The sequence below is a fragment of the Streptomyces sp. NPDC005962 genome (assembly GCF_040629205.1).
Classification (GTDB): Bacteria; Actinomycetota; Actinomycetes; order Streptomycetales; family Streptomycetaceae; genus Streptomyces.
Genome location: NZ_JBEXVE010000039.1, coordinates 1 through 56,565 on the forward strand (window position 1 = coordinate 1; position 56,565 = coordinate 56,565).

A 56,565-nucleotide genomic window follows, 5' to 3' on the forward strand; every position below is an offset into this window, starting at 1 on the left:
TCACACCTCGTTTCGGCGCCGGTCGATTCGACCGGCGCCTCAAGCCTCTGTGGAGCGGACGACGAGGTTCGAACTCGCGACCTCAACCTTGGCAAGGTTGCGCTCTACCAACTGAGCTACGTCCGCATGCCTCCGACCGGCTTTCACCGATCGGCGCGCGCATCACTCTAGCGGAGCTCCCGAAGGCGAACGAAGAGTGATGAGAGCGGGTGACAGGGATCGCACACTGCGCCTCCCCCTTGGAAAGGGGGCGCTCTACTACTGAGCTACACCCGCATGGTGTGTTCCTCGGGGTTTTGGCCTTCTCGCCTCGCCCCTCGGCGTGCTCCAGACTCTAGCGGACCACCCGGGGTGTTGTGCAACTCGGCTGAACGCCGACTGAACGCGCGGTTCAGCGGGACTCGTTGAAGGCTTCGTAGACCTTCTTGGGGATGCGCCCGCGCGGCGGCACCTCCATGCCGTTCGACCGGGCCCAGGCGCGCACCGCGGCCGGGTCCGGGGCCACGGAGGTGCGGCGGTAGGTCTTGCCGGAGCGGGACCGCTTGCGGCCCGCCTCCACGAACGGGGCGAGGGTGTCGCGAAGTTTCGACGCATTGGCGGAGGTGAGGTCGATCTCGTACGACTTGCCGTCCAGACCGAACGTGACCGTCTCCTCGGCAGCCCCTCCGTCGATGTCGTCGGAGAGCGTGACTACTACGCGCTGTGCCACGGATATCGGTCCTTTCGGGCTGCATCGTTGCGTTGACGTGCAAAGATGTCAGCTGTCCAGTTGTTAGCGAACAATGCTTTTTCATTTGTACAGCGACCGGCATTGTATTGTGAAGCCCCGGTAATTCCGTCAGCGTGTCACACCACAATCCGGACGACGCGTTTTTGCTGGATCTTTCCCTGGTGGTTGTCGTAGATGATGCGTGAGCGTGACCTCGGAAAGTTATCTACCCGCGTAGATTTTGCCTCGGGGTAGGCTTGGGCCACCGCCTTACGCACCAGCACCACACCATCGGGAGTGCCAGTGGCACGCGTCGTAGTCGACGTCATGCTCAAGCCGGAGATCCTCGACCCCCAGGGCCAGGCGGTGCAGCGCGCACTGCCCCGCCTCGGTTTCGAGGGCATCGCCGACGTCCGTCAGGGCAAGCGCTTCGAACTCGAAGTGGAGGGCCCGGTCGACGACGCCGCCCTCGCCCGTATCCGCGAGATCGCCGAGACCTTCCTCGCCAACACCGTGATCGAGGACTTCGATGTGAAGGTCGAGGCCGCCGAGGCCGACGCCACCGCGAAGGCGGAGTCGTGACCGCACGCGTCGGAGTCGTCACTTTCCCCGGGACCCTCGACGACCGCGACACCCAGCGCGCGGTCCGCACCGCCGGTCTCGAACCCGTACCGCTGTGGCACCGCGACAAGGACCTGAGGCAGGTCGACGCGGTGATCCTGCCGGGCGGCTTCTCCTACGGCGACTATCTGCGCGCCGGAGCGATCTCCCGCTTCTCCCCGGTAATGGAGACCGTCATCGCCCAGGCGAAGGCGGGTATGCCGGTGCTTGGCATCTGCAATGGGTTCCAGGTTCTCACCGAGACCCATCTGCTGCCCGGTGCGATGCTGCGCAACAACCATCTGCACTTCATCTGCCGCGATCAGAAGTTGCGGGTGGAAAACGCGGAGACCGCCTGGACCCGCTCGTATGAGCAGGGTCAGGAGATCAACATCCCGCTGAAGAACATCGACGGACGCTATGTCGCCGACGAGCGCGTCCTCGATGAACTGGAGGCCGAGGGCCGCGTCGTCTTCCGCTATCAGGAGCTGAACCCCAACGGCTCCCTGCGCGACATCGCCGGGATCTCCAATGCGGAGGGCAATGTCGTCGGCCTCATGCCGCACCCCGAGCACGCCGTCGAGCCCCTGATCGGCACCGGTCGCACCGATGGGCTCGGCTTCTTCACCTCGATCCTCAAGAGGCTGGTCAGCGCATGACCCTGGACACCACCAAGCACGCCGCCCAGACCCCGGACACCGATCAGCCCTGGGCCGAGCTGGGGCTGAAGCAGGACGAGTACGAGCGCGTCCGCGCCATCCTGGAGCGCCGGCCCACCGGCGCCGAGCTGGCCATGTACTCCGTCATGTGGTCCGAGCACTGCTCGTACAAGTCGAGCAAGGTCCATCTGCGGCAGTTCGGCGAGAAGGCCCCCGAGAGCGACGCCCTGCTCGTCGGCATCGGCGAGAACGCGGGCGTCGTCGACGTCGGCCAGGGCTACGCGGTCACCTTCAAGGTCGAGTCGCACAACCACCCCTCGTACGTCGAGCCCTACCAGGGCGCGGCCACCGGTGTCGGCGGCATCGTCCGCGACATCCTCGCCATGGGCGCCCGCCCGGTCGCCGTCATGGACCCGCTGCGCTTCGGCGCCGCCGACCACCCCGACACCAAGCGGGTGCTGCCCGGTGTCGTCGCGGGCATCGGCGGCTACGGCAACTGCCTGGGCCTGCCCAACATCGGCGGCGAGGTCGTCTTCGACCCCTGCTACCAGGGGAACCCGCTGGTCAACGCCCTGTGCGTGGGCGTCATGAAGCATGAGGACATCCACCTGGCCAAGGCGTCCGGCACGGGCAACAAGGTCATCCTCTACGGCGCCCGCACCGGCGGCGACGGCATCGGCGGCGTCTCCGTGCTCGCCTCCGAGACGTTCGACGACAGCAAGCCCACCAAGCGCCCCGCCGTCCAGGTCGGCGACCCGTTCCAGGAGAAGCTGCTCATCGAGTGCACCCTGGAGATCTTCAGGGAAGAGCTGGTCGAGGGCATCCAGGACCTCGGTGGCGCCGGTCTGTCCTGCGCCACCAGCGAGCTGGCCAGCGCCGGTTCCGGCGGTATGCGCGTCGAGCTGGACACCGTGCCGCTGCGCGACTCCTCGCTCTCCCCCGAGGAGATCCTGATGAGCGAGTCGCAGGAGCGCATGTGCGCGATCGTGACGCCGGAGAAGGCCGACCGCTTCCTGGAGATCTGCGAGAAGTGGGACGTCATCGCCACCGTGATCGGTGAGGTCACCGACGGCGAGCGGCTGGAGATCTTCTGGCACGGCGAGCAGATCGTGGACGTGCCGCCGCGCACCGTCGCCCACGAGGGCCCGGTGTACGAGCGCCCGTACGCCCGCCCCGACTGGCAGGACACCCTCCAGGCCGACGACGCGGGCAAGCTGCCCCGCCCGGCCACCGGGGACGAGCTGCGCGCGCAGGTGCTGCGCCTGATCTCCTCCCCGAACCAGGCGTCCAAGTCCTGGGTCACCGACCAGTACGACCGCTTCGTGCAGGGCAACACGGTCCTCGCCCAGCCCGAGGACTCCGGCATGGTCCGGGTCGACGAGGAGACCGGGCTCGGCGTCGCCGTCGCCACCGACGGCAACGGCCGCTACGCCAAGCTCGACCCGTACGCGGGCGCGCAGCTCGCCCTCGCCGAGTCGTACCGCAACGTCGCCGCGTCCGGCGCCAAGCCGCTCGCGATCTCCAACTGCCTCAACTTCGGCTCGCCGGAGGACCCCGCGGTCATGTGGCAGTTCGCGGAGGCCACCCGCGGTCTGGCGGACGGCTGCCTGACCCTGGGCACCCCGGTCACCGGCGGCAACGTCTCCCTCTACAACCAGACCGGGGAGACCGCCATCCACCCGACGCCGGTCGTCGCCGTCCTCGGCGTGATCGACGACGTCGCGCGGCGCACGCCGATCGCGTTCGCCGAAGAGGGCCAGCTGCTCTACCTGCTCGGCGACACCGCCGAGGAGCTGGGCGGCTCGGCCTGGTCGCAGGTGATCCACGACCACCTCGGCGGGCTGCCGCCCAAGGTCGACCTGGAGCGCGAGCGGCTGCTCGCCGAGATCCTGATCTCCGGCTCCCGCGACGGCATGGTGGACGCGGCCCACGACCTGTCCGACGGCGGCCTGATCCAGGCCCTCGCCGAGTCGTGCCTGCGCGGCGGCAAGGGCGCCCGGATCGTCGTCCCCGACGGCGTGGACCCCTTCCTGCTGCTGTTCTCCGAGTCCGCCGGCCGGGCCGTGGTGTCCGTCCCGCGCAGCGAGGAGATCCGCTTCAACGACATGTGCGGGGCGCGCGGCCTCCCCGCGGCCCGGATCGGTGTCGTGGACGGCGAGACGATCGACGTCCAGGGCCAGTTCTCGATCCCCCTGGCGGAGCTGCGGGAGCCCTACGAGGCGACCATCCCGGCCCTGCTGGCCTGAGCACCCGCCCGCGTGGCCCCGTCCCGACGTGGGCGGGGCCACGCTCGGGGCTTCGTCAGCTCTTCGCCCAGAAGGCGTTGGCGGCGTCGATGTCCTCGACGCAGTAGTCGATGTCGCTGATCTTCCCGCCGACGATGGTGAAGAACAGCCCGGTCTTCATGTCCAGCGTGCGGTTGCCGCGTTCGGCGCGGCAGTGCTGGCCCGAGATCACATGCCCGCGCCCGTCGGGCAGCACCGTCTCGATGTCGACCCGCAGGGTGCCGCCGGTCTCCTCGTATTCGGTGCGGTACAGCTGCATGCACGCGTCCCGGCCCTTGTGGTGCCCGGAGAGCATGTGGTCACCGGGCACATGCTGGACGACGTCCGTCGTCAGCAGCGTGGCGAGGGTGTCCAGGTCGCCTTGCTGGAACGCGGTGGCGGCGCGGCGCACCACGGCGGCATCGGGGTGCTCGCCCATGATTCCTCACACCTTTCGTACCCATAGATACCTCTTTATTCCCTTTCTCCATCCTCCGTCGAGCCCGCCCGGCTGTCGATAGGCTCGCTGCCATGCCGCCCCGTGCCCGCGCCCGTCGTTACGACCCCGCCAAGACCCGCGCCGCCGCGACCGCGCAGCTGCGGCACGTCCAGGAGGCGGTGCGCGGGCTGGACGAGGAGCGGCTCGACGCGCCCGCCCGGACCGGCGGCCGGTCGGTCCGTGAGCTGATCGCGCGGTTGCCGACGGCGGTGAACGAAGGCGACGCCGCCGACGTCCTGGCCGCCCGCTGTGCCGAGCTGGTCGTCCACACCGACGATCTGGCGGCGGCCACGGGCCTGGCCGTGCCGTACGACCGTCAGGCGCTGGCCACCGCCGTCCGGCTGCTGGCCGACGGCCTCGCGGCGAAGGCGCCCGGCGGGTCGGTCGAGCTGCGCATCCCGCCGTTCGCCGTCGTGCAGTGCGTGGCGGGGCCCCGGCACACTCGCGGCACCCCGCCGAACGTCGTCGAGACGGACCCGCTGACCTGGGTCCGGCTGGCCACCGGCCGGATCGGCTGGGCGGCGGCGCTGGAGTCCGGGGAGGTGAGGGCGAGCGGCGAGCGCGCCGATCTCGCCGCTCATCTCCCCGTCCGCGCTTAGGCGGAGACATCGCAGGTCAGGGCGGGTCGGGCGGGGTGCCGGGCGGGCCGGGCGCGGCCCTCGGTAAATGTGACATACGCCCCCCATCGGGTCCCTCGTTCGGACGCACAGCGGAACTGGCCTAGACTCGATGCCGTGCCACGTGGTGACGGACGACTCAGCCACGACCTGCTCCCCGGCGAGAAGGGCCCCCAGGACGCTTGCGGCGTCTTCGGAGTCTGGGCGCCGGGCGAAGAGGTCGCCAAACTCACCTATTTCGGGCTGTACGCGCTGCAGCACCGCGGTCAGGAGTCCGCGGGAATCGCAGTGAGCAACGGCTCCCAGATCCTTGTCTTCAAGGACATGGGTCTGGTCTCACAAGTCTTCGACGAGACCTCCCTCGGCTCCCTGCGGGGCCACATCGCGGTCGGTCATGCCCGCTACTCCACCACCGGAGCCTCGGTGTGGGAGAACGCGCAGCCGACGTTCCGGGCGACCGCCCACGGCTCGATCGCGCTGGGCCACAACGGGAATCTGGTCAACACCGCCGAGCTGGCGGAGCTGGTCGAGGCCCTGCCCAGAGACAAGGGCCGGGCCACCCAGGTCGCGGCCACCAACGACACCGACCTGGTCACCGCCCTGCTCGCGGGGCAGGTCGACGAGGACGGCAAGGCGCTGACGGTCGAGCAGGCCGCTCCGATCGTGCTGCCGAAGGTCAAGGGCGCTTTCAGCCTCGTCTTCATGGACGAGCAGACGCTGTACGCCGCCCGGGACCCCCAGGGCATCCGCCCGCTGGTGCTCGGCCGCCTGGAGCGCGGCTGGGTGGTGGCGTCCGAGTCGGCGGCGCTCGACATCGTGGGCGCGTCCTTCATCCGGGAGATCGAGCCCGGCGAGATGGTCGCGATCGACGAGAACGGTCTGCGTTCCACGACCTTCGCCGACGCCCGGCCCAAGGGCTGCGTCTTCGAGTACGTGTACCTGGCGCGCCCCGACACCGACATCGCGGGCCGCAACGTCTACCTCTCGCGCGTCGAGATGGGCCGCAAGCTGGCCAAGGAGGCCCCGGCCGACGCCGACCTCGTCATAGCGACGCCGGAGTCCGGCACCCCGGCCGCCGTCGGGTACGCCGAGGCGAGCGGGATTCCGTACGGCTCCGGGCTGGTCAAGAACTCCTACGTCGGCCGGACCTTCATCCAGCCGTCGCAGACCATCCGGCAGCTCGGCATCCGGCTCAAGCTGAACCCCCTCAAGGAGGTCATCCGGGGCAAGCGGCTGGTGGTCGTGGACGACTCGATCGTCCGTGGCAACACCCAGCGCGCCCTGGTGCGGATGCTCCGTGAGGCCGGTGCGCTCGAAGTGCACATCCGGATCAGCAGCCCGCCCATCAAGTGGCCCTGCTTCTTCGGCATCGACTTCGCGACCCGCGCCGAGCTGATCGCCAACGGGCTGTCGACCGAGGAGATCGGCAAGTCGCTGGGCGCCGACTCCCTCTCGTACATCTCCACCGACGGCATGATCGAGGCGACCACGATCGCCAAGCCGAATCTGTGCCGCGCCTGCTTCGACGGCGAGTACCCGATGGACCTGCCGGACCCGGGGCTGCTGGGCAAGCATCTGCTGGAGTCCGAGACGCAGGGCCAGAGCAGTGCCGACGCCGACGGTGTGCGGACGCTGACCGCAGGTGTCGGCGGCGCCGACGCGCTCCGCCGCCCCTGAGGCCCCGGCCCTCGTACGCGCTTCCCGAAACGAAAGAACCCAAGGTCATGTCTGAGACCACTGGTGCCAGCTACGCCGCCGCGGGCGTCGACATCGAGGCGGGCGACCACGCCGTCGAGCTGATGAAGGAGTGGGTCAAGAAGGCCAGCCGGCCCGAGGTCGTGGGCGGCCTCGGCGGCTTCGCGGGCCTCTTCGACGCCTCCGCGCTCGCCCGCTACCGGCGCCCCCTGCTGGCGTCCGCGACCGACGGGGTGGGCACCAAGGTGGACATCGCGCGCCGCATGGGCGTGTACGACACGGTCGGTCACGACCTGGTCGGCATGGTCGTGGACGACCTCGTGGTGTGCGGCGCCGAGCCGCTGTTCATGACCGACTACATCTGCGTCGGCAAGGTCCACCCGGAGCGGGTCGCCGCCCTGGTCAAGGGCATCGCCGAGGGCTGCGCCCTGGCGGGCTGCGCGCTCGTCGGCGGCGAGACCGCCGAGCACCCGGGGCTGCTGGGCGCCGACGACTTCGACGTCGCCGGGGCCGGTACGGGCGTCGTCGAGGCGGACGCGGTGCTGGGTGCGGATCGCATCCGTACGGGGGACGCGGTGATCGCCATGGCCTCGTCCGGACTTCACTCGAACGGGTACTCGCTCGTCCGCCATGTGCTCTTCGACCGGGCCGGCTGGGCGCTGGACCGCGAGGTTCCGGAGCTGGGCCGGGCGCTGGGGGAGGAGCTGCTGGAGCCGACCCGGATCTACTCGCTGGACTGCCTGGCCCTCACCCGGACGACCGAGGTCCACGCCTTCTCGCACATCACCGGCGGCGGGCTCGCCAACAACCTGGCCCGGGTCATCCCGGAGGGCCTGCGCGCGGAGGTGGACCGCTCGACCTGGACCCCCGGCGCGATCTTCGACCTGGTGGGGCGGCTCGGCTCGGTGGAGCGGCTGGAGCTGGAGAAGACCCTCAACATGGGCGTCGGCATGATGGCCGTCGTGCCGGGCGAGTCGGTGGACGCCGCGCTCACGACCCTGGCGGACCGCGGGGTGGACGCCTGGGTCAGCGGCGAGATCACCGACCGCACGGCCGGTGACACGGAAGCGGTGACGCTGACCGGTGACTACGCGAGCTGAGCTTGCCGCGTTGGTTACGCGGACAGCACAGAAGCCGGTCCGAGGCGGGTGCCCCGGACCGGCAGAGGTGCGGCGATTGCCGAGCGCCTTGAATGGGCGTAAATCAACCCCGCGGATGCGGGGATGCACATTCAGGCGCGGCGACGTTGCGCGGACGGATCAGACCGGTCGTCGTCCTCGTCGTCATCGTCGTTGTACAGATTCGCGTACTGTGCGTACGGATCATCGTCCAGCTCATCGTCATCCTCGAACGGCTCGCCATTCGGCGGCTCATTCGATGTCGGCGATGCGCCCAGCTCCTCGGCCAGGCGTGAGAGGTCAGTCCCGCCGCTGTTGTACTTCAGCTGGCGGGCGACCTTCGTCTGCTTGGCCTTGGCCCGGCCGCGCCCCATGGCTCGACCCCCTCAACGACGGGGCTCGACGGCCCCAGAGTCTTGACACGCGTTCACGTTCATGAATCGGAGCGGACTCTCCAAAGAGAGACCGATCCGTAGGGCTTCAACGGTACCTGCTTCTGTGGCCATACGGTACGTCGCCCACACGACGTGCCACGAGGCAGAACCCGCGGGGCGCCCCGTCCCCGCTGGTCAGCTGCGATTTTAACCTGTCTCCGGGGCCGACCCGCCGACGGGTGGTGAGGGATCTCTCGCCGAGGGGCCTCCGAGGGGTCTCTCACCGGCCGCCGCGGGCCGTTCCGGAGGGCGTTCTCGGCCCCCCCCGTACGGCCTGTCGCGGCGGTCCGCCGGGTGTCGGTCGAGCAATGCCCGAGCGACGCCCAGGTGTCCCCCGGGCGTCGCTCAGGCAGTGCTCAGGCGGTACTCGGCCCCTGCTCGGACGGTCCTCAGGCGGCGCCGTGACCCTCCGCCATGCGGTGTTCGGCGAGCCGGTCGGCGGCGGCCGCGGGCGGAATGCCATCGGTCCGGGCCCGATCAAAAATGGCCAAAGTCGTGTCAAAGATCTTTGACGCCTTGGCCTTGGCCCGCTCGAAGTCGAACCCGTGCAGCTCATCCGCGACCTGGATCACACCGCCCGCGTTGACCACGTAGTCCGGCGCGTAGAGGACTCCGCGGTCGGCGAGGTCCTTCTCGACGCCCGGATGGGCGAGCTGGTTGTTGGCCGCGCCGCACACCACCTTCGCGGTCAGCGCGGGCACCGTGTCGTCGTCCAGCGCGCCGCCGAGGGCGCAGGGCGCGTACACGTCGAGATCGGCGCGGATCAGGGCGGCGGTGTCCCGGACCGACTCGATCCGGGGGTGGCGGGCCAGTACCCGGTCGACCGACGCGGCGCGCACATCGGTGACGACGACCTCGGCGCCGTCCTCCAGCAGATGCTCCACCAGGTGGTGGCCGACCTTCCCGACGCCCGCGATGCCGACCCGGCGGCCGCGCAGGGTCGGCTCGCCCCAGGCGGCCTGGGCGCTGGCCCGCATGCCCTGGAAGACGCCGTAGGCGGTCAGTACAGAGGAGTCGCCGGCGCCGCCGTTCTCGGGGGAGCGGCCGGTGGTCCAGGGGCACTCGCGGGCGACGACGTCCATGTCGGCGACGTAGGTGCCCACATCGCAGGCGGTGACGTAACGGCCGCCGAGGGAGGCCACGAAACGGCCGTAGGCGAGCAGCAGCGCTTCGGTCTTGATCTCCTCGGGATCGCCGAGGATCACGGCCTTGCCGCCTCCGTGGTCGAGCCCGGCCAGCGCGTTCTTGTAGGACATGCCGCGGGCGAGGTTGAGCGCGTCGAGGACCGCCGCTTCCTCGGGGTGCTCCTCGGCGCTGTAGGCGTGGAAGCGGGTGCCGCCGAGGGCGGGGCCCAGGGCGGTCGAGTGGAGGGCGATGACGGCCTTCAGCCCGCTCTCCCGGTCCTGGCACAGCAGGACCTGCTCATGGCCGCCGAGATCGCTGCGGAACAGCATCGACAGGGGTGAGAGAGGGCTCGGCACGCGACTCTCCGTCGGACCGTCGACGCTGACGGTGTGACGTACGTCGGTCACGGTGGTGACTCCCATAGGTCGGGTAAGGCGCCCTCCGTGCTGGTGGGGAGGGCCGGTGGGCACGAGCGTAAGCCCTGGGAAGGCGCGGGAGCGGCCATGTCCCCGACGAGTCCGCATGGTGGTCGTGGGACGATGCCGTGAGCAGGGGGTAGGCAACTCCTGGCGGTGGTATCGGCCTTGAGGGAGCGCGTGTGACCTTGGCGTCTTCGGTGATTGTCCCGTATGCGGCGTATCTCCGTGTCTATGAGCCATTGGCCGCTTTTCCTGAACGGGAGCGCACGCACTGGGCACGCTATGCCAAGCGCGACGACCTCCCCGGTGCGCAGGACGAGCTGCGGCGCTCGCTCGCCGACCTGCTGCCTGTGCCGCCGGTGGCGGTTCCGGTGCACGAGAGCGCGGACGCCTTTGTGGCGGTCGTGGACGGCGTGACATGCGTCTGTCCGTGGCGGACGCGGCTGCGTGGCTGGTTGGCCCTGGAAGAGCTGCCCGAGCGCCTTCCCGGCCCCCTCCTGGACGCCGCGCTGCCCCCCGTGGTGCGCCGGCAGGCCTCCGCGGACTACGAGCAGTGGCTGGAGCGCAACCCGGACGCCCGGCCGTGGATTCGCTCGGCGACCTGGCATGTCCCGGTCCGCTGGTTCGTGCTCTTCGCCGACGGGGAGCGCGAGTACACCAAGGGTGAGGAGGGTCTCATCCTGCGTTACCGCACCCCGATGGTCCAGGCCAGGCGGCGGGTCGCGCGCGGGCTTAAGGTGCTCAAGGAGGCTCTCGGCGAGGGGCCGCTCATCGACGGCCTGGTCGACGTGGGCCGGTGGCTGGAGGAATTTCATCCCCGGTCGCTGGTCGAGCTGGACTACGGCGGTCTGGTGCACGTGGTGCCCGCCGGACAGCTGGAGGACGACCGCTCGGCGGCGGATGTGGCGGAAGGGCTCGCGGCACTGAAGGACGGGGACGGGGAGCGCGCGGGCAGCGCGTACGAGCGGCTCACGGACCGGTGGAGCGAGATCCGGAACCGGCAGAACGCCAGCTGAGACGGATCGGGTCCGGGAAAACGGAGCCATCGGGCGGCGGGGTGCGTCAGAGAACCGGAGCGGGGGGACGTAGGTCCCGATCCGGGCCATTGCGTCAATGGTGATCTAAAGCACTGACTTCGGGTCTTGCGGCAATCCCCCATCCTCGTGTCAAAATAGGACAAGGAGTCCGGGAAGTTCTCCTTCCGCCCAAGTATGGGCGGATTCATCGGTATTGCCCTCCTTGGTGGATCTGATACCCCTGATCCTGTTGTGACTGATCGTCACGGTCGCGTGACTGTCCGCTATGACATGGTCCATCGGCTTCCGTCGAGGTTGGGCACCTGAGAGGGCAATTCCATCGGTTTGGCCGACGGGGCTGGACAGATGGTGTAGTTGTAGTGCCGAGGACAAGCCGTTCGTCCTATAACCGACTCGGCCCGCGTCCGCCATTTCGGGCAACGCGGGTCAAGGTGCAGAATTTAGAGGAAAGAACCGTGATGGTTCGGTTCTCCCGAGGAGGCCGCTCATGACCGCTCGCACCCCTGATGCCGAGCCGCTGCTGACCCCGGCTGAGGTTGCCACCATGTTCCGTGTGGACCCGAAGACGGTCACGCGCTGGGCCAAGGCAGGCAAGCTCACGTCCATCCGCACGCTTGGAGGGCACCGGCGCTACCGCGAAGCGGAGGTCCGTGCACTTCTCGCGGGCATCCCGCAGCAGCGCAGCGAGGCCTGAACAACCGCATAACCGGGCATATCCGGGCCCCCCAGCCCGGTTTTCGCCTGTATGGCTCCACCACGACGGGTGCCTGCCCCAACAGGCCATCACCGCTCGACATGGGTGCGTCGTCGATCGCGCTGGACTCCGCCGGGTCCAGCGCGATCTTTTTTATGCCCGCGTGGCGGGCGCTCCGCACCCGTCTGACGGGCCGTCCGCCGGGGTTCGGGACAGGGCCGGGGAGGGTCTTGACGGCCCGCGAGGGGTGCCCGGCCGGGGGTGTGGGTATGGCCTGGGAATGGCCCGGACAGAGGGTGCAATTGCACATATTAAATTGACCTGTTGTGAGGCGGGTGTAAGTTCCCCCACTCTCCCGGCGCTTCCGGTGACTCCCGTCACACAGTTCAACGCTTGTCGATTTCCGCTGAACTGCGGTAAAGGCTTACCGAGTTGATGGATCATCGGCGGGCACCGGCCCGGAAGCCTCCCCGGGCCCGGGGTCCCCGGGTGCCGCCTCGGCGGGCGCCGCGGCCTCCGCGGGCTCCATCGCCAGCCGCAGCAGCCGATGGCAGACCGGGCAGCGCCGGGTGAAGTGGCGGTAGACCGAGGCGGCCGCCAGATGGGCCCGCAGCAGAGCCCTGGTCTCATGTTTCGCGGTCGTCGTCATGTGCCGCACCTCCCGGCCAGCCCCACGCCACCTTCAGTTCTGGGTACCGCCGCGCGCGGGTCGCCGTCAAGACGACCGAAGGCCCGGATTCTGTGTGCGAATCCGGGCCTTCGAGTGTTGTGCGGTCCTGACGGGATTTGAACCCGCGGCCTCCACCTTGACAGGGTGGCGAGCACTCCAAACTGCTCCACAGGACCATCAGTGACGCTCCACAGCTTGTTCGCTGTGTGCCTCGCTGCTCTGCGTCACAGACTCTACAGCAGGTCAGGGGGTGCGGTCGAACTCGCGCCCGCCCGGCCCGTCCGGCGGCTCCGGACGGGCCGGACGGCTACGGCGCCACCGCGTCGATGGCCTTCACGATGCGCTTGTCGGAGACCGGATAGGCCGTGCCCAGGGCGTGCGCGAAGTAGCTGACCCGCAGCTCCTCGATCATCCAGCGAACCTCCAGCGCCTCTGGGGGCACCGGGCGGCCCGCCGGGAACTGCTCCAGCAGCCAGGCGTACTCGTCCCGCATCTCCCTGACCTTCGCCATCCGGGTGCGGTCCCGCTCGGCGTTGGTGGGGAGCTGCTGGAGGCGGCGGTCCACGGCCACCAGATAGCGCATGAGGTCCGGGAGGCGGCGTACCCCGTGCGCGGTCACGAAGCCCGGCGTGATCAGCTCCGAGAGCTGTTCCCGGACGTCCGCGAGGGACGCCAGCAGCACCGGGCTCTTGATGCCCTTCAGCCGGCGCTCGCACGCCTGCCAGGCCGCCAGCACCTCCTGGACCTTCCGGACGGTGTCCAGCGTGGCGTCCGCGATGTCGGCCCGTACCGCGTCGAAGAGCTTGCGGAACGATTCCTCGTCCCACACCGGGCCACCGCGCGCCGCGATGAGCCGGTCGGCGGCGGCGGAGACACAGTCCTCGAAGAGCGCCGCGATATTGCCGTGCGGGCTGCTGGAGAGGGCCAGCTTGGCCGTGTTGGTCAGCTTCCCCTGCGCGAACTTCGCCGGGCTGGACGGCAGCTGGAGCAGGATCAGCCGACGGGTGCCCCGCCACATCGCCCGCCGCTGCTCGGGCTCGGTGTCGAAGAGCCGCAGCGCCACCGAGGCACCCTCGTCCACCAGCGCCGGATACGCCTTGACCGGCTGGCCGCCGCGGCGGGTCTCGAAGGTGCGCGGCAGCGTGCCGACCGTCCACGAGGTCAGCCCGCCGCGCTGCTCGATGCCGACGGCCTCCTTCGAGGACTCGAACACCTTGGAGATCGCCGCCCGGGTCTTCGGCTTCAGCCGCTGCTTGAGCGCCTCCAGGTCCTCGTCCTCGGCGAGTTTGCGGCGCCGCTCGTCGACCACCCGGAAGGTGATCTTCAGATGGTCGGGGACCTTGGCCGGGTCCCAGTCCTCCGGCTCGATCCGCACCCCCACCATCCGGTGCAGCTCCCGGCCCAGCGCGGCCGTCAGCGGCTCCTGGAGCGGCACGGCGCCGTCCAGGAAGCGCTTGGCGTAGTTCGGCGCCGGGACGTAGTGGCGGCGCACCGGCTTGGGCAGCGACCGGATCAGCTCGGTGACCAGATCCTCGCGCAGCCCCGGGATCTGCCAGTCGAAGCCGTCCGGGGTGACCTGGTTGAGCACCTGGAGGGGGATGTGGACGGTCACACCGTCCGCGTCCGCCCCCGGCTCGAACTGGTACGTCACCTTGAACTTGAGGCTCCCCTGACGCCAGGAGTCCGGATACGCGTCCTTGGAGACGCCCTGCGCCCGCTCGTTGATGAGCATCGACTTCTCGAAGTTGAGAAGCTCCGGCTCTTCATGGCGCTTGTGCTTCCACCACGAGTCGAAGTGCGCCCCGGACACCACATGCTCCGGAATGCGCTGGTCGTAGAAGTCGAAGAGCGTCTCGTCGTCCACCAGGATGTCGCGGCGCCGGGCGCGGTGCTCCAGCTCCTCCACCTCGCCCAGCAGCTTCCGGTTGTCCTGGAAGAACTGGTGGTGGGTGCGCCAGTCGCCCTCGACCAGGGCGTTGCGGATGAACAGGTCACGGCTGGTCTCGGGGTCGATCCGGCCGTAGTTGACCTTCCGCTGGGCGACGATCGGCACGCCGTACAGCGTGACCCGCTCGTACGCCATCACCGCCGCCTGCTTCTGCTCCCAGTGCGGCTCGCTGTAGGTGTGCTTGACCAGGTGCTCGGCGAGCGGCTCGATCCACTCCGGCTCGACCTTGGCGTTGACCCGCGCCCACAGCCGGGACGTCTCGACCAGCTCGGCCGACATCACCCAGCGCGGCGGCTTCTTGAACAGCGCCGACCCGGGGAAGACGGCGAACTTGGCACTGCGCGCGCCCAGGTATTCGTTCTTCGCGCTGTCCTTCCCGCCCTCCCCCCCGGCGTTCTTGAGGCCGACGTGGGAGAGCAGCCCGGACAGCAGCGACTGATGGATGCGGTCCGGCGCCGCGTCCTGCTCGGACAGCTGGATGTCCATGGTCTTGGCGACCGTACGGAGCTGGCTGTAGATGTCCTGCCACTCGCGTATGCGCAAGTAGTTCAGGTACTCGTTGCGGCACATACGGCGGAACGCGGACGAGGACAGCTCCTTCTGCCGCTCCCGGATGTATTTCCACAGGTTGAGGAAGGCCAGGAAGTCGCTCGACTCGTCCTTGAACCGGGCATGCTGCTGGTCCGCCTGCTGCTGCTTGTCGGAGGGGCGCTCGCGCGGGTCCTGGATGGACAGCGCCGCCGCGATCACCATGACCTCGCGGACGCAGCCGTTGCGGTCCGCCTCCAGCACCATCCGGGCCAGCCGCGGGTCCACCGGTAGCTGGGCCAGCTTCCGGCCGACCGGGGTGAGCCGTTTGCGCGGGTCCTTCTGCTTGCCGTCCAGCGCGTGCAGCTCCTCCAGGAGCTGGACGCCGTCCTTGATGTTGCGCCGGTCCGGCGGGTCGAGGAACGGGAACTTCTCGATGTCGCCGAGCCCCGCCGCGGTCATCTGGAGGATGACGGAGGCCAGGTTGGTACGGAGGATCTCGGCGTCGGTGAACTCCGGGCGGGTGAGGAAGTCGTCCTCGGAGTACAGCCGGACGCAGATGCCGTCGCTGGTCCGGCCGCAGCGGCCCTTGCGCTGGTTGGCGCTGGCCTGCGAGACCGGCTCGATGGGCAGCCGCTGGACCTTGGTGCGATGGCTGTAGCGGGAGATCCTGGCCGTGCCCGGGTCGATCACGTACCGGATGCCGGGGACGGTCAGCGAGGTCTCCGCGACGTTCGTCGCGAGGACGATCCGGCGGCCGCTGTGTCTCTGGAAGACCCGGTGCTGCTCGGCGTGCGACAGCCGGGCGTACAGCGGCAGTACTTCGGTGGATCTGAGCTGCTTCTTGGTCAGCGCGTCGGCCGTGTCCCGGATCTCCCGCTCGCCGGAGAGGAAGACCAGGATGTCGCCAGGACCCTCGGACTGGAGCTCGTCCACGGCGTCGCAGATCGCGGTGATCTGATCCCGGTCGCTGTCCTCGCCGCCCTCCTCCAGCAGCGGCCGGTAACGCACCTCCACCGGATACGTACGCCCGCTGACCTCGACGATCGGCGCGTCACCGAAATGGCGGGAGAAGCGCTCCGGGTCGATGGTCGCGGAGGTGATCACGACCTTGAGGTCGGGGCGGCGGGGGAGGAGCTGGGCCAGATAGCCGAGCAGGAAGTCGATGTTGAGGCTGCGCTCATGGGCCTCGTCGATGATGATCGTGTCGTACTGGCGCAGCTCGCGGTCGGTCTGGATCTCGGCGAGCAGGATGCCGTCCGTCATCAGCTTGATGTGGGTGTCCGGGCTCACCTGATCGGTGAAGCGGACCTTCCAGCCGACCGACTCCCCGAGCGGCGTCCCGATCTCGTCCGCGATGCGCTCGGCGACCGTGCGGGCCGCGATCCGGCGGGGCTGGGTATGGCCGATCAGCCCCTTGACGCCGCGGCCCAGCTCCATACAGATCTTGGGGATCTGGGTGGTCTTCCCGGAGCCGGTCTCGCCCGCGACGATCACCACCTGGTGATCGCGCACGGCCGCGAGGATGTCGTCCCTCTTCTGGCTGACCGGCAGTTCTTCCGGATAGGTGACGTCCGGTACGGCGGTGCGGCGGTTCGCGACCCGGACTTCCGCCCGGTCGATGTCCTCGGCGATCTCGCCGAGCACGGCCGCACGGGCCTCGGGTTTGCGTATCCGGCGCGCGCCGTCGAGCCGGCGCCCCAGCCGCTGCTGGTCGCGCAGCATCAGCTCGGGGAGCCGCTCCAGGAGGGCGGGCAGGGCGGGGGCAGGAGTCGTGGACATACGGACCCCAGGATCTCACCTCGGCAAAACGACTGGCGAACCATTTCCGCCGGGTGTTGTCCGGGCCACGTCGTGCGATATGCCGGGATGGTCCGTTCTACGTTGAGCACATGGCGGACGACGACTCCCCGTGGGCCCGGTTCAAGCGCAGCCCGTGCTTCCCGGCCGCGGTCATCGTGCTGATCATCTCGGCGGGCGCGGGGCTCTTCGCGGGCTCGTACACCTACGCCTTCGCCAACCCCACCCCGCGCCAGATCCCCGTCGCCGTCGTGAGCGCCCACCGGGGCGAGGTCCCGCCGCGGCGCTTCGTCGCCGGGATGGAGAAGGCCCTGAACGCCTCGCTGCGGCTGCACCGCGAGCCCGGTTACGGCCGCGCCCGCTGGGCCGCCGAGGAGCAGCGGATCTTCGGGATTCTGCGGACCCGCGGCCGCGGCGTCGAGCTGGATCTGTCCTCAGCCGCGGGCGCCAGCGTCGCCCAGGTGCTCGCCTCGGCCGGTACGAAGGTGGGCCGGGCGGTGGGCGTGCCCGTCGCCGTACGGGACCTGAACCCGCTCCAGCCGGGCGATCCGCGGGGCCTGGCGGTCTTCTACATCTCGCTGGCCGCGGTGATCATGGGCTTCCTGGGCGCCGTCCAGCTGAGCGTCAACGCGGCCGGTCTGACCCCGGCCGGGCGGATCGCCTTCACCCTCGCCTACGCCCTGCTCGGCGGCTTCGTCATCGCCGCGATCGTCGACTGGGGGCTCGGCGCGCTGGACCTCCCCTTCGCCGGGTCCTGGGCGATCCTCGCGCTGACCATGTTCACCTCGGGGATGGTCTTCTCCATGTTCAACGTCCTGTTCGGGCGCTGGGCGCTCATTCCCACCTGGGGCCTGATGGTCCTCCTCGGCAACCCCTCGTCGGGCGGCGCGGTCTCCTGGCCCCTGCTCCCGTCCCTGCTCGGCACCGTGGGCCGCTGGCTCCCGCCGGGCGCCTCCGTCAACGCCCAGCACACCGCCGTCTACTTCGGTGAGCACCAGCACGCCTTCCCGTTCCTGGTGCTGGCCGGGTGGTCCCTGGTCTCGACCGTCGTCTTCTGGATCTGGCGCCACCGCCACCCGGGCGGCCGCCCGGGCACGGCGACACCATCCGCGTGAGCGCGTGAACGAAAAAGATCCCCCTCCTGGTGTCAGGAGGGGGATCTTCTATGGAGCGCCGAGCAGGCCTTGCACCTACATCCCTCGTTTGGAGACGAGTATCTTGCCTTAGACGACCGACGCATCAACTCCCGCCCCTCGGGGCGGTGTTGCAAGATCTACTTTACCCCACCCGGGGGCCCGCCGCGCAATCGCCGTCACGGCGCGGTGCCGGGGCGCCGCGCCGCAGTTCGTCGTTGAGGCGCCGGGCCTCTTCGAGCTGGTCCTCCAGTCCGACGATGCGGCAGGCGGCGTCTATCGGGGTGCCCTGGTCGACGAGGTGCCGGGCACGCGCGGCGATGCGCAGCTGGTGGCGCGAGTAGCGGCGGTGGCCGCCCTCCGAGCGCAGCGGTGTGATCAGACCGGCTTCGCCGAGGGCCCGCAGAAAGGCCGGAGCGGTGCCGAGGAGATCGGAGGCACGGCCCATGGTGTAAGCGGGGTAATCGTCGTCATCGAGCCGGTTGTGCTGCTGGTCCTCGGCCACTGACACCTCATCCGTCATCTCGTCGGTCGCGTCGTCGGTCGCGCGTCGAGGGGCCCTGGCGCCTTTCCGGCACCAGGGCCCCGAGGGGTTCAACACCATTTTCCGCGAACTCGTCTGCGCAGACGAGTGTGCGGGGATCGCGGATCTCTGACCGGGGACCACCTTCCCTTCAGGGGCATGCGGTACCCGAGCGGACTCAGCTCTTCGCCCGGGCGATCCTGATGGTGTCCGCCTCCTTGTCGTCGGTGACTGCCGCGCCCTTCCGGGCGCCGTGACTACGACTGGGAATCTAACTCCGGCGAGCGGTCCATGTCTACAGTCGCCGCGACAGATTTTCATCGGTTCGGAAGGGCAGAGATCTGGCACACGCGGGCCAGCCAAGCGTGCGGGGCGGCAGAGCGGGCAGACGAGCCTCTGCAAAGCGGCATATCCGATGCGACCAGGGGTGTACGTCTATGAACGGCACGAAGACCGCCAATACCCGGCCCACGGCCTCCACCGTGGTGCGGGGTGACAGCCCCGGCGGCATCCACCGTGCCCGCGCCGTCACCCGGGCCTTCACCAAGGGGCTCAGTCCCGCCCCGACGTCCGACGCGACCGACGCGATACTCCTGGTGGTGTCCGAACTGGTCACCAACGCGCTGCGCCACGGGGGCGGCCGGTACACCCTCGAACTCTTCGCGGGCCCGGACACGGTGACCGTCGCCGTCAGCGACCCGAACCCGGCGGCTCCCCGGGCCCGTCCGCCCGACCTGAACGCCGGCACCGGCGGCTTCGGCTGGCACATGGTCCGCCGTCTGGCCCGGGAGGTGACCATCACCCGGGGCCGCGGCAAGACGATCTACGCGAGCCTCCCCCGCTGACCGCGGACGGCCCCGGCGCGCACCTCAGGCCGCGCGCACGCAAAAAAATCCCTCCCCTGGCATCAGGAGAGGGATCTTCTATGGAGCGCCGAGCAGGCCTTGCACCTACATCCCTCGTTTGGAGACGAGTATCTTGCCTTAGACGACCGACGCATCAACTCCCGCCCCTCGGGGCGGCGTTGCAAGATCTACTCTACCCCACCGCGGCACGCCGCCGTTCCCGTCGGCCGCGAGATGGTCCTCCACCGCCGCCCGAAGGGCCGTGAGCAGCGCCTCCACCGCCGGGGCGCGGGTGGTCTCCGCCCTCAGCAGGGCGTGCAGGCGGCGCGGCGGCCAGTCGCGGAGGGGGCGGGCCACCACCCGCGGGTCGGGCCGCGGCGGCAGGGCCAGGCCCTCCGCGACCGCCGCGCCCACGCCGTGCGCGACCAGGTCATGGGCGGTGGCGGGGTCGTTGGTGATGGCGACGGCCCGTGGCTCGAAGCCCGCCCGGGAGCAGGCGGCGGCGAACTCCTCGCGGTCCTCGTCCAGCACCCAGGACTCGTCGGCCAGCGCGCTGAGGGGGATCGTCCGCAGGTCGGCCAGGGGGTGGTCGACGGGGAGCAGCACACAGCGCGGATCGCTGATGAGCGGAAGGTCCACCACATCGGCCTCGGCCACGACGGGCCGCGCCCCGGCGCCGGGGACTGCTTCGGGATCGGAGCCGGGGCCGGGGACCGCTTCGGGGCCGGTGCCGGGCACTGCGTCGGGGCCGGTTCCGGTGCCAGGGCCGGTTCCGGTTCCGGTGCCGGTTCCGGTGCCGGTTCCGGTGCCGGGGTCGGGGCCCGGGGCGTCCGGGCGGGTGTCGGCGCGGACGCTCACCAGGGCCACGTCGGTCGTGCCGTCCCGCAGTGAGCGATACGCGTCCGGGGAGGTCGCCCGCTCCAGGACGACCTGCACATCGGGCCGGGCGGACCGCAGCCGGGCCACCGCGCCGGGCAGCAGCGAGGCGCACGCGCTGTGGATCGCGGCCACCCGCACCACGCCGCGCGCGTGGGCGGCGTACGTGCGGAACTCGTCCTCGACGGCTCCCAGCGCCGACAGCACCACCTCGGCGTGCTGGGCCAGCCGGCGGCCCGCCGCGGTGAGCCGCACCCCGCGCCCCGACCGCACCGCGAGCTGGACGCCGATGGTGCGTTCCAGCGCGCGCATGCGGTAACTGACAGCGGGCTGGGTGTAACCCAGTAATTCGGCGGCGGCGGTGTAGGAACCCGCGCGCGCCACGCCTGCTATGACCGCCAACTGATGGATGTCGAGCACATGAACCACTGTAAAAGGAGTTTATGGATGCCGGGAAGATCCTTATTGGACGTATGGTCTCGGCGCCCTCCACACTCAAGGAGGCGGCCGGTCGACGGCCGTTGGTCAACACGCCGTTCGCGTGAGCTGAGCCCGCTGAGCCTAATTTCGTATTCGCCGCCGCCTCCCTCACCGACCACCCCCCTCATTCGGTGTGCTGCCGATCCAAACCTTGCGGGATTTCCCTAGAATTTCCGCGGATTGGAATGGAACATGTCTGACAAAGACGGCTGGAACAGAATGCAGCCGGTGCTCGCACAGGGCGCCGTACAGCATCAGATGTCGCTGAACGAGACCTTCCATCCACCCCTGCCGGCCGTCCTGCGGGCCGTCCGGGAAACCGCCGCCGACGCGCACCGCACCCTGGACGCACTGGGATTCGGCCTGTCCCGGACCATCGGCGAGCACCTGGGGGTGGAGCCCGGCGACATCGCCGTCGGCCCCGGCTCCGGCGCACTGCTCCAGCTGCTGTTCTCCGTCCACACCGGGCCGGACACCCACACCGTGCACGCCTGGCCGTCCTGGGAGGCCTACCCGATGATGGCGGCCAACGCCGCCTCCGCCACCGTGCGGGTACCGCTGCGGGACGAGACGCACGACTTGGACGCGATGGCGGCCGCCGTCAGCGACCGGACGCGGCTGGTCATCGTCTGCAACCCCAACAACCCCACCGGCACCGCCGTCGGCCAGGCGGCGCTGCGGCGCTTCCTCGGCCTGCTGCCCTCCCACGTCACCGTGCTGATCGACGAGGCGTACCTCGACTTCGCCGACCCGGACGCCGCCGCCGTCGCCCACGGCGTCGACCTGTACCGGGAGGACGAGCGGGTGTGCGTGGTGCGCACCTTCTCCAAGTCGTACGGCCTGCTCAGCCTGCGCGTCGGCTACCTCGTCGGGCATGAGCGCGCCCTCGCGCCGCTGCGCGGCGCCCTGACCTTCTACCGGGTCGGCGCGGCCGCCCAGGCCGCGGCGGTCGCCGCGCTCGCCGAGTCCGCCGCGATCCGCTCCCAGTGCGAGGAGACCGCCCGCGAGCGGGAGCGGCTGTACGGCGTGCTGACCGAACAGGGCTGGCGGGTGACGCCCAGCCAGGCCAACTTCCTGTGGCTGCCGATGGAGTCCGGCGTCGAGCGCTTCACCCAGTTCTGCGCGGACCACGGCGTGCTGGTGTGCGGAAAGCCGGGCGAGGGCGTACGGGTCACCATCGCCGAGCCCGCGGCGAACGACGCGTTCGCGCAGCTGGCCGCGAAGGCGCGGGAAACGGACGGCCATACCGGAGGGGCGGCCCCGGCCTGCGGGGAGGCGGCGCACGCCGACGAGGAGGCCCCGTGACGGCCGCCCCGCACACCGCGGTGGGCGCCCCCGCCGACCCGCTCTCCGCCGCCCACCCCACCCTCGCCCGGCTGCTGCGCGACCTCGAATCCCGCTGGCCGTCCGGCGGCGAGCGCGTCCACCGGATATCCCGCTACGCCCTGCTGCCCGCGGGCAAGATGCTGCGCCCGCTGCTGCTCGTGGAGTCGGCCAGGGCCGTGGGCGGCGGTTACGAGGAGAGCCTGCCCGCCGCGCTCGGCGTGGAGTATCTGCACGCCGGGTCGCTGGTCCACGACGACGTCATCGACGGCGACGCGCTGCGCCGCGGCCGCCCCACGGTCGTGGCCCGGTACGGCGTCGCGGACGCCGTCGTCACCGGCGACGCCCTCATCATGGGCATGTTCGCCGCCGTCGCCGAGTGCGCCGACCAGGGCCTGCCCGCCGAACGGCTGCTGGAGGCCGTACGGGTCCTGGCCCGCGCGGGGGTCGACCTGTGCCGCGGCCAGGCGATGGAGGCCGACCTGTGCGGGGACGCGGCGTGCGGACTCGACCGCTACCTCACGATGATCTCCCTCAAGACCAGCGCGCTCTTCCGCGGTGCCTGCCAGGCCGGGGCCCTCCTCGGCGGCGGCGACGCCACCTGGCAGCGGGCCCTCACCTCGTACGCCGAACACCTCGGGCTCGCCTTCCAGATGCACGACGACCTGCTGCCGTACACCAGCGAAACGGCGGCCACCGGCAAGTCCGCGCTGAGCGACACCGCCAACGGACGCCCCACCTTCCCCGTGCTGGTGGCGTACGAGCGGGCGTCCGCCGCCGAACGCGAAACCCTGCGGACCGCGCTGCGGGGGACGCTGCCCGCGCCGGACGCCTACGACGCCGTACGCCGCGTCCTGGACTCCACCGGCGCGCTGCGGGCCGCGCGCGAGCGCGCCCGTGCGGAGGTGGCCCACGCCAAGGACCGCCTCGCGGAACTTCCGCCGACCGAGGGCTCCGCCGTGCTCGCCGCCATCGCGGACTTCTCCGCCGACCGGGAGCGCTGACGTGCCCGGGGCGTTCGCCACCGGCGCTTGGGCGCAGTCTTGGGCGCGCTTTTCGACGCGCTTTTGGGCGCATGTGCAGACCTGGCGGCTGTACACCCTGTCCTACCCCGGCCTCGTCGGCCTGGCCGGTGCCGCCCAGACCGACGGCCCGCCCTCGGCGCCACATCTGTGGGCCGCCTGGGCCGTCCCCACCCTGAGCTGGATCGCCGGGCACTACCTCGGCGACTACTTCGACCGCGACTTGGACGCCATCGGCAAACCGCAGCGCCCGATCCCCTCGGGACGGCTGACCCCCCGCGCGGCCGTGGCCTCCGGCGTCCTGTGCGCCCTCGCGGCCGCCGCCGTCACCGCGCTGGCCGCGTGGACCGCGCTGCTGCTGGTCGCGGGCGGCATGGCGGGCATCGTCGCGTACAGCAAGGTGTTCAAGGGCCGCGGGCTGTCCGGCAACGCGGTGCGGGGCGCGCTGACGGCACTCACCGTCGTCTTCGGGGCGCTGACGGCCGGAACGGAGCCGCGCTGGCCCGCGGTCCTGCTCGCCGCCCTCGCCTTCTGGGCCCATGACACGGCGTCCAACCTGGTCGGCACCCTCCGCGACGTCGACGGCGACCGCAGCGGCGGCTACCAGACGCTCCCCGTCCGCCGCGGCGTCCGCTACGCGGCGCGCACCGCCGCCCTGCTGTACGCGTCTGCGGTCGTCGCCGCCGCGGCCTGCGTACCGTTCGCCCCGCCCGAGGGGCGTACGGCCTTCGGCGCCCTGCTGCTCGTCGCGGCGGTCTGCGGCACCGTCGCCTTCGCCCCGCTGCTGCGCGGCGCGGCCCCGCTGACCCCGGCACGGGCGCTGCGGGCCCACGCGGTGCTGGTCGCCGAACGGCTGATCCTGGCGGGCGCGGTGCTCGCGGGCGGCCGAGGCCCGGCCCCGGCCCTGGCGGTACTCGCCCCGCTGCTCGCCCTCAGCGTGGCCACCCAGGCCAGGATGCGCACCCGCCACGAGTTCCCGCCGGACGACTGGGACGCGGAGGGACGCCCCGAACAACCCCCCACCCCGGCGCCCCACCCGGCCACACCCTCGGCCCGCCGCCCGGACCCCGCCCCGCAGCCGGACCCCGGCCCGCAGCCGAACCTCGGCCCGCCGCCGGACCCTGCCTCGCCCCCCGACCCCGGCCCGCAGCCGGACCCCGGCCCGGAGCGTGCCGGGCGTCGGTTCGGGGGTGGCGGGGTGGGCGAGCGCTCCTCCGGTGCCGATGGCTCGCCCCGGTCCGTTCGCGCCGCACTACGGAAGGATCGTCCGAGCCCATGGTGAGCCCACCCATGATCCACCGGATCGACGCGGCCGTCACGGCCGGTGCCGAGGCGCTGTTCGCCCGGCGGCGGCCGGACGGGGTGTTCGCCCCCGACGCGGCGGAGGACCGGTTCTCCCCGGCGAACACCGCCCTCGCGCTCATCGCCCTGCACCTCGCCGAGCAGCCCGAGCAGCCCGAGCAGCCCGGGAAGACGGACCCGCTCCTCGCCCGCGGCGCCGACCGGCTCGTCAAGGCGCAGCGTGACACCGGCGGCTGGGCCATGCGCGGTGTGGCCGACGAGGTGCTGACCACCGCCGTCGTCACCGACGCGCTCGACCTGGTCGCCCCCCGCCACGCGGCCCCCGCCGTACGCGCCGGGCGGCAGCGGCTGACGCAACTGGGCGGCCCCGAGGCGCTGCCGGAGCCGGTGATGGCGGGGCTGACCCGGCAGTTCGGCGTCCTCGCGGGACGGCTGGACGAGGCGGCGCTGCCCCGTCTCCCGCTGGAGGCGCTGCTGCTGCGCGGGCCCGCGCGGCGGCTGCTCAGCCTGCGGCTGCCGATCCTCGCGAGCATGGCGCTCGGCCAGGCCACGGTGCGCCGCCGCACCCAGGGGCTGGTACGGCGGCGGCTCAACGCCCTGGCCCGGCCCGCCGCGCTGGCCGTCGTCCGCGAAGCGTACGAACGGGAGGGCGCGAGCGGGTCGTTCAGCACCGACCCGTGGCTGACCGGCCTCATCTGCGTCGGCACCACCCGCTCCGGCCTCGCCCCGGACATCGTGCGGGCCGCCGCCGGATGGCTGCGGTCGGAGGCGGACGCGGACGGCGGGTGGGAGCTGATGCCGCTGGACGTCACGTGGTCGAGCTTCGCCGCCGCCGCCCTCCTGGAGGCGGGGTACCCGGACGACCCGCGGCTGACGGCGACCCGCGCGATGTTCCAGGACCGCCAGCAGAACACCCCGTTCGCCGCTCTCGCCTGCCCGCCCGGCTACTGGGGTTTCTCCAGCGCGCACAGCTGGCCCATGGCGCTGGAGACCGCGGAGATCAGCTCGGTGCTGCTCCGCCTCCCCGGCGGCGGTGACGATCCGCACGTACGGCGCGGCATCGACTGGCTGACCCGTACGCAGGACTCCGCGGGCTCCTGGAGCCTGGCCGTACGGAACAGCAAGCCGGGCGGGTTCGGCCCCTGCCCGCAGATGACGGCCAAGGCCGTCCGTGCGCTGCTGGACCACGGCGCGGGCCCCGGCGACCGGCGCGTGGTGAAGGCCGTGCGCTGGCTCATCTCGCGGCAGCGGACGGACGGTTCGGCGGACGGTTCGTACGAGGCCCTCTGGTACCGGGGCCGCACGGCGGGCACGTCGGTGGTGCTGGAAACCCTGTGCCGCACGGTGGGCGCCGCGCATCCGGCGGCCGCACGGGCGACCGCGTGGCTGCTGCGCACCCAGGCCGACGACGGCTCCTGGGGCGGCGGCGAGCGGGGGGCCGAACCCGAGAACGGCGGCGGCACGGTGGAGGACACCGCCTGGGCGCTGTACGCGCTCCTCGCCGCGGGCCACGACCCCGAATCGCAGCCCGTGACGGCCGCCGCCCGCTATCTGACGGACGCCCAGCGACCGGACGGCGGCTGGGCCGGATCGCCGGTGAACGAATACATCCGCTTCTGTTACCGCTACGCGGACGACGTGATCGCCTCCGGCCTCGCCCTCCGCGCCCTGGCCCGGCTGCGGACGGCCACCGCGTCCCCTCGACCCCAGGGGAGTTCCGCATGAGCGAGAAGAACACCCGCTACGACGCCGTCGTGTGCGGCGCGGGCGCCGGAGGGCTCGCCTCCGCGCGGGCGCTGGGAGCGCTGGGCCTGCGCGTCCTCGTCGTCGACAAGCAGCCCCGGCCGCGCCCGGTCGCCAAGGGCGAGGTGCTGCAGCCCGGCGCGCTGCGCGTACTGCGCCGCTGGGGCACCGAACGGCTGCTGGAGCAACGGTCCGGGGTACGGCTCGGCCACCTGGTGGTGCGGGACCCGGCCGGGGCGCCGCTGATGGCGCTGGACTACGGCCAACTCCCCGAGGGCGACCGGTGGCTGCTCTCCCACGACCACCTCACCATCCTGGACGCGCTGGCCGAGGGGCTCGGCCCGGCCGTGGAGGTGCGCCGAGGCGCCCTCGTCGAGGAGGCCCTGCACGACGGCTCGGGCCGCGTCACCGGCGTGACGGTCACCGAGGGCGGACGGCGGTACGAGGTCCACGCGCCGCTGACCGTCGCCGCGGACGGCATCTCGTCCCGGCTGCGCCGCGCGGCGGGCATCGACGCCCGGCGCGTGGACTACCCGCACCGCCTGGCGTCGTTCGACCTCGCGGGCGCGCCCCGCACGGACGACTTCTCCGCGTACCTCAGCGCGCGCGGGCTGCGGCTGGTGTACGCGCTGCCCGGCGACCGGGTACGGCTGTACGTACAGACCGCGCCCGACGAACTGCGCGGCGCCCGCGACCGGGCGGCCCTGGCCGCCTGGGCCGAGGGGGTGGTGGCGGAGGTTCCGGCGCTGGAACCCCTATCCGGGCCGCTGCTGGCCGGTCTGGACAGCAGACAGACACTGCCGGTGTCCCGTTTCCTCTCGCCCCGGCTGGCCGTCCCCGGGATGGCGTTCGTCGGCGAGGCCGCGTACGCCGTGCACCCGATGGCCGCCCAGGGCATGAACACCGCGATCACCTGCGCGGCCTCCCTGGCCGACCGGCTCGCCGAACACCTCGACGGAGCCGCGCCCACTGCCGCCACCGTGGACGCCGCCCTCCGCGCCTACCAGGCCGAACGGCGGCCCATCCTCGCCCACGCCGCCACCACCAGCGACAACGCGGCCCGCATGGTCACCGACCTGACCTGGCGCGGCCGGGTCGTGGGGAGGCGGGCGGTCCGCTTCACCGGGCGCAATCCCCGGCTGCTGCACACCGTCACGTACAACATGTCCGGCCTCGGCCCCCGGCCGATGACGTTCCTGGACCGCCTCCACCAGCTCGGCGTCCTGCCCGACCCGCGCGCCCACCGCGTCCCCCAGACCTGACCCTCTCTTTTTCGCACCGAAGGACGGCATTCATGCAGAAACAGGAAGCAGTCGTACGCCCGGTGTCCGGCGCCCTCGGCGCGGAGATCTTCGGCATGGATCTGACGGACATCGGCGACGCCGACTTCGCGTGGATTCACGAACAGCTGCTGCGCTACCTGGTGATCTTCTTCCCGGACCAGTCCCACCTCACCCCGGAGGCCCACATCGCCCTCGGCAAGCGCTTCGGCGAGGTGGAGGTGCATCCGTTCCTGCCGAAGGTCGAGGGCTACCCGGAGCTGGCGCTGATCGAGTCCGACAAGGGCGGCAAGGCCGACGAGTGGCACATCGACGTCACCTTCAGCCCCAACCCGCCGGTCGCCTCGATCCTGCACCTGGTCACCTGCCCGGAGTCCGGCGGCGACACGATGTGGAGCAACCAGTACCTGGCGTACGAGACGCTGTCCGAGCCGTACCGCGAGATGCTCGACGGGCTGACCGCCGTCCACGTCCTCAGGGCGCCCGAGATCGGCGAGATGAAGGCCGAACACCCGGTGGTGCGGGTCCACCCGGAGACCGGGCGCCGCTCGCTGTACGTCACCCGCATGTGGTCGTCGCACATTCCGCAGCTCAGCAGGCACGAGAGCGACACGGTCCTGCAGTTCCTCTTCGAGCACTCCGAGCAGCCGATCTTCAACTGCCGCTACCGCTGGCAGCCCGGCGCGGTGGCCATGTGGGACAACCGCGCGACCCAGCACCTGGCCATCAACGACTACTCCGCCTACCGCAAGGGCCAGCGGGTCACCATCCTCGGCGACCACCCGACCGGCGACGCCCCTCGCTGGAAGGAGTACGAGCGCCGAGGCGACGAGCGCTACTACCCACGCCGCGTCAACGCCAAGGCGGGCTACTGACGGCGCGCTGAGCGGCCCGCCCCCGGACCCGGGCCGCGGGCCGCCCGCGCCCTACACCCGCAGCGCCCTACGCCCGCGGCGCCCTGCACCCGCGGCGCCCTGCACCTGCGGCGCCCGGGCCCGCAGCGCTCGCGCCCGCAGCGCCCGCGCCCCCGGCGCACGGCCTCGGGCGCCGGGGGGCCGTTCCCCACCCCGCCCCTTCCCGAATCCAGGGCCCCGCCCCGGGCCCCGCTCCTCAAACGCCGGAGGGGCTGGGTCCGGGCACGTCCCCGGCCCCGGGGCCGTACGACACGGCGCGCCCCGCCCCGGGGACGACCCGCGGCTCCGGTCCTGCGCCCGCGGAGCCCTGCGCCTGCGGGGCCCAGCGCCCGGGCATCGGCCTCGTGCCGGGCACCAGCCCATGCCGGGCACCAGCCCGTGCCGAGGTGTGCCCTACACCCGCAGCGCCCGCGCCCCCGCCGCGCAGCTCTCCCGCAGCGCCGCCAGCTCCGCCGGTGGCAGCCGCTCGGCGCTGCCGCGCCGCCCGCCGTCCAGCAGCACACGCGCCCCGGCCAGCCACCCGGACAGCGGCTCGACGCCGATGTGCTCCGCCAGGCGGTGGAGTTCGGCGTCGGGGGCGTCGAGCAGCGCCTCGTACGACAGCGGCAGCACCAGCCCCCCGGGCAGCGCGCCGAGGTACGTCAGCCCCTCGACCACCGTGTCCGACCACAGCCGCCCGAACGCGGACACCGGCACATGCCGCGTCAGCAGGGGCTTGACCTCGGCGCTTTCGTCGCTCATCAACGCGGCCAGCTCGCCCGGAACGTCGCCGCCCTCCCGCATCAGCTGAATCATCCGGAAGCCGGGGTGGCGGCTCATCGACAGGGCGCAGTCGGGCCCGTCCCGGTACAGATGGACGAACCGCGCCTCGGGGAACACCTCCCGCAGCCGGGGCACCAGCCGCAGCGAGAACCCGGACCGCTCCACCACCGCCACGCTGCCGAACCGCTCGGCCAGCGCCTCGAACAGGGCCCGGTGATGCTCCCCGACCGGCCCCCGGGGCCGCCCGCACACCACGGGCCGCAGCGCATCGAACAGCGCGTCCGGCTCGTCGCTCAGATGCGGCAGCGTCGTCATCGACACCGCCGGTATCCCGCCCCCCTCCGCCGAGAACCGCCCGCCCGAGCCGGGATACGTGTGCTCCGGCAGCCCGAAGCCCTCCCGGATGAGCCGGTTGGCGAAGGCCGGGGGACTGGCGAGGATGTCCCAGAACTCCTCCCCGGACAGCGTCCCTTCGGGGAGCGCGCTCGGCTCCAGGGAGGCCATCAGCTCGCTCAGGCTGAGGATCTGGGGGTGCAGACGCAGCACCTCCGACAGCGCGGTGGAACCGCACCGCCCGGTTCCGACGACGAAGGTCAACGGCCGTGACGCCATGTCTCTCCCGGGGCATAGAGGGGGCGGGGCAGGAGGATCTGCGCGCCCCTTACCCGCCGGGACCGCCCGTACCCCTGCGCCCGCCCCTTACGAGGGCGATCACCTGTTTCTTGCGAGGAGGCCCAGGCGGTACCGACACCCACGAGGTGATCCGGGCCGTCTCCGCTCCCTCCACCACCGCCTCCTGACCAGCGGCCTCCCGCTGGACGAAGCGGCCGCGGCCCGCGCCGCCGGGCCCGCGGTGGCGGCGGCGCGGGCGGGAGCGTACGCGCCTCAGACGGCCTGACGCTCCACTTCCTCCTCGGCCTCCCGCGCCGCCGGGCCCTCGCGGCCCTTGACGAGGCTGGGGTTCGTCTCGGGAGCGGCCGCCACCGCGATCACGGTGATCAGGCCCATCCCGATCAGGAACAGCGCGATCGGCCAGGAGGCCCCCGACCAGGCGAGCAGCGCGGTGGCGACGATGGGGGAGAACCCGCCGACGATCATCGACGCCAGCTCATGCCCGAGGGCGAGCCCGCTGTAGGCGACCCGGCTCGCGAAGAGTTCGGTGAAGAACGCGGGCTGGGTGCCGATCATCGCCCCGTGGCCGACTACGACCGCCACGAAGATGGCCACGAAGATCAGCACCGGATCGCGCGAGTCGAACAACGCGAAGAACGGATACGCCCACACGATCACCGCGACCGCGCCCCCGATGTACACCGGACGGCGTCCGATGCGGTCGGAGAGCGCCCCGAACATCGGCATCGCGAACGACTCGACCAGCATCCCCACCACGACTGCGGCCAGCACCACCCCGTTGCCCACGCCGATCTTGGCCGCGTAGGACAGGCTGAAGGTGAGGAAGAGATAGCTCGCACCGGTCTCGGCGACCCGCGCCCCGAAGGCGATCAGCACCGACCTGGGGTGGGTACGGAGGACGTCGAGGATCGGCGGCGCGGACTTCGCCTTCTCCGGCTCCGCATCCGCCCCCGTCTCCGCCTGCCGGAACGCGGGGGTCTCCATGATCCGCAGCCGGATCACCAGCCCGGCGGCGGTGAGCAGGATGCCGACCATGAACGGAATGCGCCAGCCCCAGGCGAGGAAGGACTCCTCGCTGGTCACCGCCTGGGCCAGGGCGAAGACGGAGGCCGAGAGGACGAAGCCGAGGCCGATACCGCTCTGGCTCCAGGCCGAGTAGAAGCCGCGGCGGTGGCTCGGCGCGTGCTCGCTGACGATCAGCACACCCCCGCCCCACTCGCCGCCGACCGCGATGCCCTGCACGATCCGCAAGCCGATCAGCAGCACCGGCGCCCACACCCCGACGGTGGCGTAGGTGGGCAGCAGACCGATCAGGAACGTCGCGACGCCCATGATCACCAGCGTGATCACCAGCATCGACTTACGGCCGAGCCGGTCACCGAAGTGCCCGAAGACGACCCCGCCGAGCGGTCTGGCGAGAAAGCCGACCGCGTTCGTGCCGAAGGCGGCGATCGTGCCCACGAGCGGGTCGAAGGTGGGGAAGAACAGGGTGTTGAACACGAGCGCGGCGGCCGTGCCGTAGAGGAAGAAGTCGTACCACTCCAACGCGCTACCGAACAAACTTGCGATAGCGGCCTTGCGAACTTCGCGCGGGGCGCCCATTTCATCTGCCATGCCGACTCTCCAATGTCGCGGCTCGGCTTTGGGCGGTGATTGTTCGCCGCGGCTCCGGCGACGGGAACGATGGCGTTCCACTCACCGGGATGTCCCTCAGGCCCGCGTCGCGGCCACCGTGATCCCGAACCCAGTCGGCACGACACCGTTCACCCGGCCCAACCCGGCCGCGCACACCGGCCCGTTCGACTGCCGACCCACCCCGTTCGTCAGGGACTTCCCGCCGCAGCGCAGCGACTCTCGCGGCTCCTCATTCCCTGCGCGCCCAGGAGTACAGGAACCAGGGCCACAGGACCCAGCCGACGACACCTGCCGCCAGCACGATGAGCGTGATCTTCCATCCCCGTGACATCCCACTTCTCCCTCTGACGGCCCGCGGCTTCCGATTCTGTGGCAGCGACTCCGTTTGAAACAGGAGTTCCCCCCGGTAACTGCCGCCATGGGCGTCATCGGCGACGAAGAATCCGCCCCCTCCTGTGTATGTTGGTGGCGTATGCTCCTATGTACATAGCCAACATTGCGTGGGAGGACAGCATGTCTGTGACCCAGATCGACATCGACGATGACGCGCTGGAACGGGCGATGGCTCTGTCCAAGGTCAGGACCAAGAAGGAAGCGGTCAATATCGCGCTCCACTTCTACGCTGAACAGCAGGAGCGTGCAGCGCGCATCAGTCGGCACTTCGAGCGTGCGCAGGGCTGGGGCGCCGTGGAGGACGCCGAACACCTTCACCAGGCGGAGAAGCGCGCCCAGTGATGTACCTGCTCGACACCTCCGGCCTCGTCCGGTTGCTTCGCGACCCCAAGCTGCAATCGGCTTGGTACGACGCGATCGACGCCCAGGCCGTGGCGTCCTGCTATCCACAGCGCGCCGAGTTCCTGTACAGCGCTCGGAGCCGACGCGAGTACGACGAGATCGCGGAGATGTTCACGGACCTGTACCCCGACGCGTCGGTGCCGAAGAACGCGGGGCGCTGGGTTGGCGCCGTACAGCACCGCATGGCACAAGCAGGCGAGTATCGCAGCGCCTCGGCGGTGGACCTCATCATCGCCGCCACCGCTGCCCACCACGGCCTGACCGTTCTCCATGATGACGCCGACTACCGAGCCGTCGCCCGGCACGCATCCGACCTGCGCGAGCACAACGTCCACGATCTGGCCTGACTCCCTTCGACGCGGAAGTAGATCCGCTGACGCTGGGGACTGTCGAGGGTCAGGCACGCGGGCAGCGCACCCGTACGCTCCTCTCGCTTCCCTCATTAGCGGTATTTCCACACTTTTCTGCCTTACTTTCCGCTTCGCCCGGTCAGGTCTTCTCTCGGCGTCGGTCTCGTCCGGGGACCCGCGACGAAAGGAAGACAGACATGCGTGGAAGGCTCGTCATCGCCGCCGGTGCATTGGCCATGGCCCTGACACCAGGCGTCGCGTGGGCGGCACACGACGGCGGTGCCCAGGAGTCCGGTTCCTACGGCGCCGAGGCGCCCACGTCCCAGGAAAGCTCCCACCCCGGCGAGGGAGTGCCCGGGTACGAGCTGGTCACCCTGCCCAACACGAACGTCCCCAACTTCCAGCGCCGCACGGTGTACTGCCCCGACGGCAAGAAGGTCCTCGGCGGCGGCGCCGAGGCACGCGGCAACACCGCGATCCTCGTCGGCAGCTTCCCCACCGACGACGGAACCGGCTGGATCGGCCTGGGCCGCCAGACCGACACCAACAACGTGGGCATCAGCGTTTTCGTCATCTGCGCCAACGCCTGACCGCCCTGCCGCCGCCCCCCGCACGCACGCGAAAGGTCCCGACGGACGAACCCGTCGGGACCTTCAAGTGCGTTCCGTGGTAACACCGTTCGTGGTGAAACCACTTGCGTCAGCGAGCCTGAACCAGGTGAATGGACTTTACTCGGCAGGTTGGTCAAAGGGGGGTCGTGTGGCATCAGCAGACTCGACGGGACGGTCATGGAGTCGGCCTTCCGGCGCCGCATCCGGAGTCGGAGGCCCGCCACCACCCACCGTTCCGCCGCAGCCACCGGCCGGTCCACCGGCCGCCCCGCCGCCCGCCCCACCACAGCCACCGGCCGCCCCGCCGCCCGCCGCCGATCCGTACCCCGATGTGGCACCCGCGCCCTCGGCGCAGCCGATCATCGGAGTCGACCTGCGGGTCACCAAACAGCTGCTCTGGATCGGAGACGCCTACTACCCGCTGCGCAACCTCGCCCGGGTGTACACGCTCACCATCCATCCCCGGCGCAAGGACGCCGTGCTGCTCTTCGCGAAGCGGCTGCTGATCATCGGGGCGGTGACGACACTCCTGGGCCTGTTCGCCGCCATGATCGACGAGTCCAACGGCGGCTTCGGGGGCAGCGACAGCAGTGGCTCCGGCGGTCTCTCCGTCCTCGTCGGGCTGGCCGCGGCCGCGGCGCTGATCTACTCCCTCGTGGAGATGCTGGGGGTGCTCGGCGCGTCCGCGCACTTCGTCCTGGCCGTCGAGACCTCCGGCCCCTCCACCGCCGTGGTGACCGGCCAGCGACCGGACCAACTGCGGCAGCTGGCCCACCAGATCGCCGACGCGATCGAGAACCCGGAGGCGGACTTCCAGGTGCGGGTGGACACCATCAAGATCAGCCCCAAGCACTACTACTTCGGAGACAACGTCAACATGTACGGCGGCACCGGCAACGTAGGGATGGCGAGCTGATGAGCGGGGGCCAGCACTACTACTTCGGCAGCGGCGACCACGTCACCATGCACGGCGGCTCGGGCAACACCGGCATCGACAAGCGAGTAGCTCCGGCCCAAGAGCAGCCCCAGGCCGTCCAAGAGGCCCTCCGCGAGCTCCTCACCCTGCTCCAGGAACTGCGCGCCCAGGTGCCGCCGGCCAGCGCCGGCGCCCTCGACGACTCCCTCCCGGCGCTCCGCGCCGACGCGGACGTCCCACCACAGGAGCGGCACCGCGCCCTGCTCGCCGTCGCGGGCATCGCCGCGACCATCGGCTCGCTCGGCGTACCGGTCGTCGAGGCCGTCAACAAGGTCCTCGAACTCATCGGCGCAAAGTAAGCACCCACCCGGCCGAGGGCGACCCACCCGCACCCCACCACCGGCAAGGAGCAGCGGTACGCCGCCGGGGCCGTCAGCTGAAGCGAGCATCGGTCGCCCGTGCCTCAGTGGCGCCTGCGCGTGCCTGCCGCGACCAGGGGCGAACCGCGGTTCCACTGGTGGCACCAGCCGTGCCCGGACCCGGGAACCGTCACCGGCGTCCCCCGGAAGCATCCGATCGAGTACGGGTACTCCCCGTTGAGGTGGTAGTGGTACTTGACGGCCTTCTTGCCGTCCCACGTGATCGCGTGCGTGTGGCCGTGGCACACGTCCAGGTCCTTGTTCCTGACGACCTTTCCGTCCTCGCCGCGCGGCCCGTAGATCCCGAAGCCGTCGATGGCGTACCCCACGAGCGGTGAGTGCCCGGCGGCGCTTCGCTTCGGCCGTCCTGACGCCTTGCCGAAGCAGGTCTGCGAGGGGCCGTGGTAGTGGTACTGGGTCTCGTACGGGTGTCCCCAGCAGCGGTCGAGGGGCAGGGCCGCGTTCGGGTCGACCGGGCGGTCCTCCGCGTCGGTCGCCACCTCGAGGTGGAAGGTGCCGCCCGCCAGAGCCATCCCCGTCGTGAGCTGGTCGATGCACGTAGGCCGTGCCGCGACGGACGGATCGCGGGGAACCGTGACGTCGAGGTTCCACGGCTTGATGGGGATCGCGGCGGCACTGGGATACCCGGGCGAGGGAATCTCCGCGTAGTACTTGTAGGCAGCGGTGCCCTTCTGGACGGGGAAGCGCCCGGTGGCATGGCCCGGGAGGCCGTTGCCTCGGAAGTGCCTCTTGGCTGCCGTCGTCCACACCCGCAGCTCCTTGTGCCAGCGCATGGTCCCCGACACGAGGGGTCGCTTGAGCACGTCGATCACACCGTGCGCGTCGATCCAGGGGCGGTCGGGCCGGGTGAGGGTCCCGCCTTTGCAGGCATAGAGGGTGTCCCGGCCCGGTGACGCGATCGATGTGCCGGTGGAGGGTGTGCGCAGGCGGGTGATCAAGGTGCCGTCTCCGCCCTCACCCCCACCCCGCCCGTCCGTGGCCTCCGCACTTACCGGATGAGGCGCGGCCGCCGCCACGGCTACGGAGTCGGCCGGAGCCAACGCCGGACCCATGAGCGCACAGGCGGCACCAGCCGCCACGGCAACGGATCTGACCACGCCGAACACGCCAGACATGGCCGCTCCTCAACTCGACGATCCCGGCTCGGTCCCGCCGTCCGCATCACCTCACCACGCCCGACCAACGGCGCCCGGCCGACACGTACGGGCGCTCGGGTGAGCCCATGGCCGAAGCACACTGGCCGGCGCCGCTCCGCCGAACGATGCCGATGCGGAGGCGTTACCGGTGGGCCGCTGGTGGGATGTACTGGTGCCCGACCGACGCGGTACGGCTGCACGCGGCCTTGGCGCGGCGGTCACCGACATCCTGGGCCTGGCCTCGGGCGGCCGACAGCTCTGATCCCGGTGGCGATGGAGCACGGAGGCAGCGTCACCGGAGACGAAGAAGCCCCCGGCGAGTGATCTCGGGTGAACGGCCGCACATGGCAAGGGCCTTGGCCCATACCCTGGCGGGGACGAGCTGGACAGAGAGGGGCAAGGCCATGCCATCTGATGTCACCCCGGACTCGATGGACCACCCGCTGGTCTTCGGCCAGCGCCTGCAGGTCCTCCGTACACGTCGAGGCATGAGCCGTACCGTCCTCGCCGGTCTCCTGGGCAAGTCCCCAAGTTGGGTGAAGCAGGTGGAGAACGGCACTCTCCACACCCCGGGGCTGTCCATGATCTTGCGTGTCGCCGAGGTGCTGCGTGTTCGTAACCTCGGTGAGCTCACGGGCGACCAGACCATGCCCGTCGACCTCTTCATCGGCCCCGGTCACGCCAAGCTGCCCGCCGTGCGGGACGCGATCGATGCGTTCCTCTTTGACATCGACCGTGAGGCCCCTTCGGCCGCGCACCTGAGCGCTCGTCTCGCAAGCGCCTGGTCCGCCCGTCATTCCGCACCCAACCACCGCGAGGTGATCGGCGGCCTTCTGCCGGGCCTCATCCAGGATGCGCAGCTCGCGGTCCGCCAGGCCGACCGGGCTCCCGAGCGGCGTGCGGCGCAGGCCGTGCTTGCCGAGGTGTACGGCCTGAGCCAGTTCTTCCTCGCCTATCAGCCCGACTCCGCCCTCCTGTGGCGCGCGGCCGAGCGCGGCATGGTCGCCGCTCAGGAGAGCGAGGATCCGCACGCCATCGGCGTTGCCGCCTGGCTCACCGCTCAGGCTCACCGCGACAGCGGGCCCGGGCACTTCGACGCGGCCGACGCGGTCACCCTCAAGACGCTGCGCTACCTGACGCCGCTGCTGCCGGACGCGTCGGACGACGTACGCGCCATCGCGGGCGCCCTGCAGTTCGAGGCCGGGTACACCGCGGCCCGTCGTGGGGACACCGGCACCGCCTGGAACCGCTGGGACACCGCCCGCAAGATGGCCAAGCGGCTCCCCGCCGACTACTACCACCCGGCGACGTCGTTCTCCCGGGCCGTCATGGGCGCGCACGCGGTCACGGTCGCCGTCGAACTGCACGCGGGCGGAGAGTCCGTACGGCAGGCCGCGAAGGCCGACGCCAAGACGATTCCGTCGCGGCCGCGGCGAGCCCGGCACCGGATCGAGGAGGCCAGGGGCTACCAGCTGGACGGGCAGCCGGAGGCGGCTCTGGCGACGCTGGACAAGGCGTACGAGGCCGCGCCGGAGACGATCCGGTACAACGGCTACGCCCGCCGCATCATCCTCGAGGAGACCGAGTCGAAGTCTCCGACGCATCGCCGTCGCGCTGCCGAACTCGCCGTGAAGATCGGCGTATTGGCCGCCTGAACGTTCGAGGGGCAGTAATCCTGCCCCTACCCCGCTCCCGGCGCTCCTACGGTCGGTCATCACCTGATCACTGAGGACGCCGGGAGACCCCGTGCAAACGCAACCCACAACGCCCGCTCCCTGGACGCCGCCGCGCGGCAGCGACGTTGAGATGGTCAAGGTCGGCCCCTACTGGGACGTCCTGCGCGCGCCCGCCGAGGTCGGTGAACGGGCGCTGGTGATACTCGGTGACGCGTCCGGCGCCGTCATCGCCGACTACGGATTGATGTACTGGCTCATCCCGGCGGGCCATGCCCAGCACTGGCGAGGCTTGCAGCAGGTACAGGCGCTCGGTGCGCACGGCGCCGAGGTCACGTACGTCGGCGTACCGCCTGTGGACTGGAGGGCTGGTCCGCGCCTGCACTGGCGCATTCCGGTGGGGCCGGACCGGTACCTGACCGATGCGGCCCGGCTCCGTGAGGCCCTGGTGTGGGCGATCGCCGCTGAGCCTGCCCAGGGGGTGACGGCCCGGTGATGCCTCAGGTCTGCGCCCGCTGCCAAACGACCACCAGGCAGCCGGTTGTCGTCGCGATCGGGTACGGCGCGAGTGCGGGCGGCGGCACCGTCTACGCCTGCCGCGACTGCGCGCCCACCTTTCCGCAGCAGCGGGACCCGTTCGACGGCAGCCTCCTCGCCCACCACCGCCTCGGCCGCGTGGCCGATGAGCTGTAGGGCGACGGTACGGGCATCGCCCCGTAGCTCGGTGAGCTCAGTAGCCCGGACGCGGCTCCCTCACCGGAAACGAAGAAGCCCCCGGCGAGTGATCTGCCCGGAACTTGTGCCCGGCCCGCGGCCCGTTAACCCGGCTTGCGCCCGCCCTCCATCATTGATCGAGGTCGATTACCTCATCACCGACCGCGCGGAAACCTATGTCGGCCGGAGTAGACATTGGGCGGTGGTGTGGTTATGGTTTCTCTCGTAGCCGAGATCAACGGGGCCTGGCAGAGACGAACTGCCGGCCAGCAGTACACGCAGTTGCAGTTCGCAGGACGGTTCGGTGGTGGAGTTCCGAAGCCAGAGTTAGTGCAGGACGGCGACGGGACTGACAACCGGACCGGGTGGCCCGCAATGATCAGGGGCCGCCGTGAGCAGTACCGCAGTTCGGTAAGTGCGGTTCGCAGTACCCAGCAGTGAAGTCAGTGAGCAGCACCTCGGTGAAGGCGTCGGCTGCGGACGCGCGCACCGGGAAGTTCGGCAGTGGGGTGCTAAGCCAGAGCAGACGCAGGACGGGCGACGGGGCTGGCTGCCGAAGAGTGGCGCTACGGCAGGTCACAGAGCAGTTCGCATCACCAGCAGTAGGTAAGTGATTGACCCAGAGGGAAGAAACGGAGGAGCCAGGCGCCATCAGGATCGCCCGGGCGGAAGTCTTGAGCCCGGGTACCGCAGGACATCGATAGTGAGGTGGTCTCCGGTCAAGCAACCGCGATCCCCGCACCCCCGACAGCATCTCGGTCGGGTCAGCGGAAACAGAACGCCGGCGCAGTACCAGGGTCGGCAGATGGTGTAGCAGTTCCTTCGGGGCCCTGGTGTCGTATGACACCAGGGCCCCTCAAGCGTGTTCCACAGAGAGGTGCAATGACAGCAGACGACACCTTCGGCCGTCTCGACGACGACGACTACCCCGCCTACACCATGGGCCGGGCCGCCGAGATGCTCGGCACCACCCAGGGCTTCCTCCGCGCCATCGGCGAAGCCCGCCTCATCACCCCGCTCCGATCCGAGGGCGGACACCGCCGCTACTCCCGCTACCAACTGCGCATCGCCGCCCGCGCCCGGGAACTCGTCGACCAGGGCACCCCCATCGAGGCCGCCTGTCGCATCATCATCCTCGAAGACCAGCTCGAAGAAGCCCAGCGCATCAACGCCGAATACCGTCGCGCCGCCGAGCCATCCGCTCCGTCGGCCTCGGCCTGAGACAGCGAAGACCTGCAACTACCCCGGTGGCTTCGCGGCTGGCGCCCGCACCTACTGCCCGGGACGCTTCGGGGTCCCGGGCAATGTCGGCTTCACCATGGCTCCGGCCCCGCCCGGAGCCCGGGTGTCACGCCGGGGCTGCGGCGGCCTCTCCCCGCAGGGTGCGCGGCCGTGCACCGTCGTCCAACCCTCCCCGGCGCTGGAAGTCCGGCACCGCCCAGCTACTGCCCCGCCTCATCGGCCGCCGTACCTGCGGCCCGCTGTTCCTCACCGGCCGCAAGGCCCCCGCCGGGACGCCGACGTTAGACGTGTGTCCGGAAACCGGCCGGGCCCGGCTCTCCTACCGCCGGGCTGAGGAGATCTTCGAGGAGAACACCCGGCTGCTGGCCAACCCTCGCCTCACCCGAGGACATCGAGGACCTGGACGGGTGGGCATTCACCGACTCCGGCACAGTGCCCTGACACACGACGCTGAGGACGGCACCTCCACCCCGATGCTGCTGGGCCGTTCCCGCCACGCCTCGGTCCGCTCCCTGGGGCGGTACGCCCGCCCCGGCGTCGACGCGGTCGCCCGACACGTCGCCGAACGCGATCCCGCTCGCACGTCGCCGGAGGTGACCTTCGCCGTTTGCGGCTGGTGACAGCGTTCTTACCGGCACCCCGTCTACGGCAAGACTCGCGAGGAAGTTCACGCGAAGATCACGGAGCTACGGGCCCAGGACCTCCGTTGGCGTAAGCGTTGGCGTAGTGAGCACGAAAAAGGCCCCGACGGGCGAACCCGTCGGGGCCTTTTTGCTGTTCTGCGGCAGTGGCTGGGGCCGGGGTCGAACCGGCGACCTTCCGCTTTTCAGGCGGACGCTCGTACCAACTGAGCTACCCAGCCGCAGCGGTCCTGACGGGATTTGAACCCGCGGCCTCCACCTTGACAGGGTGGCGAGCACTCCAAACTGCTCCACAGGACCTTGCGTGTGTGCGAGAACGAGTCTCGCACAGGGCGGCGTACGGGCCTAACGAGTTTCCGTCGGGGAGTCGTACTGCCTGCGATCTTCTCGGCGGAGGTTTTTGGCTTTTCCCCGCGTCGATGTCGCTGGATCAGCGTATCAGACCTCAGACCGTGTCCTGACCGCGTCGAGAGCCGTGCGGATGGCGGTCAGACGGGCCCGGGAGGCGAGGCCCGCGTGGTAGAGGTGCAGCTCGTCCGCGCCGGCTGCCAGGCAGGTGGTCCACTCGGCGGCGAGGGCCTCCGGGTCCGCCGGGCGGGGTGGGAGGGCCGGGACGTAGGCGGCGAGACGGGTGGTCCGGGCGGCCAGGGGGCGCAGCGCGGTGAGGGCCGCGGCGCCTTGGTCGGCGTTGGTCCAGGCGGAGGCGACCAGGGTGTCCACGGGCGGGGCGGGGGCGTCGGCGATGGTCGCGAAGGGGCCCGTGGCCCACGGGTCCGCGCTCGCGTGCAGGGTGACGGGGATGGGGGCGGATGCGGTGTCCAGCACCTCGCGGCGCAGGTCCGCGGTCAGGGTGGTGCGGATCTCGCGCAGGGTCGACATCAGGGTGGGGGGTAGGGGGGTATTCCCGTCCACGGCCCGCCGTACCTGGTGGCGGAGGCGGTGGGGGTCCAGGCCCGCCGCCTCGTAGCGGGCCAGGCAGGCGGCGCAGAAGCACCACGACAGCAGGCGGTGCGCGGACGCGTCCCAGTCCGCGCCCTCCGTCTTCTCGTGGTGGCCGCCATGCCCCAGACCCAGGGGGCCGCACGCCTCCAGGACCAGGCCGTCCGGCTCGCCCAGCGCCACGACCTCCCGCACCAGCGTGGCGCAGTAGGCGCGGACCTCGGCGGACGAGGGGCACAGGGCGTACGGGTACGGGTCGCCGAAGGCGTTGCGTACGGCGAGGTCGGGGTGGGCGCGGCCGAGGCGGGTGTTGTGGGTGAGGACCGTCCAGGCGTGGACGGGGAGGCCGACGGCGCGCAGCGCGTCGCGGGCCTCCAGGAACGCGTCCGGGCCCGGCATCCAGCCAGGGGCGCCCGGGACCAGGCGGGACTCGGACCACGCCGCGTCCCGCACCGGGAGGTACAGCGCGGCGTGGTGCGCGTCGACCACCCGGTGCGCGGGGTGGAACGGGGTGGCGGCCCGTACGGAGTGGTACGCGGCGGCCAGGGCCACCGCGTCCACCCCCAGGGCCGCGATGCGCTCGGCGGCGGCCGGGTCGCCGACCACGTCCCAGGGGTAGACGTACGCCGTGGCCGTCACCATCGGGGCAGGCCCGCTGTGAAGTCCGGGTTGACCCGCCGCATGTAGCCCGTGTCGTCCCGCTTCCGCAGCCCGCAGGTCAGGTAGTTCTCGTGCAGCCGGGCGAGGACGTCCTCGTCCAGTTCGACGCCGAGGCCCGGGCCGGTGGGGACGGGGATCGCGCCGTCCACGAAGGTCAGCGCGCCCGGCCGCACCACGTCGTCCTGGGCGCTCCACGGGTAGTGGGTGTCGCAGGCGTACGTCAGGTTGGGGGTCGCGGCGGCGAGGTGGGTCATGGCGGCGAGGCTGATGCCCAGGTGGGAGTTGGAGTGCATGGACATGCCGAGGCCGAAGGTGTCGCAGAGGGTGCCCAGGTGGCGGGTGCGGGTGAGCCCGCCCCAGTAGTGGTGGTCGCCGAGGACGACCTGCACCGCGCCCTGCGCGACGGCCGGGGGGATGTGGTCGAAGGCGACGACGCACATGTTGGTGGCCAGCGGGAGCGGGGACTCGGCGGCGACCCGCGCCATGCCGGGGATGCCGCCGGTCGGGTCCTCCAGGTATTCGAGGACGCCGTCCAGGGCCCGGGCGACTTCGAGGGAGGTCTCGTGCGTCCAGGCGGTGTTCGGATCGAGGCGCAGCGGGTGGTCGGGGAACGCCTCGCGGAGGGCGTGGATGGCGGCGATCTCCTGGTCGGGCGGGAAGACGCCGCCCTTGAGCTTGATCGAGCCGAAGCCGTACCGGTCGATCATGCGGCGGGCCTGCGCCACGACGCCCTCGGGGTCGAGCGCCGCGCCCCACTCGTCCTCCTCCGCGTCCGGGTGCCCGGCCCACTTGTAGAAGAGGTACGCGCTGTACGGGACGGATTCCCGGACCGCGCCGCCGAGCAGATCGCTCACCGGGCGGTCGGCCAGCTTGCCCTGGACGTCGAGGCAGGCGACCTCGACGGCGGCGTGCACCCGGCCGAGGTCGAAGGAGGAGATCTCGCCGCCCGCGTGGTCGAAGAGCGCCGCCGCCTTCTCGTACAGCTCGCCCAGCGCGTACACGCTCAGGCCCGCCAGATGGGGACGCAGCGCGGCAAGCCGTTCCAGGTGGAGGGTGTCGCCGAACGTCTCGCCCAGGCCGGTCACCCCGTCCTCCGTCACCAACTGCACGATGCTGCGCAGCGCCCATGGCTCATGGACGCCGTCCGCGTTGAGCAGGGGCGGGTCGCGGAAGGCGATCGGGGTGATCACCAGGTCCTTGATGCGCATACGTGTGGTCACACCAGTCCTAGTCCGGAGTCGATGATCTTTTGAAGTTCGGCGAGGTGTTCCTCGCTCGGGTCCACCAGCGGCGGTCGTACCCCGCCGACGTCCAGCCCACGCAGCCGTACCGCCGCCTTGATCAAAGAGATGGAGTAGCCGGGGACCTTGTCCCGCAGGGTGACCAGGGGCTGGAAGAACTCGGCCAGCAGCCGTTCCGCCGCCGCTTTGTCGCCGGAGCCGACCGCCCGGTGGAAGGCGAGGGAGACCTCGGGGGCGAAGCAGAACACCGCGGAGGAGTAGAGGTCCACGCCGACGGCCCGGTAGGCGGGCACGGTCATCTCGGCGGTGGGCATGCCGTTGAAGAACTGGAAGTCCTCGCCGACCGCGGAGCGCACGGTGAGCACGATGCGCTGCATCAGGTCGAGGTCGCCGGTGCCGTCCTTGAAGCCGGTGACACCAGGGAGGGACGCGACGCGGGCGGCGGTCTCGGGGGTGAAGACGGCGTTGCCGCGCTGGTAGACGATCAGGGGCAGCCGGGTGGCGGCGGTGACCTGTTCGACGTAGCGGACCAGGCCTTCGGGCGGGAAGGTGACCAGGTACGGGGGCAACAGGAGCAGCCCGTCCGCACCGGCCCGCTCGGCGGCGCGCGCGAACTGGGCGGCCAGCGGGACCGGTCCGCCCGCGCCCGCGTAGACGGGGGCGCGGCCGTCGGTGACCTCGACGGCGATGCGGACGACGCGCTCGTACTCGCCGGGCTCCAGGCTGTGGAACTCACCGGTGCCGCAGGCGATGAACACCCCGCCCGGACCTGCGGCGACGCCCTGCTCGATGTGGGTGGCGAGGGTCTTCTCGTCGACGGTGCCGTCCGCGGCGAAGGGCGTGACGGGGAAGAAGAGCACTCCGGTGAGTCTCATACGGAACCTCATCAGTGGGGGGTGGGGGGATGACAGGAATCGGACGGCGGATGACGGATGACAGATGGCACATGACGGATGACAGACGGCGGATGACGGACGACAGATAGCAGCTATCAGCTGACAGATGACAAACAGCGATAAATGTCAGCGCGTTGCTGAAATCTGTCCGCCCGCACGCGTCAGCCCTTCAGCGCTCCCGCCGTCATGCCGCGGATCAGCGACCGCTGCAGCAGCAGATAGACGATCAGGCTCGGGATGAGCGCGAGCAGCGAACCCGCCAGCACCAGCCCCGGCCCGATCGTGTCGCTGCGCATCGTGGAGAGCGCGACCGAAAGGGTGTAGTCCGACGGGTCGTTGGCGACGATCAGCGGCAGCAGGTACTGGTCCCAGATCATGATGAAGCCGAAGACGGTGATCACGCCGAGCGCCGGGCGGCACAGCGGCAGGACGACCTGGGAGAAGATGCGCCATTCCCCGGCGCCGTCGATCTTGGCCGCCTCCTCCAGCTCCGTGGGCAGCTCCTTCATGAACTCCGTCATCACGAAGATCGAGAATCCCCAGGCGCCGAGCGGCAGGATCATGCCGAGCAGGGTGCCCTTGAGGCTCAGATGGAGGACCGGGAGGTCGCCGAGGACGAGTGAGAGGGGGATCGCGATGACTTCCTCGGGCAGCATCATCGTCGTCAGGAAGAGCAGCGACAGGATGGCCCGCCCCCGGAACCGCTTGCGGGCCAGCGCATACGCGGCGAAGACGCTGACGCTGACCTGGAGCAGCAGCGCGCCGCCCGCGACGATCAGCGAGTTGGCGAGGTAGTGCCAGACGTCCCGTTCACCCGCGACCTTGAAGTTCTCCAGCGTCGGGGAGTTGGGGATGACGGACAGCTTCGTCGGGTCGGGGTTGTTGTCGAACGCGCCCGAGAACAGCACGATCAGCGGCCCGGCGAAGATGGCGAGCCCTAGCAGGCACAGCAGGGCCCGGAGCGCCATGCTCAGCAGATGGCTGCGGCCGGTGCGCCAGCCGAGCGCGGTCTCGACGCTCTGCGAGACGCCGACGCCGCCGGAGCGGCCGCCGCGGCGCTGCCTGGAAGCGAGGGAGAGGGTCACGGCCGGGCCTCCTTACGTCGCTGGTACCACTGCATCGTGACCGTCAGACACACCGTGACCAGGAACAGCAGCGTGGCGGCAGCCGAGGCGACGCCTATCTCGTTCCGGGTGAAACCGAGTTGGTAGATCCGGGTCATCCAGACGTCGGTGGAGCCGGCGGGCCCGCCTCCGGTGAGGACGTAGACCTCGGTGAAGGTGCGGAAGCCGCGGATGGCCGCGAGCGTGAGCAGGATCGTGACGACGGGGCGCAGCGCGGGCAGGGTGATGTGGCGCAGCCGCTGCCAGGTGTTCGCCCCGTCGAGGGCGGCCGCCTCGTACAGCCCGCGGTCGACCTGGGTGAGTCCGGCGAGGACGATCACCATGTTGTAGGGGCCGCCGGTCCAGATGGCGACCGCCATGACGGACCAGAGGGCGGAACCGGTGTGGTCGAGGTAGTGCAGCGGGCCGATGCCGAGGAAGCCGAGGACGGTGTTGAGGAAGCCGGTGCTGGTCGGGTAGTAGAGCAGCCGCCAGATCTCGCCGACGACGGCGGTGGCGGTGACGACCGGCAGGAAGACAGCGGAGCGCATGAACCACAGGGAGCGCGCCGGGCCTTCGAGGAGCAGGGCCAGGACGAAGCCGACGATGACGGAGCCGATGGTTCCGCCGACCGCCAGCAGCACGGTGTGGCCCAGCGCGGCCTGGAACTGCGGATCGCCGAAGACCGCCCGGTAGTTGGCGAGGCCCACCCACAGGTTGCCGAGGAACGGCCGCACGTCGTAGAAGCTCAGCTGCACGCCCTTGGCCATGGGCAGGTACTTGAAGACGACGAAGAGGAGCAGGGCGGGGGCCACGAACAGCCAGGGGACCCACGCCGCGGGGGTGAAGCGGCGGCCGTGCGGCCCCCGCTTCACCGCCCCGGCGGGCTCACCGCGGGCGGCGGCCCGGCGTCGCCCGCCGGACCGCGGCTCGGCGGCCGCGGTCCGGGAGACGGAGGCGGCGGACGCGCCCCCCGAGGCGGACGCGACCCCCGAGGCGGACGCGACCCCCGGGGCAGCCGCGACGCTCGGGGCAGCCGCGGCCGCCGGGGTGGTCCCCGAGTGGCCCAGGGGCTGGGTCACTTGGCCACCCCTTGGGACTTCAGCTCCTGCTCAAGGGTGGAGTTCAGCTCGCCCAGCCCGCTCTTGACGTTGGAGCCGCAGGTGGCGAAGAGCTTGTTCAGCGACTCGGCGGTGTCCTGGCGGATGGGCTGGTAGTTGATCGCGGACGGGAAGGGCTTGGAGTCGTGCGCGTACGCGTCCGAGAAGATCTTCCACCGCGGGTCGTTGTAGACCTTGCCGGAGTCCACCTTGGTATTGACCGACAGCCGGACGACGGGGGCGTCGGGGGCGGTCATGCCGAGCTTCTGTGCCTGGGGGCTGATCAGGAACTCGGCGAGCTTGCGCTGCTGCGCGGACTTCTTGGAACCGGCCATCAGATAGACGTTCTCGCCCTCGGCCAGCACGGTGTTGCCGTCCGGGCCCTTGGGCGCGGGGATGACCTCCAGCTTGTCCTTGCCCGGCGTCTTGTCGAAGAGCGGGAACTCATACGGGCCGGTGAGCGAGATGCCGACCTTGCCCTGGGTGAAGAAGGGGTAGGAGTCGCCGGTGGTCATCGTGAGCGAGCCCGGCTGGGTGACCTTGCTGGAGCAGTACAGCCCCTTGAGCCAGCTGACGGTCTTGACGTTCGCGGCGGAGTCGGCGACCGCCTGGTACTTGCCGCCGCCGCGCGAGGCGACGATGTCGCCGCCGCCCTGCCAGATGAAGTTGGAGGCGAACCAGGCGAGGTAGCCGTTGTTGGTGGAGCCGGGGACGAGGAGGCCGTAGGTGTCGTTCTTGCCGTTGCCGTCCGGGTCCTTGTCGGTGAACGCCTTGGCGACGTCGAGCAGCTCGGCCCAGGTCTTGGGGGCCTTCATGCCCACCTTCTTCAGCCAGTCCTTGCGGACGAACATCCCCTGGGCCTGGCGGGAGAACGGAATGCCGTAGACCTTGCCGTCGGTGCCGACCGCACCGGACCAGGCGGTTCCGGTGATGTCGGAGGTGCCCGCGAGGGCCTTCTTGTCGATGGGCTGGAGCAGCCCCTGGGACTGGTAGTTCCCCAGGCTTCCCATGTCGTTGACGGTGACGTCGGGCAGGTTCTTGGAGGCGGCGCGCTGCTGGAGGAGCTTGTCGAAGTCGACGACGGGCTTGTAGTCGACCTTGATGCCGGTTTTCTTGGTGAAGGCGGCGAATATCCTCTTGTAGGCCTTCGCGTCCACGGCGTCGCTGCGGGTCCACACCTCCAGCGGGCCCTTGGCGCTGCCGCCGCCGCTGCCGCTGGTGCTCGCGCCGCACCCGGCGACGAGGGAACCGGCGAGTGCCGCGCATGCCAGTGGGGCCAGTCGCCTCGTTGTGGCTGAGTGTCTGAACATGGCCACCGCCCGTTCGCATAGATGAACACTGGTTATGTTTACGAACCAGATGGCGGGACGCTAGAGCGCTCCGGGGTGACTGTCAATACTTGTTTCACTCTGTGTTGTGTTGTTTGCTAAGCCGGAACCATCACCTCCATATCCCTGCCTGAACAGGGCATCTCTCCTGTCGTCGGGACGCTTCCCGACAATGATCAACACGCGTCCGGGCGGACCGTCCCGGACGTACGCCCGTCTCGCCGTCTCAGCGGCAGCCTGCTCCGGAGGTCAGTCATCGGACTCCGACGACGCTCAAATCGAGCCACGCTCGCGTACTACGAGGACCCCTCGCCCGGCATCGGAGCACTCGCCCCCCGCGCCGCCTTCCGCTCCGACGCGCGCACCCTGTCCCTGAACGGCGAGTGGCGCTTCCGGCTCTTCCCCACCGTGGCCCACGCGGAGGCGGCAGACACGGCCGAGGCGACCGAAGCAGACGCGGCGGCCGAAGCAGACGAGGACAGCGGGGCCTGGGAGCCGCTGCCCGTCCCCTCCCACTGGGCCCTGCACGGCCACGGCGCCCCGCAGTACACCAACATCCGTTACCCCTTCCCGGTCGACCCGCCCCGCGTCCCCAACGAAAACCCGACCGGCGACCACCGCCTCGTCTTCGACCTCCCCGACGACTGGCCGGGGCCGGACGACGGCCGCACCCTGCTGCGCTTCGACGGCGTCGAGTCCTGCTACCGGGTCCGCCTCAACGGCCGGGAGCTGGGCACGGCCAAGGGCAGTCGGCTGCCCCATGAGTTCGACACCGGCCCCCATCTGCTGCGCCGCGGCAACGTGCTCTCCGTACGCGTCCACCAGTGGTCCTCCGGCAGCTACGTCGAGGACCAGGACATGTGGTGGCTGGCCGGGATCTTCCGCGGCGTCTCGCTCCTCCACCGGCCCGAGGCCGCCGTCCACGACGTCTTCGTGCACGCCGGATACGACCACCGCACCGGCCACGGCACGCTGCGCGTGGACACGAGCCCCGACACCCCTTCCGGCCTCGTCACCGTCCCCGAGCTGGGCCTGACCCTCGCGACGGGCGAGACCGCGACCGTCCCCGGCGTCCAGCCCTGGTCCGCCGAGGCGCCCCGGCTGTACGAGGCGCGGCTCGCGACCGACGGCGAGCGCGTCCCGCTGCGCCTGGGCTTCCGCACCGTCGCCGTCGAGGACGGGGTGATCACGGTCAACGGGCGGCCGCTGCTGCTGCGCGGCGTCAACCGCCACGAGTTCCACCCCGACCACGGCCGCGCCGTCCCGTACGCCACCCAGCGCGAGGACGTGCTGCTGATGAAGCGGCACAACATCAACGCCGTCCGCACCAGCCACTACCCGCCGGACCCCGCCTTCCTCGACCTGTGCGACGAGTTCGGGCTGTGGGTGATCGACGAGGCCGACCTGGAGACCCACGGCTTCATCTACGGCGGCTGGCGCGGCAACCCCGCCGACGACCCGGCCTGGGAGGAGGCACTGATCGACCGGGCCGCCCGGATGGTCGAGCGGGACAAGAACCACCCCAGCGTGATCATGTGGTCGCTGGGCAACGAGTCCGGCACCGGCCGCAACCTGGCCGCCATGTCCCGCCACATCCGGGACCGCGACCCGGACCGCCTGATCCACTACGAGGGCGACTGGTCCTGCGAGCACACCGACGTCTACAGCCGGATGTACGCCTCCCACGAGGAGGTCGAGGCGATCGGCCGCCGCGCCGAGAAGCCGCTGGACGACCCCCGGCTCGACGCCCGCCGCCGTGCCATGCCGTTCATCCAGTGCGAGTACGCGCACGCGATGGGCAACGGACCGGGCGGCCTCACCGAGTACCAGCGGCTGTTCGAGACGTACGAACGGCTCCAGGGCGGCTTCGTCTGGGAGTGGATCGACCACGGGCTGCGCGCCCGGGACGCCGCCGGGCGGCCGTACTTCGCGTACGGCGGCGACTTCGGCGAGCCGCTGCACGACGGCAACTTCTGCGCGGACGGCCTGCTCTTCCCCGACCGGACGCCGTCCCCGGGGCTGCTGGAGTACCAGAAGGTCGTCGAGCCGGTCGGCATCTGCGTGGACGCGGCCGCCCGCACCGTCCGCGTCACCAACAAGTACGACGTCATCGACCTGACCGGGATCGCCTTCGGCTGGTCACGCGAGGTGGAGGGGCGCCGGGTGGCCGAGGGCGTCCTCGACGTACCGCCACTCGCCCCCGGGCAGTCGGCCGAGGTGCCGCTGCCGGAGGCCGGGTCCGTGGCGGAGGATGACGGTGACGGCGAGGAGTGGTGGACGGTACGGGCCGTCCTGGCGGCCGACACCGCCTGGGCGCCCGCGGGCCATGAGGTGGCGTGGGGCCAGGCGCGCGCCCGGGGACCCGCCGTGACGCGTACGCCCGGGGCGCGCATCACCCCCGTACGAACCCCCGGAACCACCAGCGCCCCCAGCACCGACGGAACCCCCAGCACCGACGGCACCGACGGCGCCGGGGCCATCACCCTCGGCCCGGCCACCTTCGAACCCCTCGACGGCAGCCTCCGCACCCTCCACGGCCTGCACATCGCCGTCCCGCCCCGGCTGAACGTCTGGCGCGCCACCACCGACAACGACCGGGGCCCGGACGAGGTGAAGTCCCTCGCCGCGCAGTGGCGCCGCCACGCCCTGGACCGGATGCGGCACCGCTGCGACGGCGTCACAGTGGACGGCGAGTCGCTGGTGGTCACGGCGCGGGTGGCACCGCCCGGCGGCTTCTTCGGTCTCACGGTCAGCTACCGCTGGACCAGCGAACGGACCAGCGAACGGACCAGCGAACGGACCGGCGAACGGACCGGCGACGGCACCCGGCTCGACCTCGCCGTCGACATCACCCCGGACGGCGAGTGGCCCTGCCCGCTGCCGCGGCTCGGGCTGGCCATGGGCATACGGGCGCCGCTCGACTGGATCGAGTGGTACGGCAGCGGCCCCGGCGAGTCGTACCCGGACACCCGGCGCGCGGCGCGCATCGGCGGCTGGGCGACGACCGTGGACGAATTCCAGACGCCGTACGTCTTCCCGCAGGAGAACGGCAGCCGCGGCGACGTCCGCTGGGCCGAGCTGCGCGGCCCGGACGGCGGCGGGCTGCGCGTCGAGGGCCGCCCCGCCTTCGCGCTCACCGCGCGCCGCTGGACCACCGAGCAGCTGGAGGCCGCCCGCCACCCGGCCGACCTCTCCCCGGGCGAGGTGCTCCACCTCGACCTGGACGCGGCCCGGCACGGGATCGGCACCGCGTCCTGCGGCCCGGGCGTCCTCGCCCCGTACGAGCTGAAGGCCACCCGGACGCGGTTCGGCGTCGGCTTCACCCTGCCGCGCTGAACGCGACGCACACAGCACGAAGGCCGCGTCTCGTCAGACGAGACGCGGCCTTCGCACCAAAACGATGTGGGTGCCCCCAACGGGATTCGAACCCGTGCTACCGCCTTGAAAGGGCGGCGTCCTGGGCCACTAGACGATGAGGGCCGATGGCCCACCTGGGCGCCTGTCGGCGCTTTCGGGGGCGCGAGAAGCATATGGGATGCCGGTGGGGTTCGCCAAAACGGTTTACGGAGCGGTCGGCGACGCCGTCGCGCCGGGCCGGTTCTCGGCCGGCAGATGGCGGCTGACCTCGGCCTTGGCGAGCCCGAGCCCGCCCAGATCTATCTCGACGCAGCGCCACCTGGCTGGCCGCAAGGGCATCCACGCCGTCGGGGCCTGCGGATCGCGGGCGTCGGCGCCCCCAGTTCGCCCCGGACCGCTCCGCCGCCGTGGGCCAGTGACGCCGCCGAGCACCGGGCGGGCCGGGCGCTGCCCGACGCCATCCGGCCCCGGAAGGTGGCGGGCGCGCCCGTGGACATCGCCGTCGCCCACAACCGTTCCATAGGACTGAGCAGGGGTGAGCCCGATCAGCCGCACGCCCCGAACGGTCTTGGGCGCACTGGTCCCCGGCGTACTCAGCCCCGGGGCGGCGACACGCATCCTGTGCGTGGTCCGGGCCCGGGAGGCCAGTTCCCTGCGCGACCTGGCCAGGTGGTACGGCCATGGGCGACGGGGAGGCCCCGAACCATCCTCTGGTGGAGCAGGGGCCCCGCACACTGGCGCCGTACTAGCGTCCCAGATCGCACAAGCACGCTAACCCGCCCGACCCACGAAACCGCAAGCCCACGAGCCCGCCATCACACGATCGAGCTAACTCGACCTCGTGCACAGCCTCCCGCGAGCAACTGCCAACCCCCTCGCCGCCCGGGAGACCGACAGCACGGTCCCCCTCGCCCTCACCGGTCATGTCCACCACCGCCGGACGGAGGTGCTGCCCGGCGGCACCCGGCTGATGACGGAGGGCTCGACGGGCGGCAGCGGGCTGCGCGCGGTGGACGACGCGGAGCCCGACACGGTCCAGGCGTCGGTCCTCTACCTGGACCGGAACACCCGCCAATTGCCGCATACCCATACATAGGGGGCGCCGAGGCCGGAGGCCGGTTCAGCGTGGCTCCAGCACCGAGTCCGGGTTCCAGGTCGCGTACGCGGCGCCGCCGGACGCGGCCAGCAGCCCCAGCGCGAGGCCGCCCGCGGCCAGCGCCCGCCGCGGGCGGCGGTAGACGGCCAGGCCCAGCGCGGTGGCGCCGAAGACGACGGCCGCGCAGGAGCGCACCGCCAGGTCCCGGGTGCCGCGGACGACGTCGTCCGCCACTTCGTCCTGCAGCCCGGACAGCCGCTCGGGGTGGTCGACCAGCGCCGCGGACCGGATGGGGTCGAGCCGGTTCACGTCGACGTCGAGGCGGAGCGGGGCGTGGTGGCTGCGGAGTTCCAGGGCGCCGAGCGGTGAGACGTTGATCTCGGTGCCGCCGGTGAGGGACGGCCGGAGCGCCATCCGGGTGTCCATCGGGCCCACCGAGGCGTGGACGCTCCCGACGACCAGCAGCCCCATCCAGGCCCCGAGGAGGGTCACCGCGGCCAGCCCGGCGGCGCGGACCAACGGCCGTGGCCGCTCGGCGGCCGGGGCGAGGGGGAGCGGTTCGCGCGCCACGGGGCGCGTATTCCCGGCCGCCCGACCGGCATTCCCGGGCGTCCGACGGGCCATTCCCGGCCGACCGGCCGCCATTCCCGGGCGCGGACCGTCCCCTTCCGGGCCCGGCTGTCCGACAATGGCCACGTGCTGGAGATGACGCGCGAGGAGTTCGAGGAACTGGTGGCCGAGGCGCTGGACCGTATCCCGCCGGAGCTGACGCGGCTGATGGACAACGTCGCGGTGTTCGTGGAGGACGAACCACCGGCCGGCGACCCCGAGCTGCTGGGGCTCTACGAGGGGACGCCGCTCACCGACCGCGGCGAGTGGTACGCGGGCGTCCTGCCCGACCGGATCACCGTCTACCGGGGGCCGACGCTGCGCATGAGCGAGACCCGGGAGGACGTCGTCCAGGAGACCGAGGTGACCGTGGTGCACGAGATCGCGCACCACTTCGGCATCGACGACGAACGGCTGCACGCACTCGGCTACGGGTGAGGTCGCAAGGGAGGTCGCGAGGGAGGCCGCGCGGGAGAGCACAGGCGAGGCCGCGAGGGGTGCGCGTTCGCTTCGGGCGCACGGGTTACGCCGCACGCGTGTCCTAAGGGGTGCGGGGCCAGTTGGGTACTGCGTCACAACCCTGCGGCCTGGAGGTGTCCCACGCATGTCTGGAACCCCCGCTCCTCGCACCGACCCTTCCCCCCGGACCGACGCGCCCCGCGCCTCGCGCGGCCCCCGCGTCTCGGCGCGGAGTGCCGTGGTGGTGACCCTGGTGGCCGGGGCCCTGGCCCTGGGCGGCTGCATGAGCATCTCCGACGACCCCGGGAAGCCCGACAAGCACCGCGGCGGCTCCGGCAAGCGCGGCGGAGCGGCGGAGCCCGGCGGCAGGGTGGTGGTGCGTACGGACGGCCGCGGGCATACGTACACGGAGGCTGCGCGGGACGCCAAGGGCCACAAGCGCAAGGACGGCGAGCGCCGTTCGCCGACGGCGTCCGCCGCCGCGGAACCCGGCGCGGAGCCCTCGCCCTCGGCCGGGAAGCACGGCTCCGGGGCACACCGCCCGGCACCCTCCCCGCCGCCGGAGCCGGGCGCGCCCGCCCCGTCCGAGGCCGCGCCGGAGCCGCGTCCGTCGAGCCCGCCGCCGAGCGCGCCCGACCCCAAGCCCACCCCGTCGGAACCGGCCTCCCCGCCCGCCTCGGCGCCCGCGGAACCCGCGGGATAGCGGGGGCGAACGCGGGGCGTGGCGCGCCGTGTGACAAGGGACACGGGAGGCGGGTGCGGCCGGTTGGGGGAGCGAATTTGCTCTTGGGGGGTGGGGGTGCGTATGGTGGTAGATCGTTTGATCCCATTTGCCCGGCGCCTCATTGAAGTGCGCCGCGAGGCGCGTTCCTTGCCATCCCGTGGCTGACCGCATAGAGGCGGTCGTTTGCGAAAACACGGAGTTTGGGCGCGTGCCGAGACTCCGGAAGGTTTCGCATTTCGCATGTCCGTTTCCACTGATCACGCCGTCATGCCCGCCACCGACGAGCAGGGCGACCCCGGGGACCAGCCCCAGCCGGTCGAGCAGCTCCAGCAGGCCGAGCGCGCCGAGCCCACCACTGCCCCCGCCGAGCCCGGCGCCGACGTCCCCGCGGACAACGCGGCAGACGCGACAGACGCGGCTGACGTAGTAGACGCAGCAGACGCGGCAGTCGACGCGGCTGACGCCGACGACGCCGAGCAGAGCACCCCCGAGACCTCCAAGGGCCCCGAAATCACCTTCGCCGAACTCGGCCTCCCCGAGCAGATCGTCCGCAAGCTCGCGCAGAACGGCGTCACCACGCCCTTCCCGATCCAGGCCGCGACCATCCCCGACGCCATGGCCGGGAAGGACATCCTCGGCCGCGGCCGTACCGGCTCCGGCAAGACCCTCTCGTTCGGTCTTCCGCTGCTGACCACGCTGGCCGGCGGCCACACCGAGAAGAAGCGCCCCCGGGGTCTCATCCTGACCCCGACCCGCGAGCTGGCGATGCAGGTGAGCGACGCGCTGCAGCCGTACGGCGACGTCCTCGGCCTCAAGCTCAAGGTGGTCTGCGGCGGCACCTCGATGGGCAATCAGATCTACGCGCTGGAGCGGGGCGTGGACATCCTGGTCGCCACCCCGGGCCGGCTGCGCGACATCATCGACCGCGGCGCCGCGACCCTCGACAAGGTCCAGGTCGCCGTCCTCGACGAGGCCGACCAGATGGCCGACATGGGCTTCCTGCCCGAGGTCACCGAGATCCTCGACCTGGTGCCGTCCGGCGGCCAGCGGCTGCTGTTCTCCGCGACGCTGGAGAACGAGATCGACAGCCTGGTCAAGCGCTACCTCGTCGACCCGGTCACCCACGAGGTCGACTCGGCTCAGGGCGCGGTCACCACGATGACCCACCACGTGCTCGTGGTGAAGCCGAAGGACAAGGCGCCGGTCACCGCCGCCATCGCGGCGCGCAAGGGCCGCACCATCATCTTCGTCCGCACCCAGCTGGGCTGCGACCGGGTCGCCGAGCAGCTGTGCGACGCGGGCGTGCGCGCCGACGCGCTGCACGGCGGCATGACGCAGGGCGCCCGCACCCGGACCCTGGCCGACTTCAAGGACGGCTACGTCCAGGTGCTCGTCGCCACCGACGTCGCCGCCCGCGGCATCCACGTCGACGGCATCGACCTGGTGCTCAACGTGGACCCGGCCGGTGACCACAAGGACTACCTGCACCGCTCCGGCCGTACGGCGCGGGCGGGCCAGAGCGGCACCGTCGTGTCGCTGGCCCTGCCGCACCAGCGGCGGCAGATCTTCCGGCTGATGGAGGACGCGGGCGTCGACGCCTCCCGTCACATCGTCGGCGGGGCGGGCGTCTTCGACGAGGACGTGGCCCTTATCACCGGTGCCCGTTCGCTCACCGAGGTGCAGGCCGAGGCGGCCGGGAACGCGGCCAAGCAGGCCGAGCGCGAGGCACAGGACCTCACCCGGGAGCTGGAGAAGGTGCAGCGGCGCGCGACCGAGCTGCGCGAGGAGGCCGAGCGGCTGGCGGCCCGCGCGGCGCGCGAGCGCGGCGAGACCTACACCCCGGGCGCCGAGTCCACGGCCGGTGCCGAGGCGCCGGGCGCGGCGGCGGACGGGACCGCCGGGGACGCCGTTCCGTTCGTCCCCGCGCAGCGTTCGGCCGAGTCCGCGGCCCCGTCCGGTGACCGCCGTGACGACCGCGGCAACTTCGACCGCCGGGACCGCCGGGACAACGACCGCGGTGGCCGCTCCTTCGAGCGTCGCGATGACCGTGGTGGGTTCAACCGCGACCGCCGTGACGACCGTCCCTCCGGTGGCCGGGACCGTCGGGATGACCGTGGTGGCTTCAGCCGGGACCGTCGGGACGACCGTCCGTCCGGTGGCCGTTCGTTCGAGCGTCGCGATGACCGTGGTGGGTTCAACCGCGACCGCCGTGACGACCGTCCGTCGGGTGGCCGGGACCGTCGGGATGACCGTGGTGGGTTCAACCGCGACCGTCGGGACGACCGTCCGTCCGGTGGCCGTTCGTTCGAGCGTCGTGACGACCGTGGTGGCTTCAACCGCGACCGCCGCGACGACCGTCCCTCCGGTGGCCGCTCCTTCGAGCGCCGCGAGCACAACCACCGCGGCGGGGACCGCCCCTTCAACCGCGACCGCCGCGACGACCGCCCGGCGCGCCGTGACGACCACCGCGGCGGCAGCGCCGGTGGCAACGCCGGTGGTAACGCCGGCGGCCGTGCCCACGACCGCCGCACCGACAAGCCGCGCTGGAAGCGCAACGGCTGACCGACGCCGATGAGGCCCGTGCAACCCCCCGCGGTTGCACGGGCTTTCGACCCGGGACGATATTGTCTCGGGGCGGACCCCGTGGCCGGGCTATGCTGCGGGGGTGCGGGTCATTAGCTCAATTGGCAGAGCAGTGGACTTTTAATCCATTGGTTCAGGGTTCGAGCCCCTGATGACCCACCCGTGAAACCGCAGGCAGCATCGCTGGCCTGCGGTTTCGTCGTTTTTCTGGGGGCTTCGGCCGCTCTGTGCGCGGCCGATCGGCGGTCACACGCCCGGCGCTCGAGCGGATGCACGCCCGGCGCCCGAGCGGATGCCGAACGGGACCTGGCCGCACAGGCTGAGCCTGCTCGCTCTCCCAGGAAAACGCGTAAGGAGACCCTCGTGCGACTCGTGACTACCATCCGCGGAACTCTCCCCGTCATGGTGCTGGCGCTCTTGGCGTGGGGCGCTGCCGCTCCGGCGTCGGCCGAGGGAGGGGGGACCGGCGCGGACGGTGACGCTTCGCCCCAGGCGACTGTGCCCTGTGGGGATGAGGCGGCGCTGGTCACCGCGGTGGGCCAGGCGGCCGCGGGCGGGACCGTCGCCCTGACCGCCGGGTGCGTGTACACCCTCACCTCGGTGGCGACGACGGGCGCCAACGGTCCCGACGGGCTGCCGGTCATCACCGGGAACGTGACGATCAC

The 56,565-nt window shown here is 71.3% G+C and carries 49 protein-coding genes, 9 tRNA genes and 3 pseudogenes (1 of these 61 only partly in view); 34 read left to right on the plus strand and 27 right to left on the minus strand.

Annotated features, from left to right (window positions below; all coding sequences use genetic code 11):
• Positions 1-50: 50 nt before the first annotated feature.
• The 3 genes from ABZ370_RS39050 to ABZ370_RS39060 all read right to left on the minus strand — a co-directional run bounded on the left by ABZ370_RS39050 (position 51) and on the right by ABZ370_RS39060 (position 709).
• Positions 51-126: transfer RNA gene (locus ABZ370_RS39050), tRNA-Gly, on the minus strand.
• A gap of 78 nt (positions 127-204) precedes the next feature.
• Positions 205-276 (minus strand) — tRNA-Gly (locus ABZ370_RS39055).
• 115 nt (positions 277-391) lie between these two features.
• The gene (locus ABZ370_RS39060; RefSeq protein WP_358631625.1) at positions 392-709 is read right to left on the minus strand and encodes an Lsr2 family protein; all 318 of its coding nucleotides are present in this window, start codon (positions 707-709) and stop codon (positions 392-394) included.
• Positions 710-1,012: 303 nt separating this feature from the next.
• Here ABZ370_RS39060 and purS point away from each other — a divergent pair, with 303 nt between their 5' ends.
• From purS to purL, 3 genes are read left to right on the plus strand one after another with little or no spacing between them, the layout of a single operon-like run.
• Positions 1,013-1,291, plus strand: a complete 279-nt coding sequence (gene purS / locus ABZ370_RS39065) for a phosphoribosylformylglycinamidine synthase subunit PurS (protein ID WP_358631628.1) — start codon at positions 1,013-1,015, stop codon at positions 1,289-1,291.
• Complete coding sequence (gene purQ, locus ABZ370_RS39070) at positions 1,288-1,968, plus strand: phosphoribosylformylglycinamidine synthase subunit PurQ (RefSeq protein WP_358631630.1); 681 nt, start codon at positions 1,288-1,290, stop codon at positions 1,966-1,968. Before purS ends, purQ begins: the two co-directional genes overlap by 4 nt.
• Positions 1,965-4,214, plus strand: coding sequence for a phosphoribosylformylglycinamidine synthase subunit PurL (purL, locus tag ABZ370_RS39075; protein WP_358631633.1), 2,250 nt, complete (start codon positions 1,965-1,967; stop codon positions 4,212-4,214). Before purQ ends, purL begins: the two co-directional genes overlap by 4 nt.
• A gap of 55 nt (positions 4,215-4,269) precedes the next feature.
• Here purL and ABZ370_RS39080 read toward each other — a convergent pair whose 3' ends face one another.
• Complete coding sequence (locus ABZ370_RS39080; protein ID WP_358631636.1) at positions 4,270-4,671, minus strand: nuclear transport factor 2 family protein; 402 nt, start codon at positions 4,669-4,671, stop codon at positions 4,270-4,272.
• 92 nt (positions 4,672-4,763) lie between these two features.
• Between ABZ370_RS39080 and ABZ370_RS39085 the strand changes: the two genes are divergently transcribed.
• The 3 genes from ABZ370_RS39085 to purM all read left to right on the plus strand — a co-directional run bounded on the left by ABZ370_RS39085 (position 4,764) and on the right by purM (position 8,143).
• Positions 4,764-5,330, plus strand: a complete 567-nt coding sequence (locus ABZ370_RS39085; protein ID WP_358631639.1) for a sterol carrier family protein — start codon at positions 4,764-4,766, stop codon at positions 5,328-5,330.
• A 135-nt stretch (positions 5,331-5,465) separates the two neighbouring features.
• Entirely contained in the window at positions 5,466-7,025 is a 1,560-nt protein-coding gene (gene purF / locus ABZ370_RS39090; protein WP_358631642.1) for an amidophosphoribosyltransferase, read from the plus strand.
• Positions 7,026-7,072: 47 nt separating this feature from the next.
• Positions 7,073-8,143, plus strand: a complete 1,071-nt coding sequence (gene purM / locus ABZ370_RS39095) for a phosphoribosylformylglycinamidine cyclo-ligase (RefSeq protein ID WP_358631645.1) — start codon at positions 7,073-7,075, stop codon at positions 8,141-8,143.
• A gap of 131 nt (positions 8,144-8,274) precedes the next feature.
• Here purM and ABZ370_RS39100 read toward each other — a convergent pair whose 3' ends face one another.
• Positions 8,275-8,535 (minus strand): DUF3073 domain-containing protein, encoded by a 261-nt coding sequence (locus tag ABZ370_RS39100; RefSeq protein WP_358631648.1) that lies wholly within the window; start codon positions 8,533-8,535, stop codon positions 8,275-8,277.
• A 449-nt stretch (positions 8,536-8,984) separates the two neighbouring features.
• Complete coding sequence (locus ABZ370_RS39105; RefSeq protein WP_358631813.1) at positions 8,985-10,049, minus strand: Glu/Leu/Phe/Val dehydrogenase dimerization domain-containing protein; 1,065 nt, start codon at positions 10,047-10,049, stop codon at positions 8,985-8,987.
• 269 nt (positions 10,050-10,318) lie between these two features.
• On the opposite strand from ABZ370_RS39105, the gene ABZ370_RS39110 reads away from it, so the two are divergent.
• Together ABZ370_RS39110 and bldC are read left to right on the plus strand one after the other, a co-directional pair.
• The gene (locus tag ABZ370_RS39110; RefSeq protein ID WP_358631651.1) at positions 10,319-11,155 is read left to right on the plus strand and encodes a hypothetical protein; all 837 of its coding nucleotides are present in this window, start codon (positions 10,319-10,321) and stop codon (positions 11,153-11,155) included.
• A 508-nt stretch (positions 11,156-11,663) separates the two neighbouring features.
• Entirely contained in the window at positions 11,664-11,870 is a 207-nt protein-coding gene (gene bldC / locus ABZ370_RS39115; RefSeq protein ID WP_003949541.1) for a developmental transcriptional regulator BldC, read from the plus strand.
• Between the two features lie 424 nt (positions 11,871-12,294).
• Here bldC and ABZ370_RS39120 read toward each other — a convergent pair whose 3' ends face one another.
• The 3 genes from ABZ370_RS39120 to hrpA form a co-directional block, all read right to left on the minus strand.
• Positions 12,295-12,519, minus strand: coding sequence for a DUF6274 family protein (locus ABZ370_RS39120; RefSeq protein WP_358631654.1), 225 nt, complete (start codon positions 12,517-12,519; stop codon positions 12,295-12,297).
• 122 nt (positions 12,520-12,641) lie between these two features.
• Positions 12,642-12,716, minus strand: a tRNA-Asp gene (locus ABZ370_RS39125).
• A gap of 131 nt (positions 12,717-12,847) precedes the next feature.
• Positions 12,848-16,798: an ATP-dependent RNA helicase HrpA gene (gene hrpA, locus ABZ370_RS39130; RefSeq protein ID WP_358631657.1), complete on the minus strand. Its 3,951-nt coding sequence runs from the start codon at positions 16,796-16,798 to the stop codon at positions 12,848-12,850.
• A gap of 110 nt (positions 16,799-16,908) precedes the next feature.
• Between hrpA and ABZ370_RS39135 the strand changes: the two genes are divergently transcribed.
• A complete protein-coding gene (locus ABZ370_RS39135; RefSeq protein ID WP_358631660.1) occupies positions 16,909-17,931 on the plus strand; it encodes an ABC transporter permease in 1,023 nt (340 codons plus the stop codon).
• Between the two features lie 51 nt (positions 17,932-17,982).
• Here ABZ370_RS39135 and ABZ370_RS39140 read toward each other — a convergent pair.
• A tRNA-OTHER gene (locus ABZ370_RS39140) sits at positions 17,983-18,054 on the minus strand.
• A gap of 40 nt (positions 18,055-18,094) precedes the next feature.
• Positions 18,095-18,397 carry a MerR family transcriptional regulator gene (locus ABZ370_RS39145; RefSeq protein ID WP_358631816.1) on the minus strand — a complete coding sequence of 101 codons (303 nt, stop codon included), beginning with the start codon at positions 18,395-18,397 and terminating at the stop codon, positions 18,095-18,097.
• Between the two features lie 512 nt (positions 18,398-18,909).
• Between ABZ370_RS39145 and ABZ370_RS39150 the strand changes: the two genes are divergently transcribed.
• On the plus strand, positions 18,910-19,317 hold the full coding sequence (locus tag ABZ370_RS39150) for an ATP-binding protein (protein ID WP_358631663.1): 408 nt from the start codon (positions 18,910-18,912) through the stop codon (positions 19,315-19,317).
• A gap of 81 nt (positions 19,318-19,398) precedes the next feature.
• On the opposite strand, the gene ABZ370_RS39155 is transcribed toward ABZ370_RS39150, so the two are convergent.
• Together ABZ370_RS39155 and ABZ370_RS39160 are read right to left on the minus strand one after the other, a co-directional pair.
• A tRNA-OTHER gene (locus ABZ370_RS39155) sits at positions 19,399-19,470 on the minus strand.
• Entirely contained in the window at positions 19,456-20,613 is a 1,158-nt protein-coding gene (locus ABZ370_RS39160) for a LysR family transcriptional regulator (protein ID WP_358631666.1), read from the minus strand. Before ABZ370_RS39160 ends, ABZ370_RS39155 begins: the two co-directional genes overlap by 15 nt.
• A gap of 252 nt (positions 20,614-20,865) precedes the next feature.
• Between ABZ370_RS39160 and ABZ370_RS39165 the strand changes: the two genes are divergently transcribed.
• The 6 genes from ABZ370_RS39165 (at position 20,866) to ABZ370_RS39190 (ending at position 28,218) form a co-directional block, all read left to right on the plus strand.
• Complete coding sequence (locus ABZ370_RS39165) at positions 20,866-21,978, plus strand: aminotransferase class I/II-fold pyridoxal phosphate-dependent enzyme (protein ID WP_358631669.1); 1,113 nt, start codon at positions 20,866-20,868, stop codon at positions 21,976-21,978.
• Complete coding sequence (locus ABZ370_RS39170) at positions 21,975-23,000, plus strand: polyprenyl synthetase family protein (RefSeq protein ID WP_358631672.1); 1,026 nt, start codon at positions 21,975-21,977, stop codon at positions 22,998-23,000. Before ABZ370_RS39165 ends, ABZ370_RS39170 begins: the two co-directional genes overlap by 4 nt.
• A 73-nt stretch (positions 23,001-23,073) precedes the next feature.
• Entirely contained in the window at positions 23,074-24,300 is a 1,227-nt protein-coding gene (locus tag ABZ370_RS39175; RefSeq protein WP_358631675.1) for a UbiA family prenyltransferase, read from the plus strand.
• Positions 24,294-26,045 (plus strand): prenyltransferase/squalene oxidase repeat-containing protein, encoded by a 1,752-nt coding sequence (locus tag ABZ370_RS39180; RefSeq protein ID WP_358631678.1) that lies wholly within the window; start codon positions 24,294-24,296, stop codon positions 26,043-26,045. The genes ABZ370_RS39175 and ABZ370_RS39180 overlap by 7 nt, the downstream gene beginning before the upstream one ends.
• Positions 26,042-27,325, plus strand: a complete 1,284-nt coding sequence (locus tag ABZ370_RS39185; protein ID WP_358631681.1) for an NAD(P)/FAD-dependent oxidoreductase — start codon at positions 26,042-26,044, stop codon at positions 27,323-27,325. Before ABZ370_RS39180 ends, ABZ370_RS39185 begins: the two co-directional genes overlap by 4 nt.
• 32 nt (positions 27,326-27,357) lie before the next feature.
• Positions 27,358-28,218, plus strand: coding sequence for a TauD/TfdA family dioxygenase (locus tag ABZ370_RS39190; protein ID WP_358631684.1), 861 nt, complete (start codon positions 27,358-27,360; stop codon positions 28,216-28,218).
• Between the two features lie 432 nt (positions 28,219-28,650).
• On the opposite strand, the gene ABZ370_RS39195 is transcribed toward ABZ370_RS39190, so the two are convergent.
• The gene (locus tag ABZ370_RS39195) at positions 28,651-29,631 is read right to left on the minus strand and encodes a sulfotransferase (protein ID WP_358631687.1); all 981 of its coding nucleotides are present in this window, start codon (positions 29,629-29,631) and stop codon (positions 28,651-28,653) included.
• Between the two features lie 122 nt (positions 29,632-29,753).
• Here ABZ370_RS39195 and ABZ370_RS39200 point away from each other — a divergent pair.
• Positions 29,754-29,917, plus strand: a pseudogene (locus ABZ370_RS39200) (TetR family transcriptional regulator); the annotation flags it as partial.
• Here the strand turns inward: ABZ370_RS39200 and ABZ370_RS39205 are convergent.
• A complete protein-coding gene (locus ABZ370_RS39205; RefSeq protein WP_358631690.1) occupies positions 29,905-31,197 on the minus strand; it encodes an MFS transporter in 1,293 nt (430 codons plus the stop codon). The pseudogene ABZ370_RS39200 and the gene ABZ370_RS39205 overlap by 13 nt on opposite strands.
• Before the next feature lie 603 nt (positions 31,198-31,800).
• Between ABZ370_RS39205 and ABZ370_RS39210 the strand changes: the two genes are divergently transcribed.
• The 5 genes from ABZ370_RS39210 to ABZ370_RS39230 all read left to right on the plus strand — a co-directional run bounded on the left by ABZ370_RS39210 (position 31,801) and on the right by ABZ370_RS39230 (position 34,318).
• A complete protein-coding gene (locus tag ABZ370_RS39210; RefSeq protein ID WP_358631693.1) occupies positions 31,801-32,022 on the plus strand; it encodes a type II toxin-antitoxin system VapB family antitoxin in 222 nt (73 codons plus the stop codon).
• Positions 32,019-32,429, plus strand: a complete 411-nt coding sequence (locus ABZ370_RS39215) for a PIN domain-containing protein (RefSeq protein WP_358631696.1) — start codon at positions 32,019-32,021, stop codon at positions 32,427-32,429. The genes ABZ370_RS39210 and ABZ370_RS39215 overlap by 4 nt, the downstream gene beginning before the upstream one ends.
• A gap of 200 nt (positions 32,430-32,629) precedes the next feature.
• Complete coding sequence (locus ABZ370_RS39220; RefSeq protein WP_358631699.1) at positions 32,630-33,022, plus strand: hypothetical protein; 393 nt, start codon at positions 32,630-32,632, stop codon at positions 33,020-33,022.
• A 169-nt stretch (positions 33,023-33,191) separates the two neighbouring features.
• Positions 33,192-33,959, plus strand: coding sequence for a DUF6232 family protein (locus ABZ370_RS39225; RefSeq protein WP_358631702.1), 768 nt, complete (start codon positions 33,192-33,194; stop codon positions 33,957-33,959).
• On the plus strand, positions 33,959-34,318 hold the full coding sequence (locus tag ABZ370_RS39230) for a hypothetical protein (RefSeq protein WP_358631705.1): 360 nt from the start codon (positions 33,959-33,961) through the stop codon (positions 34,316-34,318). The genes ABZ370_RS39225 and ABZ370_RS39230 overlap by 1 nt, the downstream gene beginning before the upstream one ends.
• Before the next feature lie 104 nt (positions 34,319-34,422).
• Here the strand turns inward: ABZ370_RS39230 and ABZ370_RS39235 are convergent, their stop codons facing one another.
• Positions 34,423-35,337 carry a YHYH protein gene (locus ABZ370_RS39235; RefSeq protein WP_358631708.1) on the minus strand — a complete coding sequence of 305 codons (915 nt, stop codon included), beginning with the start codon at positions 35,335-35,337 and terminating at the stop codon, positions 34,423-34,425.
• A gap of 602 nt (positions 35,338-35,939) precedes the next feature.
• On the opposite strand from ABZ370_RS39235, the gene ABZ370_RS39240 reads away from it, so the two are divergent.
• From ABZ370_RS39240 to ABZ370_RS39260, 5 genes are all read left to right on the plus strand, one after another.
• The gene (locus ABZ370_RS39240; RefSeq protein ID WP_358631711.1) at positions 35,940-37,190 is read left to right on the plus strand and encodes a helix-turn-helix transcriptional regulator; all 1,251 of its coding nucleotides are present in this window, start codon (positions 35,940-35,942) and stop codon (positions 37,188-37,190) included.
• Positions 37,191-37,341: 151 nt separating this feature from the next.
• Entirely contained in the window at positions 37,342-37,704 is a 363-nt protein-coding gene (locus ABZ370_RS39245; protein ID WP_358631819.1) for a hypothetical protein, read from the plus strand.
• Positions 37,704-37,901 (plus strand): hypothetical protein, encoded by a 198-nt coding sequence (locus ABZ370_RS39250; protein WP_358631714.1) that lies wholly within the window; start codon positions 37,704-37,706, stop codon positions 37,899-37,901. The genes ABZ370_RS39245 and ABZ370_RS39250 overlap by 1 nt, the downstream gene beginning before the upstream one ends.
• A 903-nt stretch (positions 37,902-38,804) precedes the next feature.
• On the plus strand, positions 38,805-39,143 hold the full coding sequence (locus ABZ370_RS39255; RefSeq protein WP_358631717.1) for a MerR family transcriptional regulator: 339 nt from the start codon (positions 38,805-38,807) through the stop codon (positions 39,141-39,143).
• Between the two features lie 161 nt (positions 39,144-39,304).
• Positions 39,305-39,784 carry a site-specific integrase gene (locus ABZ370_RS39260; protein WP_358631720.1) on the plus strand — a complete coding sequence of 160 codons (480 nt, stop codon included), beginning with the start codon at positions 39,305-39,307 and terminating at the stop codon, positions 39,782-39,784.
• 168 nt (positions 39,785-39,952) lie between these two features.
• Here the strand turns inward: ABZ370_RS39260 and ABZ370_RS39265 are convergent.
• From ABZ370_RS39265 to ABZ370_RS39300, 8 genes are all read right to left on the minus strand, one after another.
• Positions 39,953-40,026 (minus strand) — tRNA-Phe (locus ABZ370_RS39265).
• A gap of 4 nt (positions 40,027-40,030) precedes the next feature.
• Positions 40,031-40,105, minus strand: a tRNA-Asp gene (locus tag ABZ370_RS39270).
• Between the two features lie 138 nt (positions 40,106-40,243).
• On the minus strand, positions 40,244-41,386 hold the full coding sequence (locus tag ABZ370_RS39275; protein ID WP_358631723.1) for a hypothetical protein: 1,143 nt from the start codon (positions 41,384-41,386) through the stop codon (positions 40,244-40,246).
• Positions 41,380-42,624: a glucarate dehydratase family protein gene (locus tag ABZ370_RS39280; protein ID WP_358631726.1), complete on the minus strand. Its 1,245-nt coding sequence runs from the start codon at positions 42,622-42,624 to the stop codon at positions 41,380-41,382. The genes ABZ370_RS39275 and ABZ370_RS39280 overlap by 7 nt, the downstream gene beginning before the upstream one ends.
• Positions 42,621-43,520: a 5-dehydro-4-deoxyglucarate dehydratase gene (locus ABZ370_RS39285; protein WP_358631728.1), complete on the minus strand. Its 900-nt coding sequence runs from the start codon at positions 43,518-43,520 to the stop codon at positions 42,621-42,623. The genes ABZ370_RS39280 and ABZ370_RS39285 overlap by 4 nt, the downstream gene beginning before the upstream one ends.
• Positions 43,521-43,702: 182 nt before the next feature.
• Complete coding sequence (locus ABZ370_RS39290) at positions 43,703-44,509, minus strand: carbohydrate ABC transporter permease (protein ID WP_358631822.1); 807 nt, start codon at positions 44,507-44,509, stop codon at positions 43,703-43,705.
• Between the two features lie 113 nt (positions 44,510-44,622).
• Positions 44,623-45,519, minus strand: coding sequence for a sugar ABC transporter permease (locus ABZ370_RS39295; RefSeq protein ID WP_358631825.1), 897 nt, complete (start codon positions 45,517-45,519; stop codon positions 44,623-44,625).
• Positions 45,520-45,722: 203 nt separating this feature from the next.
• A complete protein-coding gene (locus tag ABZ370_RS39300; RefSeq protein WP_358631731.1) occupies positions 45,723-47,054 on the minus strand; it encodes a sugar ABC transporter substrate-binding protein in 1,332 nt (443 codons plus the stop codon).
• A gap of 255 nt (positions 47,055-47,309) precedes the next feature.
• Between ABZ370_RS39300 and ABZ370_RS39305 the strand changes: the two genes are divergently transcribed.
• Entirely contained in the window at positions 47,310-50,408 is a 3,099-nt protein-coding gene (locus tag ABZ370_RS39305) for a glycoside hydrolase family 2 TIM barrel-domain containing protein (RefSeq protein WP_358631828.1), read from the plus strand.
• A gap of 71 nt (positions 50,409-50,479) precedes the next feature.
• On the opposite strand, the gene ABZ370_RS39310 is transcribed toward ABZ370_RS39305, so the two are convergent.
• Both ABZ370_RS39310 and ABZ370_RS39315 read right to left on the minus strand, forming a co-directional pair.
• Positions 50,480-50,552 (minus strand) — tRNA-Glu (locus ABZ370_RS39310).
• Between the two features lie 81 nt (positions 50,553-50,633).
• Positions 50,634-50,762, minus strand: coding sequence for a hypothetical protein (locus ABZ370_RS39315; RefSeq protein ID WP_358631839.1), 129 nt, complete (start codon positions 50,760-50,762; stop codon positions 50,634-50,636).
• 535 nt (positions 50,763-51,297) lie between these two features.
• On the opposite strand from ABZ370_RS39315, the pseudogene ABZ370_RS39320 reads away from it, so the two are divergent.
• Positions 51,298-51,507 (plus strand): annotated as a pseudogene (locus ABZ370_RS39320) (hypothetical protein); the annotation flags it as partial.
• A gap of 45 nt (positions 51,508-51,552) precedes the next feature.
• Here ABZ370_RS39320 and ABZ370_RS39325 read toward each other — a convergent pair.
• Positions 51,553-52,149: pseudogene (locus tag ABZ370_RS39325) on the minus strand (hypothetical protein); the annotation flags it as partial.
• A gap of 72 nt (positions 52,150-52,221) precedes the next feature.
• Between ABZ370_RS39325 and ABZ370_RS39330 the strand changes: the two are divergent.
• The 5 genes from ABZ370_RS39330 to ABZ370_RS39350 form a co-directional block, all read left to right on the plus strand.
• Positions 52,222-52,572: a metallopeptidase family protein gene (locus tag ABZ370_RS39330; RefSeq protein ID WP_358631733.1), complete on the plus strand. Its 351-nt coding sequence runs from the start codon at positions 52,222-52,224 to the stop codon at positions 52,570-52,572.
• A 166-nt stretch (positions 52,573-52,738) separates the two neighbouring features.
• Positions 52,739-53,296, plus strand: coding sequence for a hypothetical protein (locus ABZ370_RS39335; protein ID WP_358631736.1), 558 nt, complete (start codon positions 52,739-52,741; stop codon positions 53,294-53,296).
• Between the two features lie 261 nt (positions 53,297-53,557).
• The gene (locus tag ABZ370_RS39340; protein ID WP_358631739.1) at positions 53,558-55,879 is read left to right on the plus strand and encodes a DEAD/DEAH box helicase; all 2,322 of its coding nucleotides are present in this window, start codon (positions 53,558-53,560) and stop codon (positions 55,877-55,879) included.
• A 107-nt stretch (positions 55,880-55,986) separates the two neighbouring features.
• A tRNA-Lys gene (locus ABZ370_RS39345) sits at positions 55,987-56,059 on the plus strand.
• A 204-nt stretch (positions 56,060-56,263) separates the two neighbouring features.
• Positions 56,264-56,565: the 5' portion of a right-handed parallel beta-helix repeat-containing protein gene (locus ABZ370_RS39350; protein ID WP_358631742.1), read on the plus strand. The gene runs 778 nt beyond the window's last position; the window shows 302 of its 1,080 coding nt (coding positions 1-302); its start codon is at positions 56,264-56,266; its stop codon lies off the right edge, out of view.

Coding starts and splice junctions, on each gene's coding strand:
- purL (WP_358631633.1), top strand. CDS start 1,965: ATGACCCTGGACACCACCAAGCACGCCGCCCAGACCCCGGACACCGAT.
- ABZ370_RS39080 (WP_358631636.1), bottom strand. CDS start 4,671: ATGGGCGAGCACCCCGATGCCGCCGTGGTGCGCCGCGCCGCCACCGCG.
- ABZ370_RS39085 (WP_358631639.1), top strand. CDS start 4,764: ATGCCGCCCCGTGCCCGCGCCCGTCGTTACGACCCCGCCAAGACCCGC.
- purM (WP_358631645.1), top strand. CDS start 7,073: ATGTCTGAGACCACTGGTGCCAGCTACGCCGCCGCGGGCGTCGACATC.
- ABZ370_RS39100 (WP_358631648.1), bottom strand. CDS start 8,535: ATGGGGCGCGGCCGGGCCAAGGCCAAGCAGACGAAGGTCGCCCGCCAG.
- ABZ370_RS39105 (WP_358631813.1), bottom strand. CDS start 10,049: ATGCTGTTCCGCAGCGATCTCGGCGGCCATGAGCAGGTCCTGCTGTGC.
- bldC (WP_003949541.1), top strand. CDS start 11,664: ATGACCGCTCGCACCCCTGATGCCGAGCCGCTGCTGACCCCGGCTGAG.
- ABZ370_RS39120 (WP_358631654.1), bottom strand. CDS start 12,519: ATGACGACGACCGCGAAACATGAGACCAGGGCTCTGCTGCGGGCCCAT.
- hrpA (WP_358631657.1), bottom strand. CDS start 16,798: ATGTCCACGACTCCTGCCCCCGCCCTGCCCGCCCTCCTGGAGCGGCTC.
- ABZ370_RS39135 (WP_358631660.1), top strand. CDS start 16,909: ATGGCGGACGACGACTCCCCGTGGGCCCGGTTCAAGCGCAGCCCGTGC.
- ABZ370_RS39145 (WP_358631816.1), bottom strand. CDS start 18,397: ATGGGCCGTGCCTCCGATCTCCTCGGCACCGCTCCGGCCTTTCTGCGG.
- ABZ370_RS39150 (WP_358631663.1), top strand. CDS start 18,910: ATGAACGGCACGAAGACCGCCAATACCCGGCCCACGGCCTCCACCGTG.
- ABZ370_RS39165 (WP_358631669.1), top strand. CDS start 20,866: ATGTCTGACAAAGACGGCTGGAACAGAATGCAGCCGGTGCTCGCACAG.
- ABZ370_RS39180 (WP_358631678.1), top strand. CDS start 24,294: ATGGTGAGCCCACCCATGATCCACCGGATCGACGCGGCCGTCACGGCC.
- ABZ370_RS39185 (WP_358631681.1), top strand. CDS start 26,042: ATGAGCGAGAAGAACACCCGCTACGACGCCGTCGTGTGCGGCGCGGGC.
- ABZ370_RS39190 (WP_358631684.1), top strand. CDS start 27,358: ATGCAGAAACAGGAAGCAGTCGTACGCCCGGTGTCCGGCGCCCTCGGC.
- ABZ370_RS39195 (WP_358631687.1), bottom strand. CDS start 29,631: ATGGCGTCACGGCCGTTGACCTTCGTCGTCGGAACCGGGCGGTGCGGT.
- ABZ370_RS39210 (WP_358631693.1), top strand. CDS start 31,801: ATGTCTGTGACCCAGATCGACATCGACGATGACGCGCTGGAACGGGCG.
- ABZ370_RS39220 (WP_358631699.1), top strand. CDS start 32,630: ATGCGTGGAAGGCTCGTCATCGCCGCCGGTGCATTGGCCATGGCCCTG.
- ABZ370_RS39230 (WP_358631705.1), top strand. CDS start 33,959: ATGAGCGGGGGCCAGCACTACTACTTCGGCAGCGGCGACCACGTCACC.
- ABZ370_RS39240 (WP_358631711.1), top strand. CDS start 35,940: ATGCCATCTGATGTCACCCCGGACTCGATGGACCACCCGCTGGTCTTC.
- ABZ370_RS39245 (WP_358631819.1), top strand. CDS start 37,342: ATGGTCAAGGTCGGCCCCTACTGGGACGTCCTGCGCGCGCCCGCCGAG.
- ABZ370_RS39250 (WP_358631714.1), top strand. CDS start 37,704: ATGCCTCAGGTCTGCGCCCGCTGCCAAACGACCACCAGGCAGCCGGTT.
- ABZ370_RS39255 (WP_358631717.1), top strand. CDS start 38,805: ATGACAGCAGACGACACCTTCGGCCGTCTCGACGACGACGACTACCCC.
- ABZ370_RS39275 (WP_358631723.1), bottom strand. CDS start 41,386: ATGGTGACGGCCACGGCGTACGTCTACCCCTGGGACGTGGTCGGCGAC.
- ABZ370_RS39285 (WP_358631728.1), bottom strand. CDS start 43,520: ATGAGACTCACCGGAGTGCTCTTCTTCCCCGTCACGCCCTTCGCCGCG.
- ABZ370_RS39290 (WP_358631822.1), bottom strand. CDS start 44,509: ATGGCGCTCCGGGCCCTGCTGTGCCTGCTAGGGCTCGCCATCTTCGCC.
- ABZ370_RS39300 (WP_358631731.1), bottom strand. CDS start 47,054: ATGTTCAGACACTCAGCCACAACGAGGCGACTGGCCCCACTGGCATGC.
- ABZ370_RS39335 (WP_358631736.1), top strand. CDS start 52,739: ATGTCTGGAACCCCCGCTCCTCGCACCGACCCTTCCCCCCGGACCGAC.
- ABZ370_RS39340 (WP_358631739.1), top strand. CDS start 53,558: ATGTCCGTTTCCACTGATCACGCCGTCATGCCCGCCACCGACGAGCAG.